The organism is Mesorhizobium sp. WSM4817, from assembly GCF_055811135.1.
Genome location: NZ_JBVVQQ010000006.1, coordinates 109851 through 164774 on the forward strand (window position 1 = coordinate 109851; position 54924 = coordinate 164774).

Below are 54924 nucleotides of genomic sequence, written 5' to 3' on the forward strand. Positions count from 1 at the left end.
GCCGACGACTGCGCCGGCGCAGTCCCAGCCCAGCACATAGGGGAATGTCGACGGCATTCCGAAAGCCCCGTCGTAGCGACCCTCACGCTCGAGCGCGTCCCACGAGGCCACGCCCGCCACTTCGACCCGGATTAGGACATCGCGCGGCCCGACCTCGGGCACTGGCATGGCTCGCACAGCAACCAGCTCGGCTCCACCGAACCGGTCGATGGCGGCGGCCTGCATTGTATCCGGTTTTGCATTCGTCATGCTCTTTCTCCTAGGAATACTGTTGGTCATCAATCCGACATCCCATATTTGATTGGCGCAGCGCTCGGCTCGCTTGTCGTCCGAGGCAGAGCTATGATTTGGGAAGCGCGACATCAATACGTACGCAGGCGTAAGTGGTTACCTGCCGGTAAGGAGGGCAAGGTGAACAAACCCACCGAGAATGGTTTTGCAACCGCGATAAAGATGGTTTCCGGCAAGTGGAAGCTGGACATCATCTGCGAACTCGGCGCGACATCACGCAGGTTCGGCCGGTTGCGGCAGTCGATTCCGGCGATCAGCGAAAAGATGCTGACGCAGCAGCTGCGAGAACTCGAGGCAGACGGGCTTGTGAACCGAAAAGTCCATCCGGGTTCTCCGGCGAAGGTCGTCTATTCGTTGACCGAAACCGGATCGACGCTCTGTGCCGGGGCAGAGGGCTTATGCCGCTGGGGTGAACAGTTCCATTGCTCCGGTCAGCCGGAATGATCTTCCCCTTGACCAGTGACCCGGTGGATCCGATTCTGGCTGTTCAGCCGGGGCGGCGGGGGCAGTTTATCGGGCGCAAGGCGGACGGCTGCGAGCGGTGATCTCAGAAAAGGCGCAACAACAATATACGAGTTCCCAGTTCACCCTGTCCGGCGCACTTCTGTGGGCTGGACTGCAGTGCACGCTCCGCATGCCCAGCCGTTGAGTTCACCTCGACTTGGCTTTGCGTTGCGCTATCTAGCCAAAAATGGAGGCCGCCATGCGTATGAAGTTCCTGCTGGTGACATCAGCGACGATGATGGCGACGGTCGTTGCCCACGCGGACAGTCAGTCCTCGAACACAAGCTCGAACAGCTCGTCGAACAACGGCGTTGTGCGTGAGCGGATTGCCGAGACCTACTGTGAAGACGACTATTGTGAGACCTACGTCAAACGCAGGGTTTACCAGGAGGACCGATCCTCCCGTCTTTACCAGGATTATGATCGTCGCCGCTATCGCGACCGCTACCCGGATGATGACGACGACGACTAGGGAAAAAAGCCGCCCCCGCTGACGCTCGATTTTGGCACCGGATCGGCGGCCCTGCTTCTCGCACCGTTCTGAGATGCTTTTGGCGCACCAAGGGCGACGATGGCAGCATCGGCTTCGCGACCTTGCGGCGACGAGGATTATCGCCGCCAGAAGGGCTTGGCGATCTCTGCTTCGACCTGCCGTCTCGTCAGACCGATGTCGTCGATCAAATGGGGATTGTCCTTCGACATTTGCTCAAGTTCCCAGCGAAAGCGTTTCCGCTCGTCCCAGGCCGCGATAATGCTTCGCAGGGTGGTCGCCAGGCTGTAGTGCCGACGCGACATTTCCGCCGGCTCCACGGGCGTTGCCCCTGCCTGATGCGGGGCCGATGCAAGAGTATCGTTCATAGCAACCTCCATAGGTTTGAAGGTCCGGGGACCCTCGACCTGAAAGAGGCTGAATTCTGCAGGATACGAACAGCGTCGTAATTAAGCTCTGCCAAATAGTTCTCAAAACTTCCAAACGGGCTATAGATACGCCGCATGCAGGGATCGCGCTTTGCCTTTGGTCCGTTCGTGCTTGATTCCGGTGCGGGAACGCTGCTTCGCAACGATGTCCCCGTTGCCGTTGGCTACCGCGGGCTAAAGCTGCTTGCGGCGCTCGTTGGACGAGCCGGCGAAATCCTTGGCAAGGCCGAGTTGATGGATGCGGCGTGGCCGGGCACGGCCGTCGAGGAGGGCAACCTCACCGTGCAGATCGCGCTGCTGCGCAAGCTGCTTGGCCCGGCTGCAGATGGCGGCGAATGGATCGCCACGGTTCCGCGCGTCGGCTACCGCTTCACGGGGGCCGTCGAACAGCTCGGCGCGAAGCGAAAACCTTTACCGCTGCCCGGCAAGCCATCGATAGCGGTGCTGCCCTTCGTCAATGTCAGCAACGATCCCGATCAGGAATCCTTCGCGGATGGCTTGACCGAGGACCTGATTACCGACCTGTCCAGGATCTCCGGCCTGTTCGTCATCGCACGCAACTCGGCCTTCGCCTACAAAGGAAAGGCGATGGACGTGCGCGATATCGCACAGGACCTCGGCGTGCGCTACCTGCTGGAGGGGAGCGCACGACGCGCTGCGGGGCGCGTGCGCATCAACGCCCAGTTGGTCGACGCGGTGAGCTGCGATCATCTATGGGCGGAACGCTTCGACCGCAGCCTGGAAGACATCTTTGCCGTTCAGGACGAGGTCACCGGCGAGATCGTGGAGGCGTTGCTCGGCAGGCTGCGCGCGCCGCCGCCGCGCAACCGGCCCAAAAATCTCGAGGCTTACGATCTATGCGTGCGGGCGCGCAAGCTGATGGACGACACGCCGCAGACGGCGCGCGAAGCGCATCTGATGCTCACCCGCGCGGTTTCGCTCGATCCGGAATATGCCGAGGCCTATCGCTGGCTTGCCATGAACCACTGGATGGGGTGGGTGCATTCCGGCGGACCTACCGAAACGTCCCGTAGCGTTGCGTTGGAGCTGGCGCGCAAAGCCGTGTCGATCGACCCGAACGATGCCGGCTGCCGTTGGGTTTTGGCTTACCTGCTTGCCTATGAGCGCAGCTTCGCCGAGGCGGATGCGGAATTCGCCAGGGCGATCGAGCTCGACCCGAACGAGGCCGATGCCTGGGCGGCATTATCCGACATCGCGGTCCTCGCCGGACGGGTCGAGGAGGGCCTTGAGCACATTCGCAAGGCGTTCCGGCTGAACCCGTTTCCGGCAAGTTGGTACTATCTGACGCTGGGCCAGGCGCAATATGCGGCCGGCGAATACGAAGCCGCTGTCGAGACACTGCGCAGGGACGAGACGTATCGTACAAGCTCACGCCGCTTCCTGGCGGCAAGCCTTGCCCAACTGGGCCGGCTCGACGAGGCGCGCGCAGAGGCCGAACTGTTCCTCGTCGGCAACCCGCATTTCACCACCCGCCACTGGGCCGCGACGGAGCCATTCCGGGATGCCGCGACGCTCGAGCATTTCGTCGACGGCTTCCGCAAGGCCGGCCTCCCGGAGTGAGGTGCCGACCTCCCAAAACGCTTTCGCACCGCTTCTGGCGACTACGCCTCAAAGCGACTCGTGGCGTCACGATCGCGTTCGTACCGTCTCGTGAGCGGAAACGGCGGCAACCAGGACTCGCGACGTATGATCCAGCTTTCGTAGGTTGGCATCAATTGGTCGGGGGCGTCCAGGGATCCCAGGTTCACTTCGATTTCGTCTGCGGTGCGTCCGAAAATTGTCGAGCCGCAGCGGGGACAGAAAAACCGCCCGGCGTAGTCGCGCGTCTCGCCTTCGATCGTCACCGCATCCTGGGGGAACACCGCGGAAGCGTGAAAAAGGGCGCCATGGTGCTTGCGGCAGTCGAGACAATGACAAATGCCAACCCGGTATGGGAGTCCCGACGCCACAATCCGGACGTCGCCACACAGGCAACCGCCAGTGAATCGGTCCATGCTGCGTCTCCTCCAAAAATCAAGCGGTCGCAATGGCTACAACGAACGGCGCCGTCATTGCAATTGCCCCGCTGCGGGCGGTCGCGGGCGGGACGCGCCGTCTTCCGTAGTGGGCGATAGGTCGCTTGCCACAGCCGCATGCCATTTGGAGGTTGGGACGAAGCGACCCTTTCGCTCTTGACAATTGCACTCGTCAACGGCATTGACAGGAAAGATTGTCAATGTGGGGGCTGCATGCTCGATATCGAAGTCATAGATCGGCCGAGCGCGGCCGCCGCCGCGTTGGAGCCCGTTCGGAGTCAACTCCTCTCAGAGCTGCGGGAGCCGGCCTCGGCCGCCACCCTCGCCACACGCCTCGGCCTCAAGCGGCAGAAGATCAATTACCACCTGCATGCTCTGGAGGAGCACGGGCTTGTCCAGGTTGCAGACACGCGCAAGTGGGGTGGCCTGACCGAGCGGCTGATGGTGGCGAGCGCCACAAGCTATGTCGTCTCGACGAGCGCGCTGGGTCCGGTCGGCGCCGATCCGAACCGCACCCCGGACCGCCTGTCGGCAAGCTACCTCATCGCACTCGGCGCTCGGCTGGTGCGGGAGATTGGCGCTCTCCAGCGCGCCGCCACCGATGCCGGCAAGCGCCTGGCGACCTTGGCGATCGACACCGAAATCCGCTTCCGCTCCGCCGCGGACCGCGCCTCGTTCACGCGTGAATTGACTGAGGCCATCACCACGCTGGCGGCACGCTATCACGACGAAACCGCGCCGCAGGGACGGTCGCACCGCCTTGTCGTGACGGCGCACCCCTCACCAGCCAATCCGCAAGCAAAGGAGGGTCAATGCCAATAAGAAGAGATGCTGCCGGCAATCGCTCGGTCGAGGCGCAAGTGGACGTCCCCGGTAGCGGAAACGCAATTGTCAATTTCATCCACGCGGGCGGCGCCGAGAAGCTTTCCGAGCTATGATCGCCCGCTGTGGTGCTTCTGCGCAGTCTGCTCCACTCCTGCAAGCAGATCGAAGAGCCATGCCACGCCCGCATCCATCATCGCGACCTTTGGAGCGACGGCGTTGAGCCGGAAGCCGGGCAGCGGCAACGGGGCATCGAGGCTCAGCACGCCGAAACGCGCCGCATGCATGGCAACGAACCGACGCGGCAGGGCCGAGATGAGGTCGGTCTCGGCGATGACGGCAAGCGCGAACATGAAGTTCGGAACCGTCAACGCGACCCGTCGCGCCCGGCCTTGCTTGGCCAGTTGTTCATCGACGAAGCCGTAAGGATCGCCGCTGTCCGAGACGACCAGATGCTGCATGCTGCAGTATCGCTCCAGGCTCGGATCACGCGCGAACGGATGTCCGAGGCGCATGGCAATTACAAAGTCTTCTTCGTAGATGCAGCGCTTTTCGAAGCGAGGCGGGATGTCATCGGACGGAATGATCGCGATATCGATGGCGTGCGCCTCAAGATCGACAATCGCGCTCCGCCAGACGCGGGCTGGCGAGGGCAAGATCTGACGCACGCCGACGTCGATGCGTGGCGCAATCCGGCTGAGTTCGGCGAGGAGCGGGCGCAGGATCACGGCTGAGACACCGTCCGGTGCGCCGATTGCCAACCGGCGCATGGCCGTGGCGGGATCGAAGGGCGCGGCAGTCGCCATCACGCTGCGCACGCGCGCGAGAACGTCGGCGATCGGCGCGGCCAGTTCCGTTGCACGCGCCGTCGGCACCACGCCCTTGGGCGTTCTCAGGAACAGCGGATCGTTGAGGAGCCGGCGCAGCCGGCCGAGTCCGTGACTGACTGCCGATGGCGTCAGGTTAAGCCGGTCCGCCGCCCGGCCCACGTGGCCCTCTCCGAGCACGGCCTCGAAGAGGACGAGGAGATTGAGATCGGTGCGCGAAAGGTCAATTTCATTCAGCATATTCCTGAAATCATATCATTGGCTTCATCAAGATCAACATGCAATTCTGCCGGCTGAGCTGTACATCGCTCGGACGAACGCGAATGGCGGCTTGCGCATCGGCATGCAGACGCGCTCGTCCGGGGTGTCAGCCTGGAGCAGGGGGCCGCGCTGGCCCGCCGCTGACGCTTGTGCCGGCATTCACGACGAAATTGCCGCGCTCAGAACCTCCCAAGGTTCAGCGCCGCCGCCGTCCTTGCCGGTCGCCAAGATGAAAGACTGGCTGCACGGCAGCGAGGCGATGCGAGAGACGGTCTAGCCAGTTGGCGCATGACCCCGAACATCGGAATCGATTTCGCAAGCGATCATGCGCCAGATCAAAAGCTACAGCGGACCCAAAGAGATGGCACCGCCCATTACAAGGCCTGTTGCGCCGGCGGCTCTTTCGCCACGGCGGCTTCCTCCTCGCTGAGGGCGCCCGGCCGGAGCTTGAACAGGATTAGCAGCGGCCCGGCGACGAAGATGGAGGAATAGGTCCCGGCGAGGATGCCGAAGATCATTGCGACCGTGAAGGACTGGATCACCTCGCCGCCCCAGATCGAAAGCGCCGCCAGCGCAAACAGCGTGGTCACGCCGGTCAGGACCGTTCGCGCCAGCGTCTGGTTCATCGACAGGTCCAGCAGCTCGGCAATCGGCATCCTTTTATAGCGGCGCAGATTCTCGCGGACCCGGTCATAGACGACAACCGTATCGTTGATGGAATAGCCGACAATAGTCAGGATCGCGGCAATCGAGGTCAAATTGAACTCTATGCCGGCGACGACGTAGAAGCCGACCATCAGGATCACGTCGTGGAACGTCGAAATGATGGCGCCGAGCCCGAACTGCCACTCGAACCTGATCCAGATGTAGACGAGCATCGCCAGCAGCGAGGCGAGCACGCCCATTGTGCCGTTGAACGCGAGTTCGGAGGACACTGTCGGACCGACAACCTCGATGCGGCGGAACTCGTAGTCGGTTTCGAGCGCGCTTCTTACCTTCTCGACGGCGGACTGTTCGGCAACGTCGCCGCCCCCCTGGGTGCCGATGCGGATCAGCACATCCCGGGCCGAGCCGAACTCCTGCACCTGCACCTCGCCCAGTTCGAGACCCGTCAGCCGCTCACGGATGTCGCCGATGTCGGCCTGCTGGCCCTTTGCCTGCACCTCGATGCTCGAACCACCGCGGAAGTCGATGCCGTAGTTCATGCCGACAGTGAAGAACAGCACCGCCGAAGCGATCGACAACAGCACGGACAGCGTGAAGGCGTATTTTCTGAATGCCATGAACGGCACGCGCGTGTCGTCGGGCACCAGCCGCATGACACCGGCGGGCATGGTTTTCGGCCGCTGCCGGCGAAGCCAGAACGCGACCAGCCAGCGCGTCAGCGTGAACGCCGTGAACACGGTGGTGACGATACCGATGGCGAGGGTGACGGCAAACCCCTTGATCGGCCCCGAGCCGAGGAAGAACAGGATGACGGCGGCGATCAGCGTCGTCACATTGGCGTCGACGACAGTCGCCAGCGCCTGTTTGAACCCGGAATCCATCGACTGCACGATCGAGCGCCCTTGGCGGTTCTCTTCGCGGACGCGCTCGAAGATGATGACGTTGGAATCGACCGCCATGCCCATCGTCAGCACGATGCCGGCGATGCCAGGCAGCGTCAGCGTCGCCCCGAGCACGGACAGGACGGCGATGATCAGTGCGACGTTGGCCAGCAGCGCGATGTTCGCGATCAGCCCCAGCCGCCCATAGGCGAACAGCATGAAGCCGACGACGAGGACCCCGGCGATCATTGCCGCGAACTGGCCCGCCTCGATCGAATCGCTGCCGAGGCTCGGACCGACGGTGCGCTCCTCGACGATGGTGAGGTCGGCAGGCAGTGCACCGGCGCGCAGCAGGACCGCAAGATCGTTCGCGCTCTCCACCGTGAAACTCCCGGATATCTGCCCGGTGCCGCCCAGGATCGGTTCGCGGATCTGAGGCGCGGAGATCACCTCGTTGTCGAGGATGATCGCGAACAGGCGCCCGACATTGGCCTGGGTAGCCTGACCGAAGCGGGTGGCGCCGCGGCTGTCGAAGCGAAACGAGACCACCGGCTCGTTGGTGCGCTGGTCGAAGGTTGCCTGCGCATCGACAAGGTTTTCGCCGGAAACGATGATCCGGTTCTCGATCAGATGCGGAACCCGCGGCTCTTCCGTCGAATACATAACCGTCGAGCCCGCCGGCGGGCGGCCGGAGATCGCCTCCTCGACCGGGATCGACTGGTCGACCATCTGGAAGGTCAGCTTAGCCGTCTGTCCGAGGATATCCTTCAGCCGCTGCGGATCCTGCAGGCCCGGCACCTGGACCATGATGCGATCCGATCCCTGGCGCTGGATGATCGGCTCGGTCGTGCCGAGTTCGTTGACGCGCCGGCTCACCACCTCGATCGATTGGGTCAGCGCCGCAGCGATCCGGTAGTCGATCCCGGCTTCGGTCAGCGTGAAGCGCAGCAGGCCCGGTTCGGGCTCGGTCATCTCCATCTCGGTCACCGAGCCGCTCATGAACATGCCCGTCGAGATCGGCTGCGCCAATCTTTCGAGCGCGCTCTTCGCCGCTTCGATCTGGCCTTGGTCGCGAATGCGGACCTGGATGGAATTGGCGGTGCCGGCAAGCCCGGTATAGCCGATCTGGGCATCGCGCAGCGATGTGCGGACCTCGTCGCGTACCGATTCGAGACGTTCGTTGGCAAGGTCCTGCCGATCGATCTGAAGCAGGATGTGCGAGCCGCCCTGCAGGTCGAGCCCCAGCGTCAGCTGCTGCTTTGGCAGCCAATTCGGCAGCGATGCCAGAGTGGAGGCGGGAACCAAATTGGGAGCTGCGTAAAGAATACCGGCCAGGACCGTCAGCCAGATGAGAATGGTCTTCCAGCGCGAAAAATGCAGCATGTTCTTGTCCGTTCAGCCCATATCGGGCGCAAACCGCCTCCGACAAGAGCTTTGGCGTTCCGATCGGCGAGCAACTCGACGAACGGAACGCGGTGTGAAAGTTTTGCGGGTCTAGGGCCGCGGTCGCGGCCAGGTTCACGCCGTGAGAAGCGGAGGCGCGCGCGCATCAAAGGCGCGGATCGGCGACAGTTCCGGCCGGCCGTCAGACCATATGCCAAACGGCGCGGCTGACGCGGTTTCGAGCGGCAGCCGCAAATCCGGGATAATGCAAAACGGTTTGCCATCTCTCGCAATGACAGGTGTCTTGACACGGGAAGTCTCAGCACCGACGTGGCGCGCAATGCTGCGGGCAAGGGCAGTCGGGTGTGTGACCGGCTCGGTCGCGCCGATTTGGCCTTTGGCTAGGTCTTGCGCAACCTGGTCGGCTGTTGCCGCAGGAATGGTCCAGATCAGAAAGAGCAACGAAGCCAGCAGCCGCAGACCGGCACCCAGGCTGAGCACGAGGCCGGGCCCGTCCCGTCCTCGGCCGCCTCGTCTCATCCCATCGCTACGGCTTTCATACACTGCGACCAATACGCTTTCGCTTTCGTTGCCTCGGTAAGCGGCGAGCCGCTTTCCTGGTCTAACTACAGCACTTGCGTTGCGAATTGAAGCGCAGCTTTCACGGGACTGGAAGGTGGCTGCAGAAGCTGTTCTCAGGTAGCCGAACCGGATACTGGTATACTCGTATACCAGTATCCGCGAGTTTGCCTCCCACAGGAGCCTCATCTGCATAGCTTTGGCCACCTTCGTCCGGGACGTTTGCGCTGCGGGGCAACGCTACACAATCACGAAATATCAGACAAATCGGACTATTTACGAGCAGCCAATGAGTCTCTAGAGTTCAGATCGTGGCTGGGATGGCGCCGTTCTTTCGCTGCCAGCACCCTTGAGGAGGAGGGCGTCCAAGCCGCATTCGACAAAGTTCAGATCAGCGAAAATGACTGGATCAAATGGGAGGTTGAACATGAAATCTGCGATACGAAATGCGTCCGTCGCCGCAGCGGCCCTGGCTCTCGGTCTGTCCTTCACGGCGATCGCCGGTGCCCAGGACAAACCGACGCTGGCCTTCGTCGTCAACGGCGCTTCCGATTTCTGGAAGGCGGCCGAAGCCGGCGTCAAGAAGGCCCAGGCCGAATTGCCCAACTACAATCTCGAGCTCAAATATCCGGAACAGTCGTCGGTCGCCATCCAGCAGCGGCTGATGGATGATCTGGTGACGGCCGGCGTCAAGGCGATCATGGTTTCGGCCGTCGATCCCAAGACCTCGACCGACGGGCTCAACAAGATCGCCTCGGAGACGGCGCTGTTCACCACCGACAGCGACGCGCCGCAGACCAAGCGTATCGCCTATATCGGCTCGTCCAACATCGATGCCGGCAAGCAGGCGGCCGAGATCGCCAAGAAGGCGATGCCCGACGGCGGCAAATGCCTCGGCTTCGTCGGCCTGCTCGGCGCCGACAATGCCAAGGAGCGCATCGAAGGCATGAAGGAAGGGCTCGCCGGCACCAAGATCGAGCTGATCGACGTGCGTGGCGACGACATCGACCAGGCCCGCGCCAAGAAGAACGTCGAGGACGCGCTGGTCGCCAGCCCAGACGTCACCTGCATGGTCGGCTTCTATTCCTACAACACCCCGCGCATCTATGAAGCGCTGCGCGACGCCGGCAAGCTCGGCCAGATCACGGTCGTCGGCTTCGACGACGATCCGATCACGCTCGGCGGCGTCAAGGAAGGCACCGTTGCCGCCACCGTCGTGCAGCAGCCGTTCGAGTGGGCCTACCAGGGCATGAAGCTGATGGCTGCCTATCTCGAGGGCGACAAGTCGGGTATTCCAGAGAACGGCCTGATCATCATCCCGACCAAGATCATCGGCAAGGACGACGTCGACGCCTATGCCGCCAATCTGAAAGCGATGTCCGGAAACTGAGCGTCGTCGGCGCTGGCCCCTCATCCCCTCATCCCCTTCTTCCCGTGCAGAACGGGAGAAGGGCAGTGGTTGCAACGCTGGCGAATCCTCCGTTTTTTACGGGGAGAGGGTTAGGGGTGAGGGGCAGCGCGACGCTGGCGTGACTGGCTCCGCTTGTTATTGACGGGCCTGATCAGGCTCGTCAATCTGCGGGGAGGCTGGCCCGCCAACTGCTGTCAGGCATGATGAACTATTCCGACGCATCCATCGGCGCATCCACGATTGCCCCGTTCCTCAGTCTCGAGGCCGTGCGCAAGACCTATCCCGGCGTGGTCGCGCTGGACGGGTTTTCGCTGGAGGTCAGGCCTGGCGAGGTTATCGGCCTCGTCGGCGAAAACGGTGCCGGCAAGTCGACGCTGATGAAGATCCTCGGCGGCGTGACCACACCCGACACCGGCACGATCACCGTCGACGGCGTCGCCCATGACGGGCTGACGGTCGAGGCCAGCATCGGTTCCGGCATCGCCTTCGTCCACCAGGAACTCAACCTGTTCGAAAACCTCGACGTTGCCGCCAACATCTTTTTCGGCCGCGAGCCGTTGCGCGCCGGTCCGCTCAGGCTTGTCGACCGCACCAGGCTGCGCATGCTGGCGGCGCCGCTGCTCAAACGTGTGGGCGCCAATTTCTCGGCCGACACCCCGGTATCGGCGCTGTCGCTTGCCCAGCAGCAGATGGTCGAAATCGCCAAGGCGCTGTCGATCGAGGCGCGGCTGGTCATCCTCGACGAGCCGACGTCGAGCCTGCCCCTTGCCGAAACCGACAAGCTGCTCGATGTCATCAAGGCGTTGAAGGCCGACGGCATCAGCGTCATCTTCATCTCGCATCGCCTTCACGAGGTCGAGCGGGTCGCCGATCGCGTCGTCGTGCTGAGGGACGGCATGCTTGCCGGCACGCTGCCGAAGAACGCCATCAACCACGATCAGATGGTCAAGCTGATGATCGGCCGCATGCTGAAGGAGCGGGAGAAGGCCGCAGAATCGGCGCGCCCGCCCGGCGCCGTCGCGCTGTCGGCCAAGGCCGTTCGCACCAGCGCCTATCCAGACCGACCGGTCGATCTCGGCGTCAGGCGCGGCGAAATCCTTGGCCTGGCGGGTCTTGTCGGCTCCGGCCGCACGGAACTGGCGCGCGTGCTTTTCGGCATCGAGAAGAGCCTTGGCGGCGCGCTCCAGCTTGATGGAAAAGATTTGGCTCTTGGTTCGGCGGCCGACGCTGTGGCCAACGGGATCTTCCTCGTCCCCGAGGATCGCAAGCTGACCGGCATCCTGCTCGACCTGTCGATTGCCCAGAATATTTCGCTTCCCAATCTGCCGGCTCATGCCCGGCGATTCCTGGTTTCTGCCCGCGCCGAAGCCGTCACCGCCGAGAAGCAGAAACGCAATCTCGGCATCAAGGCGCCCTCGGTGGCGACTCGCACCGGCACGCTGTCGGGCGGCAACCAGCAAAAGGTGGTGCTGGCCAAGTGGCTGGCCATGAGCCCCAAGGTGATGATCCTCGACGAGCCGACCCGCGGCATCGACATCGGCGCCAAGGCGGAGATCTACGGGCTGATGCGGGCGCTGGCCGATGCCGGCGTCGCCGTGCTGATGATATCGAGCGACATGGAGGAGGTGATCGGCGTCTCCGACCGCATCGCCGTCATGCATGAGGGCCAGATCTCAGGCATTCTCGACAAGGAACAGTTCAGCCAGGAAAACGTGCTGCTGCTGGCCGTCGGCAAGCAGCCGAAATAGCTTTTGTTTGGCGCAGGTTCCGGTCGCAAAACCGCGCAACACTTTTGCGGAACCTGCTTAGGCAGGCATTGGGGAGAAGACGATGAGCAAGAAAGATCTCGGCCTGCTGATCCTGATCCTTGTGGTCGGAGCGGTGGTGGCGATCATCAACCCGCGTTTCCTGCTGCCGATCAACCTCGCCAACACATCGAACCTGATCGGGCTGTTCGGCATCCTGGCGATCGGCCAGGCCTTCGTCATCATCACCGGCGGCATCGAATTATCGGTCGGCTCGGTGGTTGCGCTGCTCGGCGTCCTGTTCGTCGATTTCATCGCCACGCGCGGCATGGCATGGCCGGTGGCACTGCCGCTGATCCTGGTGCTTGGCGGCATCATCGGGCTGGCACATGGCTGGCTGATCACGCGGCTCAAATTGCAGCCTTTCGTGGTGACGCTGTGCGGCCTGTTGATCTATCGCGGCGTGGCGCGGTTCTACACAGCCGACGGCACGGCGGGCTTTGCCTTCGGACAGAATTTTCCGGAGCTCGAATTCCTGACCGCCGGGCGATCCTATGGCGTGCCGAACAGCTTTATCGCGCTGATCGTCATCGCCATCGTGATGTGGGTGGTGCTGCACCGTTCGGTGTTCGGTCGCTACCTCTACGCCATCGGCAAGAACGAGGAGGCGGCGAAATATTCGGGCATCCGCACCGGCCGCGTCGTCATGGCGGCCTATGTCATCTGCGGTGTGCTGACGGCGCTGTCGGCGATCTATTTCGCCATGTACACGCGCTCGATCTCGCCGGCCAGCCACGGCCAGTTCTACGAACTCTACGCCATTGCCGCAGCCGTGCTCGGCGGCTTCTCGCTGCGCGGCGGCGAAGGCTCGCTGCTCGGCGTGATCCTAGGCACGGTTCTGCTGCAGGAACTGCAAAACCTCGTCAACCTGCTCGGCATCCCGTCCTCGCTCAATTTCGCGGTGATGGGCGGCGTGATTTTGATCGGCGTGCTGGTCGACCAGCAATGGGGCGTGTACCGGGAGCGGCGGCTGATGCTGGAGGCAACCCGCAAGGGCGCGGCCGGCGCGGCAGCGGAGTAGCGGCTCCGCCTCTCCCTTCTCCCACAGAGGGAGAAGGTAAGAGGCGGCTTAAATCGTGCCCGACCGGTCGGAGAAGGCCATTGCCTTGCGCAGCACTTCGACAAAACGCTCGCCGGCCGCCTCGCGCTGGCCGCTATTGTCGATCGGGGTGACGCCTGACCCGGACAACGCCACATTGGCGCTGCGCGCCAGCCGCGCCAGCACTTCGCCGCGCGACTCGCGGCCGCGCATCGCCAGTCGCTCAGCCAGGATCTGCGGCGATGCGGTGATCTCGACGACAGCCAGATTGGCATAGCGATCACGCAGCGCCGGGATGATGGCGCGGGAGACATTGGCGATGGCGACGCGGCCATTGGCCACCGACCGGTCGACTTCAGCCGGGATGCCGTAGCGCAAGCCATGCGCCTCCCAGGAGATGGCGAAGGCGCCGTCCGCCTCAGCCTCGACGAAGGCCGCATCGGCCAGCGTGTCGTGATCCTCGCTTGCCGTGTCGCTCGGCCGGGTGATGACCCGGCGCACGAACTCCAACCGGGTCTCGTCGGCAAACAGTGACCGGGCATAGCCGATCACCGTGTCCTTGCCGGCGCCGCTCGGCCCGACGACAGCGACGAACACCCCGTCGCGGATCGGAAACGCCGCGGCGGACAATTCACGCTCGATCGACGCCGACACCATCACGCGACCCGACGTCCCTGCCGCCAGACCGTGCGGACAACCGGGACATGATCGTCAAGACGGACGCGAACCAGATCGGCGCGCCGGCCCTGCTCGATGACACCACGGTCGGCGAGGCCGACTGCCTCGGCCGGGTTCTTCGAAACCATCGCCACCGCCTGCGGCAGGGAGATGCCGTCGACAACGTCGCCGAGGAAAAACGCCGACTGGATCAGGCTGAAGGGGATGTAGTCGGACGACAATATGTCGAGCAAGCCTTCGCCGGCGAGTGTCCGGGCTGAAACATTGCCCGAATGCGAGGCGCCGCGCATGACGTTCGGGGCGCCCATCAGCACCCCGAGCCCTGCCGCCTTCGAAGCTTTTGCGGCCTCTTTGGTGGTCGGGAATTCGGCGACGCGGACGCCTTGTTCGATCGCCTCGTCGACATGGCCGGTCGTGGCGTCGTCATGGCTGGCCAGCACGATGCCGCGCTGATGGCAGGCAGCAGCGATGAAGGCGCGGTTCGCCCCAGAATTCGTCGCCGACTCCGCCATCCGCTTCTCACAAAATTGCTGGAATTCGCGATCCGTCAGCTTCAGCTTGCGCTGGTAGTAGTAGGCATAGGTTTCCAAATCGACGAACTGACGCTGTCCCGGTGCATGGTCCATCAGCGACGCCAGCTTGATCCTATCATCGCCGTCAAAATGCGCGAAGGCTGCGAGGCAATCCGGCGCCGAAACCTCGCAGCGCAGATGGATGAAATGGTCGGCCCGCAGCCGGTCCTGCTGGACGCTGTCCTCGATCGCATCGGCCAGCTTGCGCATGTCGGCCGAATTCATGTCGGCGTCGTCGTCCATGCCGACGCGCAAGGCATCGAGCACGGTGGTGATGCCGGCGGTCGCCACCTGCGCGTCGTGGGCGAGAACGGCGGCGATCGGGTTCCAGCGCACCTTCGGCCGCGGCGCGTAGTGACCCTCCAGGTGGTCGGTATGAAGCTCGACCAGCCCGGGAATGATGAAATCGCCGGCCATGTCCTCGCCGTTCCGGCCGGCGCCGGCATCGATCCCGGCGATCAAGCCGTCGCGCAGCAGGATCGAGCCTTCGACGATCTCGTCGGCAAGCACGATGCGGGCATTGTTGAGAACGGTCTCGACGGTCATTTCAGGCAGTCCTTGGAGCATTTGCGGCCAATTGAATCACCGATTGGGAATGAGTTGGCGTCGTACAAAAGCGGTTAAAACAAGTAGTTTTCAGGCAGTTTTTCTCACCGGGCGCCGCCCGAGCGCATGATGGGAAAGCACCATGAACGGGGCGCCAGGTTCGGTTTCGACAAACAGGGTCAGCGCGTCCACCGGCACCGGCCGTTGCAGGACTCCCGCAAACAGGCTGTCGATTGCTGCGCGAAGACGAGGGCTTTCCTGTGACGAGGCGCGGCCGGACAGCGTCATATGAAAGCGGAAGGTCTCGAAGACATAGGGGTAACCCCACTGGCAGAGATTGCGGAATTCAGCCGGCTTCAGCGAGTCAGGGCTGCGCCGTTCGATCTCAGCCTCGCTCAGCGGCGCGCGAAAACGGTCGAAGTCGCGCACGACGTCGTCGGCGAAGCGGTTGAGCGCCGGCAGTGGTCCTTCCGGCACCAGCGCGAAGAAGCCGTCGATCTGGCTGACGACCAGCCGTGGGATCGTCACCACCGGCGTCGTTTCGGCGAAATCGTCCAGTGCCGCGCGAAGCGCGGCTTCCGTTTCGTTCGAAGCCAGCCGGAAGGGCGCCTTCAGCGTCGCATGAAAGCCGTAGCGGCGCGCCGAAGCGGTATGGAAGGCGACTTCCGCCGGCGACAACTCGCCCACGGCCTCGACCGGCCTCGTGGCGGCGCCGAACGGGTCGCGGCCGAGCCAATTGGCGGCGATCCGCGCCAGCGGTTCGTCCTGCCGGGGGGTGAAATAGATAGCGTAGCGCATCGAAAGTCCTCGTCAACTCCCGCTGCCATAGGCGATTTGCATGACGAAATGACGAAGCTGATGATCGCTCCTGATAACAAACTTGTTCAGGCGGGTCATTAGCCGACGATTTTTTCGCCTTGGGCCAGTTGCCGACCCGGACGGGCAGCGCCTCAGGCCTTCATCAGCCATTCGTGCTCGGGCGCGTTGTGGAATTTCCACGTCCGCTTCGGCCCGGCCATGACGTTGAGGTAGTAGAGGTCGTAGCCATGGCAGGCGGCGCAAGGGTGATAACCCTTGGGCACCAGCACGACGTCGCCGTCCTCGATCGCCATCGCCTCGTCGAGCGAACGAGCCCCGTTCCGGTCGGCATCGGTGTAGACGCGCTGGAAGGCAAAGCCCTGCGGCGGATTGAGGCGGTGGTAATAGGTCTCCTCGAGATAGGACTCGGCCGGCAGATTGTCCTGATCATGCTTGTGCGGTGGGTAGCTCGACGTGTGGCCGCCAGGCGTGATGACCTCGACCACCAGCAATGAATCGGCCGGCTTGCCTTCCGGCAGGATGTTGGTGACATAGCGCGTGTTGGTGCCCTTGCCGCGAACCTCCTGGCCGAGATCTTTTGGCGCAATGACGCGGACCGGCAGGCCGCCGCCGAGCCCCGGCGCCGAGCAGACCGCGAGTTCGAGACGGGTGTCGGCGGTCACCGACCAGTCAGAGCCCTGCGGCACATAGATCGACCACGGCTTGCCTTCGAAGGGCGACATGCGTTCGCCGAGCAGGCCGAGATCGTTGCCGCCAGCCTTGGCCTTGCCCTTGCCGGTGACGAACACCAGACAGACTTCACGGCTCGCGGTTTGTCCGGAGACGGTCTCGCCGGGCCGCAATCGATGCAGATCGAAACCGACATAGGTCCAGCCGGCGTTTTGCGGCGTCACATGGGCGACGCGGCCATGGCCCTTATCGGCTTTGACGAGCAGTTTCGACATCTTGGCTCATTCCTTTGGTTCGGTGTCGGCCGAACCCTTGCCGCCGTCGGCCGGCTTGTAGAGATAGAAGAACTGCCAGACGGCATAGCCGGCGAAGCCGAGCGCGATCGTGCCCCAGAACGGCGCGCCGGTGGCAAACTCGACCACGGCCCAGACCAGGCAGACGGCGACGATGGCAACGCGCCGCCACAGCGGCCGGAAGAACGGATGCTCGGAGTCCTTCATCGGATCAGCCCCCGCATCGGATCGCCCCGTCGCCGGGAATAGACTCGCTCAAGCATTGGGGAAGCCCTGTGTTTCCACCGTATAGCCGGCGGCCGTCATCACCCGCATCAACTCCTTATAGCCGACTTGCGCCATCTTGAGCGGCGGATTCTTCTTCGGGTCCTGCTCAGCCTCGACCACGAACCAGCCTTCATAGCCGTAGTTCGCCAGCCTTTCCACAATGGCACCAAAATCCAGCGACCCGTCGCCCGGCACCGTGAAGGCGCCGAGCGCTACGGCATCGAGGAAGGATTGCTTCTGGCGATCGAGTTTTTCGATGACGTCCATGCGCACGTCCTTGACATGGACATGGTTGATGCGCCGGTGATGATTGTCGATGGCGCGCAGCACGTCACCGCCGGCAAAAGCCAGATGGCCGGCATCGAGCAGCAGTGGAATGCCTTCTCCCGAATGACGCATGAAGGCGTCGAGCTCCGGCTCGGTCTCGACGACCGCCGCCATATGATGGTGATAGGAGAGCGGCATGCCTTGCTCGGCGCACCATTCGCCGAATTGGGTGAGGCGCCTCGCATAGGCCTTCATCTCGTCGTCCGAAAGCCTCGGCTTGGTGGCGAGCGGCTTTGAGCGGTCACCCTGGATGGAGCGGCCGACCTCGCCATAGACGATGCAGGGCGCGTCCACCGCCTTGAACAGATCAATCATCGGCTGGATGCGATCCTTATTCCTGGCCATGTCTTCGTCGACCAGAGTACCGGAGAACCAGCCGCCGCAGAGCGTCACGTCGGCCTTCTTCAGGATCGGCAGCATGATTTTCGGATCACTGGGAAAACGGCGGCCCATTTCCATGCCGGTGAAGCCCGCCGAGCGCGACTGCGCCAAGCATTCCTCCAGCGACACGTCATCGCTGAGTTCCGCAAGATCGTCGTTCCACCATGCAATGGGGGACATGCCCAGTTTGGCTTTCAAGTCGTCACTCCAATGTCAGTTCGTTCAATTTTCATTCGCCGACATCAATCACCAACACTCTGCATCCGCCGCTTTTCTTCATAGGCTTTGCGTGCGGCATTGACCTGCGGCCGCGAAGAAACTTCCGGCACGGCGACATCCCACCAATGGCCGCCGACATCGGTCGACACCAGTGGGTCGGTGTCGATGACCAGTACCGTCGTCTTGCTATTGTCTTTCGCTTTTGCCAGCGCCGTTTCCAACCCGGCGATCGACGAAACTTTCTCGGCGATGGCGCCGAGGCTTGCCGCATGCGCGGCGAAGTCGATGTCGGGCATAATCTCGTGGCGGGCGTCCTTCAGCAGATTGTTGAAATTGGCGCCGCCGGTTGCCATCTGCAGCCGGTTGATGCAGCCATAGCCCCTGTTGTCGAGCAGCACGATGGTCAGCTTGAGGCCGAGCATGACCGAGGTTGCGATCTCGGAATTGAGCATCAGATAGGAGCCGTCGCCGATCATGACGACGACCTCTTCGTCGGGCTTCGCCATCTTGACGCCGAGCCCGCCAGCGATCTCGTAGCCCATGGTCGAGAAGCCGTATTCGGCGTGGTAGGAGCCGGGCGCGCCCGCCTGCCAGAGCTTGTGCAATTCGCCGGGCAGGCCGCCGGCGGCATGAAGCAATATCACGTCGGAGCCCATGGCGCGCTGCACGGCGCCGATCACCTGCGCGTCCGACGGGTAGGCGGCATTGGTCGAGGCCGTCACCTTGCCGGCTTCGGCCTGCCATTCTTTCTTCCCGCTGGCCGCATTATCGGTCCAGGCAGCCGGCGCCTGCCAGCCATTCAGCGCCGCGCCGAGTTCGGCCAGCCCTTCCGCCGCATCGGCGACCAGCGGCAACGCCTGGTGCTTGCCCGCGTCGAAAGGCTGGACGTTCAGCCCGATGATGGTCTTGCCGGAATTCTTGAACAGCGCCCACGAGCCGGTGGTGAAATCCTGCAGCCTGGTGCCGACGGCAAGCACGACATCGGCTTCTTCAGCCAGCCGGTTGGCCGCCGAAGTGCCGGTGACGCCGACCGCCGCCATGTTGAGCGGATGATCGTCCGGCAGCGAGGATTTGCCGCCCTGCGTCTCGCAGACCGGGATGCCGGCGCCTTGCGCCAGCTTCGCCAGTTCGCCGGAAGCCTGCGAATAAAGCACGCCGCCGCCGGCAATCACCAAGGGCTTTGTTGCGGCCTTCAGCGCCGCCACCGCGGCCGCCAATTCCCCACGGTCCGGACGCGGCCGGCGCTGATGCCAGACCCGTTCGGCAAAGAAGCTCTCGGGGTAATCAAAGGCCTCAGCCTGCACGTCCTGGCAGAGCGCCAAGGTCACCGGTCCGCATTCGGCCGGATCGGTCAGCACCTGCATGGCACGGTTGAGCGCCGGGATGATCTGCTCGGGCCGGGTGATGCGGTCGAAATAGCGCGACACCGGGCGGAAGCAGTCGTTGACCGTCGCCGTTCCGTCGGAAAAATCCTCTGCCTGTTGCAGCACGGGATCGGGGATACGATTGGCGAAGACGTCGCCGGGGAGAAACAGGACGGGCAACCTGTTTACATGCGCAAGTGCCGCCGCCGTCACCATGTTGAGCGCGCCGGGGCCGATCGAACTGGTTGCCGCCATGAACCGGCGACGGAAATTGGCCTTGGCATAGGCGATCGCCGCATGCGCCATGGCCTGTTCGTTGTGGGCGCGAAACGTCGGCAATTCGTCGCGCACCTGATAAAGCGCCTCGCCGATGCCGGCGACATTGCCGTGGCCGAAGATCGCCCAGACGCCGCCGAAGATCGGCATTTTCCTGCCGTCGATCTCGGTCATCTGGCAGCCGAGAAAGCGGGTCAGCGCCTGCGCCATCGTCAGGCGGATTGTCTTGGTCATGTTGTTTTCCTCCGCAGTCCTTATGCCGCGCCTTCTTATGCTGCTTTGCGGCCGCGCGCGGCAAGCCATGCCTCGGTCAGCCTCTCGAAGCGCGACGCCATGTCGGCCACCGCCTCCTCGTCCGACATCTTGCCGGCAAGCCATTGTTCGGCCGCGTTGATGAAGATGGTGCGACCGACGGCGAAGCCCTTGACGATGGGCGCCTTGGCGGTGGCGGCAAAGGCCGCTTCCAGTTCGTCCGGCGGCGCTTCGAGGCCGAGCAGCACAACCCCGCGGCACCACGGATCGTTCTTCAGGATCACCGCTTCGATCTTCGCCCAGGCCCCGGCTGAGGCCTGCGGTTCAAGCTTCCACCAGTCGGGCTTGATATCAAGCGCATAGAGTTCCTGCAGCGCCCGCGGGATCGTCGTGTCGTCGAGCTCGCCGTGCTTGCCGGCGATGATCTCGATGAGAAGTTCTCTGCCTACTTTCCGCGCGGCCCCGAACAGGCTTTTGAGCTTCTGCTGCTGCTCGGTCTTCAGCGCCTCCGGGTCGTCGGGGTGGTAGAAGCACAGGCACTTGATGCAATGGTCGACCGGCCACTCGATCAGTTGCGAGCCGATATCCTGAGAGAATTCGAAACGAAGCGGCCGCGATCCGGGCAATTCGACTGGCCGGCCAAGCCAGGCGAAAGGATGGCGGGCGAATTCGAACATCGCCTCGCGGCCGTATTTTTCGTCGAGCAGCATGCCGTAGCCGGCGCGGCCGGCGGCAATCTTTGCCGCCGCCTTGACCGTCAGCACCTTGAAATCATGGATGCGCGACGGGTCGGCGCCTGTCTTCGCGGCAACATCGTCAAGCTGGATACGGTGATCGCAGGCCAGCGCCATCAGCGATGGAATGTCGCGCCGGCGCGTCGTCGCCCAATGGATATGGTTGATCGCCTCGTCCTTGCGCAGCGCCAGATGCCTGCTGCCGTTCTTCAGGAAGAACTGCAATTCCTCGAAGGTCGGGTATTCCGGCGCACAGAGCAGCCGCGACACGGCGAAGGCGCCGCAGGCGTTGGCCCAGGTCGCTGCCGTCTCCAGGCTCTCCTCGCCGAGCCAGCCGCGCAAAAAACCCGACATGAAGGCATCGCCGGCGCCGAGCACGTTGTAGACCTCGATCGGAAAACCCTTGCCAACGATGCCGTCCTCGAGGTCGTCGCTGATCGGCCCGTCATAGACGATGCAGCCCATGGCGCCGCGCTTCAAGACGATCGTGGCCTTGGACAGCGAGCGGATCGTCTTCAACGCATTCAGGCAATCATCGGCACCGGAGGCGATCATGATCTCTTCTTCGGTGCCGACGATCAGGTCGCAGTCGGGCAGCACTGTCTTCAGCTGGGCGGAGACCCGGTCGGATTTCACATAGCGCTCGAAGCCTTCGGCATGGCCGGCAAGGCCCCACAGATTAGGGCGGTAGTCGATGTCGAACACCACCTTGCCGCCCGTGGCCTTGATGGCACGGATCGCCTTGCGCTGCGCGGCGTCGCTGCTGGGCCGCGAAAAATGCGTGCCGGTGACGACGATGGCGCGTGCCGAGGTGATGAACGCCTCGTCGATGTCGTCTTCCGAAAGCGCCATGTCGGCGCAGTCGGTGCGATAGAAGATCATCGGCGACACGCCCTCGTCCTCGACCGACAGCAGCACCAGCGCGGTCAGCCGGTCCGGATCGGTCCTGAGGCCGTCAACCGAAACCCCTTCGCGCGTCAACTGCTCGCGGATGAAGCGGCCCATCTGCTCGTCGCCGACGCGGGTGAGCAGCGCCGAGCGCAGGCCGAGCCTCGCCGTGCCGACCGAAATGTTGGCCGGACAGCCGCCGACCGACTTGGCAAAGGAGGTGATGTCCTCCAGGCGCGAGCCGATCTGCTGGCCGTAGAGGTCGACGGAGGCGCGGCCAATGGTGATAACGTCGAGCGGCGCATGTTTCGCGTCCACGGCTTCGCCCATTCGAACCTCCCATCAGCCTTGTTGTCTTGGTAACACATTGTTTGGGTAACACGCGCGAGTGGCAGCGTGGCGCCGGAAATATGAAATAATAATTCCAATCCATAGTCAAGATGGAACGAGCGTTCCTTTGCTGAAAAGTGGTCCCTAGGTCTTGCGTTTGCGGCCTGCATCGCGGCGCTTCTCGCCAACCGCGACGGTCAGCGCCATGGCCAGCGCCATCGTTGCCGACAGCGAGCGGAAGCCGGCGAAATCGGCCTCGGCGACCTCGAACCAGACTCTGGCGAACTGGGCGAGCGGGGAAAAGGAACTGTCGGTGATCGCTACGATCGGAACGCCTTGCTCCGAGATGACGCGCGCCTCCTCAATGGTCGCCGGGGCATAAGGCGAGAAACTGATGGCGATGACGGCATCCCTGGGCGAGGCAAAGCTGATCATCTCGGCGTTGAGGCCGGCGGCTGATTCGATCAGCTGGTTGCGGATCTTGAGCTTGCCCAGCGCATAGGCGATGTAGGAGGCGACCGGATAGGAGCGGCGCTTGGCCAGCACATAAATCGTCTCCGCCTTCGCCAGCAAGGCGATGGCAGCTTCGAAATGGTCTTCGTTCAACCTGTCTGAAATATCGTTGAGCGAGGTGCTCGCCGCGGCGACGAAGCCGTCGAAAATCGCCCGGTGACCGGCGCCTTCCTCGGCCTTGGCGCGCAATGCCGCCAGCCTTTCATCATAAGACGAATTGCGCTCGCGCAGGCGCTCACGAAACACCAGTTGCAGGCTGGTGAAGCCGTCGAAGCCGAGCTGCTGGGCGAAGCGGATCAAGGTCGAAGGCTGGACGCCGGCGGAGGCGGCGATGCTGGCGGCGGTGCCGAAGGCAATATCGTCGGGATTGTCGAGCGCATAGGCGGCGATCTGCGCGATGCGCTTGGGCAGGCTCTGGCGCCGTTCCAGGATCGTCGTACGCAGCGTCTCGAAATCGCGGGGCACCCGTTCGTCCATAGTCGCTCCGCCCAGGTCCATCAGTCGATGCCGTGTGATGCCCCATCATAGCGAGCCTGTGCAAGAAGGCCATAAAAAATGAGCCATGCGTTCCATTTCTGGAAAAAATGGACTAATTCATCCACACAACCTTTCTGGCAGCGGAGACAAGGAAATGGTCGGAGTCGGTCTTATCGGCACGGGGTTCATGGGCAAGTGCCATTCCATTGCCTGGAACGCGGTCGGCACCGTCTTTCCCGACGTGGCCAAGCCAAGGCTGGTCCATCTCGGCGAGGTCGATGACGACCTTGCCAAGCGCCGGGCGGCCGAGTTCGGCTTCGCCAAGGGCTCCGGCGACTGGCGCGCCGTCGTCGATGACCCGGACGTCGATATCGTCTCGCTGACCACGCCGAACCAGTTCCACCCGGAGATGGCCATCGCCATCCTCGAAGCCGGCAAGCATCTGTGGTGCGAAAAACCGATGGCGCCGAGTTTTTCCGAGGCGCAAGCCATGGCGGCCGCGGCCAAAAAGTCCGGCAAGGTGGCCGCGCTCGGCTACAACTACATCCAGAATCCGGTCATCCGCCATATCGGTGCGCTGCTCGACGAAAAGATCATCGGTGAAATCAATCATCTGCGCATCGAGATGGACGAGGATTTCATGGCCGACCCGGAGGCGCTGTTCTTCTGGAAGCACGAGGCGGCGTCCGGTTACGGCGCCCTCGACGATTTCGCCGTGCATCCGCTGTCGCTGGTCTCGGTGCTGTTCGGCCGCGTCGCCCGCGTCATGTGCGACATGGCGAAACCCTATGCCGATCGCCGCGTCGCATCAGGCGGGCGCCGCGCGGTCGAGACCTACGACATCGCCAGCGTGCTGATGCATCTCGAAAACGGCATTGCCGGCACGCTGCTGGTCAACCGTTCGGCCTGGGGCCGCAAGGGCCGGATCGCCATCCAGATCTTCGGCTCGAAGGGCTCGATCCTGTACGACCAGGAGCGGATGAACGAGTTCCAGCTTTACCTGACAGCCGACCGCCCGACCGAGCAAGGCTATCGCACCATCCTGGTGGCGCCGCACCACAAGCCCTACGACGCCTTCCTGCCGGCGCCCGGCCACGGTCTCGGTTTCAACGACCTCAAGATCATCGAATGCCGCGAGCTGCTGACCAGGCTGGCCGGCAAGCCGGCGCGCATCATCGATTTCGACGAAGGCCTTGAGATCGAGCGCACGGTGCACGCAATGGCGCGCTCGTTCGAGGAGCAGCGCTGGGTGGCGGTGCGGTAGAGGCTGCTTCCAGCCGGCCGCCGGCCGCGCTTTCGCGGCCAACGGCGTCAGCTGTCTCAAGCGGCGCCTGGACGGCTGGCGACCAGGGCGCGTCGCGCCGATCGGCGCTGCTCGACGGCGTCGGCAAGGCCGTACAGCACCGTCTCGGTGGTCGCCCAGTCGATGCAGCTATCGGTGATGCTCTTGCCATAGATGAGCGGCTTGCCGGGCGTGACTTCCTGCCGGCCGGCGACGAGATTGCTCTCGATCATGACGCCGATGATGCGCTCGTCGCCTGCCGCGACCTGGCCCGCCACGTCGGCGGCGACCTTCGGCTGGTTCTCGGGCTTCTTGTTGCTGTTGGCGTGGCTGACATCGATCATCAACCGTGGCGCGACACCGATCCGGGCGAGTTCCGCACTGGCGGCGGCGACGCTTGCCGCGTCATAATTGGGCTGAATGCCGCCGCGAAGGATGACGTGGCAGTCCTCATTGCCGGTGGTCGTCGCGATGGCGCTGCGCCCGCCCTTCGTCACCGCCATGAAATGATGCGGCTGGGCGGCGGACTTCACCGCCTCGGCGGCGATCCGCAAATTGCCGTCGGTGCCGTTCTTGAAGCCGACCGGGCAGGACAGGCCGGATGCGAGTTCGCGATGGATCTGGCTCTCCGTCGTGCGCGCGCCGATCGCGCCCCAGGCGACGAGGTCGGCAATGTATTGCGGGGTGGCCATGTCGAGGAATTCGGTCGCCGCCGGAAGGCCAAGATTGTTGACCGCGGAGAGCACGTTGCGGGCCATCCGCAGGCCTTTGTCGATGTTGAAGCTGCCGTCGAGGTCGGGATCGTTGATCAGGCCCTTCCAGCCGACGGTCGTGCGCGGTTTCTCGAAATACACGCGCATCACGATCTCCAGCCGGTCCGACAGGCTCTCGCGCAGCGCCACCAGCCGGCTGGCATAGTCGACGGCAGCGATCGGGTCGTGGATCGAACAGGGGCCGACGACGACGACCAGCCGATCGTCGGCGCCGGTCAGCACGGCATGGATAGCGTTGCGTGACGCAGCAACGGTGCGCGTCGCCGTCAGCGTGCGCGGTATCTCCCGCATCACGTCGTCCGGCGTACTCAGCTCTCGGATTTCCTTGACCCGAAGATCATCTGTGGTGGTCAACACGGCTTTCTGCTCCTGGTTGGGAGACCTGCCGGCTGAAACAAAAAAGCCGCCAGGTCTGGCGGCTGTTCGGATGTTGTTGCTGCAATCTTCAGATCGAGCGCAATCCTCCCGCCGCCAGCGAGCTGCCGTAGCTAAAGTACCAGAACGAGGCGGTCAGGTGGATCATGCCAGCCCTATAGCCGAAGCCAGGGTGCTTGTCACGTTCAGATGACGCTACTCAGATGACGCTATTCCGGCGAAGACCCTGCAATGGTTTGGTCGTAGTCGACCAGCGAGCCGGTCATGACGCCGGACTGCGAGCTGATCATATAGCTGATCAGCCGGGCAAGCTGCGCCGGCTTCACCAACTGGCCCATCGGCTGCGCTGCCGCGGCCTTTTCCAGCCAGTCGTCCGGCGCGTCGTGCCATTTCTTCTGCACGATCGCCTCGCCCTCGGTATCCATCCAGCCGGGCAGCACGGCGTTGCAGCGGATGCGATTGCTGCGATAGGCATTGGCGACATTCTTGGTCAGCGTCGCCAGTGCGCCCTTGCTCGACGAGTAGGGCGCCAGGAACGACTGGCCGCAATGCGCCGACATCGAAAGCACGTTGACGATCGAGCCAAGCGCCTTGCGGTCGAGCAGATGCGCCACCACACCCTGCATCAGGAAGAAGGGGCCGCGCACATTGGTCTGGAAGATCTGGTCAAAAAGATCCTCGGAGGTCTCAACCAGTGAGCCGCGGGCCGAGGTGGCGGCGGCGTTGACCAGCGCATTGACGGTGCCGAAATGAGCGATCGCGGTTTCGACGACCCGCTTGCAATCGGCCACCACCGAGACGTCGGCGCTGATGAAAATGGCCTCGACGCCGTCTTTCGCAAGTGCGGCGACCGCCTTGTCGCCCTTCTCCCTGGAACGGCCGACCAGCGCCAGGGCGCGGCAGCCCTCGTCGGCCAGCGCCTCGGCGACGGCGAAGCCGATGCCTTGCGCGCCGCCGGTGACGATGGCGCGTGTTTGTGAATTTCGACCGGCGGAACCGTTCATCGCCTTGCTCCTGTGCTTGATGGTCAGACTGTCTTGTCGAGGCGGACGGCCTTGCCTTCCGTCGCCGATTTCAGCGCCGCGTCCGCCAGCCGCAGCGCGACGAGCCCGTCCCCACCGCTCGGCGCCGCCTTGTTGCCCGACGTCGCCGCCGCGATGAAGGCGGCGATCTCGTTGGCATAGGCGTCGAGGTAGCGGGTCATGAAGAAGTCGTGCAGCGGCGGGCGCGTATAGCCCTTTTCATTGGCCAGCTCGATCGACACCGGCCGCTGGTTCTCGGCCGCAACCATGCCTTTCGAGCCATGCACCTCGATGCGCTGGTCGTAGCCATAGGTGGCGCGTCGCGAATTGGAGATGATGCACTGCTTGCCGGAGGCGGTTTCGAGGATGACGCTGACGCTGTCGAAGTCGCCGGCCTCGCCGATCTTTTTGTCGACCAGCACCGAGGCGTGGGCGCTGACCGCCACCGGCTCCTCGCCGAGCAGGAAGCGCGCCATGTCGAAATCATGGATGGTCATGTCGCGGAAGATGCCGCCCGAGCGGCCGATGTAGTCGAGCGGCGGCGGGCCGGGATCGCGCGAGGTGATGGTCACCATCTCGACCGTGCCGATGGCGCCGTCGTCGATCGCCTTGCGCACGGCGGCGAAATGCGGATCGAAGCGGCGGTTGAAGCCGACCATCAAAGTGGCGCCGGCCTTGTCGACCACGGCCAGGCATTCTTCCACTCGGCCGGCGTCGAGGTCGATCGGCTTCTCACAGAAGATCGCCTTGCCGGCCTTGGCGAACCGCTCGATCAGATCGGCATGGGTGTCGGTCGGCGTGCAGATAATGACCGCATCGATATCCCCGGCTTTTTCGATGGCGTCGATGCTGCGCACTTCCGCGCCATAGGCCGACGCCAGATCGGTCGCCGCCTTCTCGAAGGCATCGGCAACTGCGACCAGCCTGGCCTGCGGATTGGAACCGACGGCGCGGGCGTGGACCTTGCCGATGCGGCCGGCACCGAGAAGAGCGAAGCGGAGAGACATGGAAATTTCCTTTGGGATGGTTCGAAATGGAAGTGCGTCTTTACTGAACCGTTCAGGGCAAGGCGCAGTAGATTTTCTTACTGCAGCTGATCGGCGACGGGCCGATGACCCGCCGCGCATCCGCCCTAAGCCGCAAGTTCCGCCTCCCCGGTTTTGGCGCCGGTGATGTATGAGACGATGTCGTTGCCGTCGGTGTCATGCTTGCGCAGGTTGGCGACGATGCGGCCGCGCCGGAACACGACGATGCGGTCGACCAGGTCGAACACCTGGCGCATGTTGTGGCTGATCAGGATCAGCGGCTCGCCATTGGCTTTCAGCGTGCGGATGATGTTTTCTACCTGCGTCGTCTCCTGCACACCAAGTGCAGCCGTCGGCTCATCCATGATGATGAGCTTGGATGCGAAAGTCGCGGTTCTGGCGATTGCCACGCACTGGCGCTGGCCGCCCGACATGTGGCGGATGGTGTTGGAAAGATTGGGAATCTTCACCGCCGTGCGGATCAGCGCTGCCTCGGTCGCCTTGCGCATGAACTTGCGATCGAGGATCGAGAAAGGCCCGAGATTGAACAGCACCTTTTCGCGGCCGAGAAACAGGTTCGACGGCACGTCGAGATCGTCGGCAAGCGCCAGGTTCTGGAACACGGTCTCGATGCCCGCCTCGCGCGCCGCGATCGGTCCGGCGAAGTTGACTTCCTTGCCGTCGAACCAGATCTTGCCGCTGGTGCGCTGCTCGACGGCGGTGATCTGGCGCACGAAGGTCGATTTTCCGGCGCCATTGTCACCCATGATGGCGACATGCTCGCCCTTGCGCAGTTCGAAATTCGCGCTTTCGAGCGCATGCACGCCGCCATAGTATTTGGTCAGGTTTTCGGTCTTCAGGACGATGTCTGACATGGTCAAGCCCTCATTGCCCGCAGGCGCTGGCGCCACTGGTCGAGAACGACTGCGCCGATGATGATCACGCCCTTGACCATCTCCTGGTAGTAGGCGTCGAGGCGCAGGAAGGTGAAGCCGGAGATGATGACGCCGAAGATCAGCGCACCGATCACCGTGCCGATGATCGAACCGCGGCCGCCCGACAGCGAGACGCCGCCGATGACCGCCATGGCGATCGCGTCCAGTTCGTACATCACGCCCATGCCGGCCTGAGCAGTGAGGTTCTTGGAGCTCAGCACCACGGCGGCTAGCGCGGCGAGGATACCGGCAATGACGAAGACGAGGATCTTGTGGTTCTTGACATTTATGCCGGACATGCGCGCGGCGTCCTCGTTGGAGCCGATGGCATAACAGTGCTTGCCGTATCTGGTGTATGACAGGATCAGCTGGAACAAAATCGCCAGCGATATGAAGATGATGACCGGCATCAGCCCCTTGCCGATGGCGGCGAAACTCTCGGTGGGAAACGAGATCGGCTGCCCCTTGGACCACCATTTGGCGACACCGCGCGCGGTGACCATCATGCCGAGCGTGGCGATGAACGGCGGAATGCGGGTATAGGCGACCAGCGTGCCGTTGATCAGGCCAGCCAGCAGGCCGCAGCCGATCGCGACAAGCACCGGCACGATCACCGGCAGGTCGGTCCAGCCCTGCTCGATGAACATCGCCTTGGGGTTCGGGTTGCCGTTGACCGTCGCCACCTGGGCGAAGCTCATGGCGATCATCGCCGTGGCGCCGACGATCGAACCAGAGGAGAGGTCGATGCCGCCGGAAATGATCACCTGCGTCACGCCGATGGCGATGATGCCGACGATCGACACCTGCAGGATGATGATCTGCAGGCGCGCCTCGTTGAAGATCGTATCGACGTTGGCGCGGGTGTTGAACAGGAAGCTGTCGCCAAGAAAGACGCGGCCTATCAGCTCGAAGGCGCCGACCAGGATGATGAGCGCCAGGAAAACGTTGAATTCGGCAGGCCATGTCCGCTTTTTCGCATCATAGCTCAGTCCACCGACGCCATGGGTTGTCTGTGTCAACTTTTGCTTCCTCCATCAGCTGCAGTCGCCCTCCCGCCGCTTGTTTCGGCGATGAGGGAAAAGAGGGAGCGGCGCTGCTTTTTGTTCTTAAAGCGTCGGATTTCCAAAAACCGGTCCGATCCTCTGCCGCGCCGCTCCTATCGAGAACGCTCCTCTGCTCAATTCTTCTGCAGGAACTTGTCGATGTTTGCCGGCGTGACCAGCTGGAAGGGGATGTAGACCTTCTGCTCAACCGCCTCGCCCTTGGAAAGCTTGAGCGCCGCGTCCAGCGCCCCGGCGCCTTGGCCGGCCGCGTCCTGGAACACGGTGACGTCGAGATCGCCCGCCTGCATCGCGGCAAGCGCGTCCTGGGTGGCGTCCACACCGCCGACGACAACCGACTTCATGTCGATGTTGGCAGCTTTCATGGCCTGGATGGCGCCGATGGCGCTCTCGTCATTGTTGGCGATCACGCCATCGAACGGCGCGCCGGTCGACAGCCAGTTGGTCATCAGGTTCTGTGCTTCCTCGCGTTTCCAGTTCGACGTCTGCTTGTCGATGATCTTGATGAAGCTGCATTCGGGAGTGGCGATCACATCGTCAATGTCCTTGGTGCGCTGCACCGCGGCCTGGTTCGACAGTTCGCCCATGATCACATAGACATTGGCCTCGGTCTTGCCGGCTTCCTTGAACAGCCGGCAGACTTCCTGGGTCTCGAGAGTGCCTGACTCAACCTCGTTCGAGGCAACGAAAGCCTGGTTGTCCGGCAGCGTGTCGACATTGACCGGCTCGCGGTTGACATAGACCAGCGGAACGTTGGCCGCAGCGGCGGCATCCGACATTGCCTGGGTGGCCGAGGTGTCGACTGGATTGACGACAATCGCGTCGACGCCCGAGGCGACGAAGTTCTTGATCTGGTCGAGTTGCTTGGCGACGTCGTTCTGCGCGTCCTCGACCTGCAGTTCGACGGCTTCCATGCCTTTGGCCTGCTCAATCATGCCGTTGCGCAGCACGGTGAGAAAATTGTCGTCGAACAGCGCCATCGACACGCCGATTTTGGCAGCGAGGGCGGACGAGCTCATCAGCGCCAGGAATGCGGCGCCCAACAGCAGCTTTTTCATTCTATTTCTCCTCCACAGAATTGGTGTCCGGCTGCACCGATCTACCCGGAATCCCCGATCTCCCAGGGAATCTCTCCCGATTGCTTCTCCGTTTTCCGATGGCGATTTCCGCGTTGGCTGGAACGCCAAGCCCTCCGTTGAAACAGATGTTCCGGAACGAAAGAACCAAAATACCTAGTTGGTGAAATATTTATTCCATTCTACTGGCGGGCGTCAAGGAGATTCCGAAAGCGGCTGCCGGTTTTTTCGGACAACGCGGCTGAGGGTCGGCAAACCTTCTGCAAGAATCCATCAGGCTGATGGTTCACATCACTGCCGACGTCCCGATCTAAACAGGATGTCTTGGCTGAGCCCAGATCTTCTGCCCGAGCCTAGATGTTTTCCGGCAGATAGATGTCGAAGGGCAGGAAGGTCTGGCCCGGCGCATTGGCGGCGCCTGCCTCGATGGCATGCACCATCAGCCCGACAAGTTCGCGGCATAGTGCTGCCAGCGGCGTCGAAATCACCATGGTCAGGATGTTGTCGGCGAGCGCCGCGCGCGATTCGGCGTTGATCTCGTTGCAGACGACCACTGGCATGTTTGCCGGCCTGGCCGCCCTTAGCGCGGAAACCGCGCCTTCCATGCCGCCGCCAGCGACATAGCAGCCGGCCAGATCCGGGTACCGCGCCAGAAGATCGATCATTGCATCATGGGTCACCTGGTTGGCTTCCAGGTTGACCAGCGTCTCCATCACCGTGAATTCCGGCGCATGCTCGCGGAAAAACGATCTGAAGCCGATCTCGCGCAGCTCATGGCCATGGAAGCGATGGCTGCCGACGAAAAGGGCGACCTTGCCGGGCTTTCTCGCCGCTCTGGCGATCATCCAGGCCGCGGTACGACCGACTTTGCGGTTGTCGAGGCCGACATAGCCCTCGCGGATGCCGGCTGCAAAGTCGGATAGCAGGGAGAAGACGGGTTGCCCCCTCGCCTTCAGGGTCTCGACGGCTGCCGTCAGCGTCGGATGGTCCGGACCGACAAGGGCGACTGCCCTGGATTTCGCCGCCAGCTTGCGCATCTGCGCGGCGATCTCGTCGGGGGCCAGCGAACTGGCGAAATCGATGGTTGCGACGCCGCGGAAGCGCTGCGATTGCGAAACAGCCAGTTCGATCTCGCGGGCGAAATCGCTGTAGAAAACATCATTGCCCCTCAGCAGCAGAAAGCCGAGCCGGTATTCCGGCAGTTCCTGGCGCATCCGCTGCTTGATCAGCCCGGCGGCGTGGTAGCCGATGCTGGTGGCGGCCTCATAGACGCGGCGCGCGGTTTCCTCGCGCACCGGCAGGCGATTGTTCAGCACCCGATCGACGGTGGCGACGCTGACCCCCGAAATACGCGCCAGATCGGTGATGGTCGGCCGTTTTGCCATACGCTTCCTGCCTGATTGCCTGGCATAGGCTATACATCATTCTGATGGGAAATGATAGAAACTATCTTCATGATGTTGAGCCTATCACGGCTTGGCGTTATTTTAGGGCATAAGCACCTGTGGCAGAGGCACCCGTTCCGACGGATGCCGACGGAGGCAGCCTCAATGGAAGCGACACTATCCGCAATGCCGTCCCGGCGAGACTACAGCCTGCTCGGCCGCGACGCGAAACGCGCCGTCGAGACCGGCCTGGCGGCGGCCGAATGGTATCATACCGACGTGCCCCGCAAGCAGATGAAGGAGCTGATGCAGCGCTCCGATGGGCCGGCGATCCGCGACACCATCATCTGGCTCTCCGCCCTGGTCGTGAGCGGCGCCGGCGGCGCCTGGTTCTGGGGCACATTGTGGTGCGTGCCGTTCTTCTTCGTCTATGGCGTGCTCTACGGCTCTTCCACTGATTCACGCTGGCACGAATGCGGCCACGGCACCGCCTTCAGGACGCAGTGGATGAATGATGCGGTCTATCAGATCGCCTGCTTCATGATCATGCGCAACCCGGTGACCTGGCGCTGGAGCCATACACGGCATCACACTGACACGGTCATCGTTGGCCGCGATCCGGAGATCGCGGTGATGCGCCCGCCGGACCTGTTGCGCGTCGTGCTCAATTTCTTCGGCATTGTCGATGCCTGGCATGCCATGGCCGACATGGTGCGCAACGCGGCCGGTATCATCAGCCCGGCGGAAAAGACCTTCATTCCCGAGCAGGAGCAGCCAAAGGCGATCCGCATTGCCCGCATCTGGACCGCGATCTATGCCGCGACAATCGCGCTGGCGCTTTATGGCGGCTCGTTCCTGCCCTTGATGCTGGTCGGTCTGCCCAGGCTTTACGGCGCCTGGCATCATGTCATGACCGGCCTGCTGCAGCACGGCGGCCTCGCCGAAAATGTCATCGACCATCGCCTCAACAGCCGCACGGTCCACATGAACCCGATCAGCCGCTTCATCTACTGGAACATGAACTACCACGTCGAGCACCACATGTTCCCGATGGTGCCCTACCACGCGCTGCCGAGGCTGCATGAGCTGATCAAGCACGACCTGCCGGCGCCGACGCCATCGATCCTGGCCGGCTATCGCGAGATGGTGCCTGCCTTCCTGCGCCAGCTGCGCAATGAAGACTATTTCCTCAAGCGCGAACTGCCGCCGACCGCCAAGCCTTATCGCGAGGAATTCCACAACGATAACGACGCCGTCGCGGCAGCAGCCGAATGATTTGCGCGCCTGTGCCGGGGCATGTTGACCAAGAAAAATTCTGCCCGGGAGGACCAATGAGCGACTGGGTCGAGGCCTGTGGTGCCGATGACATCGACGAAGAGGACGTGATGCGGTTCGACCATGACGGCCGCACCTTCGCCATCTATCGCAGTCCCGACGACGAATATTTCGCGACGGACGGCCTTTGCACGCATGAGAAGGTGCATCTGGCCGACGGGTTGGTGATGGACGACATCATCGAATGCCCGAAGCACAATGGCCGCTTCAATTACAAGACCGGTGCAGCCAGGGGCGCGCCGGTCTGCGTCAATCTCAGGACCTATCCGGTCAAGCTCGACGCCGGCAAAATCCTCATTCAGATAGGGTGACGGTGATGGCGAAAGGAATGCTCATCATCGGCGCCGGCGAATGCGGCGGGCGGGCTGCCCTGGCGCTGCGCGATCTCGGCTATGATGGCCCGGTGACGCTGGTAGGCGACGAGCCGCATCTGCCCTATGAGCGGCCGCCGCTGTCGAAGGACGCGATGGCCGGCGATGCGCCGGTGATCAAGGCGATCGCCAGCGATGAGATCCTGGCCGAGAGATCGATAAGGCATATCCATTCGGTTCAGGCGGTGGCGATCGACCGCGCTGCTCATGTCGTGCGCCTGTCGGACGGCTCGGCGCTGCCATACGACAAATTGCTGCTGGCGACCGGTTCCCTGCCGCGCAGACTGCCAATGCCGGGCCTCGGGCCGCGTTGTGCCTATCTCCGGACCTTCAACGACGCGCTGGCAATTCGAGCCCATCTCCGCGCCGGAAACCGCATCGCCATCATTGGCGGCGGCTTCATCGGTCTTGAGCTCGCCGCCGCAGCACGCAGACTGGGCGCAGTTGTCACCGTCATCGAGGCGCAGCCGCGCATCCTGATGCGCGGCGTGCCGGCCGAGATCGCCAAGATCGTCCACGAGGCGCATGAAGCCGAAGGCGTCAAAATCCTGTGCGGCGACGCAATCGCCGCGATTGCCGATGACGGCGCCGAGGTGAGCATCGCGCTTGCCGGCGGGCAGGACATCGTCGCCGACCTGGCGGTGATCGGCATCGGCGCTGTGCCGGTGACCGGACTTGCCGCAGAAGCGGGCCTGACGATCGACAACGGCATAGCCGTCGATGCCGAGCTTCGCACCAGCGATCCGGATATCTTTGCCGCCGGCGATTGCTGCTCGTTTCCGCTTGCCGTCTATGGCGGCCGGCGCGTGCGGCTGGAGGCCTGGCGCAACGCGCAGGAGCAGGGCGCGATTGCGGCCAGCAACATGCTTGGCGCCGGTGAGGCCCACTCGGCTGTGCCATGGTTCTGGTCGGATCAGTACGGCCTGACCTTGCAGATATCTGGGCTGTCGGACGAGGGCAGCAAGGTCGTGCGCCGCGACCTCGACGACGGCGCCTTCATCCTGTTTCACCTGGCGCAAGACGGCAGGCTGGTCGCGGCGAGCGGAATCGGTCCGGGCAATTCTGTCGCCCGCGACATCAGGCTGGCCGAGATGCTGATCGCAAAAAGGGCAAAGCCGGCGCCTGAGGCGCTCGGTTCGCAAACGATCAAGCTGAAGTCGCTGCTGGCGGCGTGAGCCCGGTCCGTGCCGATTGTCGAAAGCAGGCGCCGCCCCTCATTGCCCTGCCGGGCATTTCTCCCCGTAAACGGGGAGAAAGAAGCTGGCCGCGAACCTGGCGTTCTTTCTGCAACCCTGGGCGATTGGCGAAATCCTTTGCGAAGGCGTCCTTCTCCCCGTCGCTATACGGGGAGACGTGCCCGGCAGGGCGATGAGGGGCAGCGCAAACGCCGAAGAGGCGACTTCGATTTCAGCTCGAAGGCCAGATCTCAACACCCACTAAAACAGCGCGTTGAGCTCCGGCAGTTTGTCGTTGACCAGCCAGCCATAGTAATTTTCCTCAGGCAGCTTCTCCGGTTCGCCCGCGGCGCGGCGCCTGTCGTTTTCGGCCTTCAGCGCATGGGCGCGCTGCTCAGGATTGCCGACATTGTAGAGCGTCGATGTGATGCCGGGATTGCCCGATATGTCGAAGCCGGCAATGCTCTGATAGGCATCGATCGATTTCCGGATCGTCGCCGCGACATAGTCCAAGGTCAGGTCCGGATCCATGATGGTCTTGTAGACCGCGTTCGGATCGCCGACGTCGAGCTTCGGCAGGCCGGACACCTGGTGCACGAGATCGCTCATCTGCAAGGCGGTCAGCGGATTGAGCTGGCCCAGGCCAAAAGTCTGGCCGGCATAATAGGGCTGGAAGAAAGTCGCGCCGAAGCGGTCGTCGGGGAAGCTCTCACCGCCGACAGTTTTGCCGCGAAAGGAAAGGTTCCACACCTGCTCGCGGCATTCCCAGAGCTCGTAACTATCCGATTTGCCGACGCATTCCTGGAATTGCGGCCGTTGCACGAAATCGGTGATGTCCTCGCCTTCGTAGGCGAAGGACAGCTTGCTCGACAGATAGGAGATCGCCTTGACGTAGTAGGTCTGCAGCCGGTCGTAGGCGTCGACATTGTAGGTGTGCTCGCCGACGATGGCGCCGACGATATGCATAGGATCGATGCCATAGGTCGCTGCTGCCTGCTCGATCTTGCCGCGAAGACCGGCGTCGTGCTGCAGCAGCGCATAGACCTTGCGGTATTTCGACTGGAAGGTGGTGTTGGTGGCCTGGGTGCGCCGGCTTGAGGCGCCCGGTATGTTGGGCTGCTCGACATGACTGTTGCCCGGCGGCACCATGGTCGCCGCTTCGGCGGCGAACATGGCTGTCGCCAGCGTCAGCCCGAGAGTGACGAGGATCGTTTTTTTCATGCGCCGCCGCCTGCAACAACGCATGACCCTCGGAACCGATTTTCGGGGGTCATGCGCAGAACCAACTGTACAGCGTCCTTTGCGCATCCAAAAAGCTGCGCGGCGCTGGTGTTGCCGGCAAACTAGGTAAAGCTGCAACGGGAGTCGAGAGCCCCGTCGCCCGGCAAGACAAAAGCTGGCCAGATGCTTCCATTTGGCCACACGTGCCGGCTCCGCCGGTCCGACTCTTGCGGATGGATCGCCTGCTACAGGATGAATCGCGACAGATCCGTGTTTCTCGACAGATCGCCGACATGCTTCTCCACATAGGCGGCGTCGACTGTCACCGACGTGCCGTGGCGGTCCGGCGCGTCATAGGAGATCTCGTCCAGCACCCGCTCCATCACCGTCTGCAGCCGCCTGGCGCCGATGTTCTCGACGCTGGCGTTGAGATCGACGGCGATGCCGGCCAGTGAATCGATGGCGTCGTCGGTGAAGACGAGATCGACGCCCTCGGTCTTCATCAGCGCGATGTACTGCTTGATCAGGCTGGCCTCGGTCTCGGTCAGGATGCGCACGAAATCGTCCTTCTCCAGCGCACGCAGCTCGACGCGGATCGGCAGACGGCCCTGCAGTTCGGGCAGCAGGTCGGATGGCTTGGCAACGTGGAACGCGCCCGATGCGATGAACAGGATGTGATCCGTCTTCACCGGTCCGTATTTGGTCGCGACCGTGGTGCCTTCGACAAGCGGCAGCAGGTCGCGCTGCACGCCTTCGCGGGAAACACCGGCGCCCATGCCGCCTTCGCGCGAGGCGATCTTGTCGATCTCGTCGAGGAAGACGATGCCGTCGTTTTCGGTCGATTCGAGCGCCCTGCGCACCACCTCGTCCTGGTCGAGCAGCTTGTCGGACTCGTCGCCGACCAGCACCGCGTAGGATTCCTTCACTGTCGTCTTGCGGGTCTTGGTCTTCTGGCCGCCCATCGCTTTCGACAGCATGTCGTTGATGTTCAACACGCCGATATTGGCGCCCGGCATGCCGGGTATCTCGAAGCCGGGCATGCCGCCAGTGCCGGTATCGCTCACTTCGATCTCGATCTCCTTGTCGTCGAGCTCGCCGTCGCGCAGCTTTTTGCGGAAACTGTCGCGCGTCGCCGGGCTCGCCGTCTTGCCGACGAGCGCTTCGAGCACGCGTTCCTCGGCATTGATATGGGCACGCGCCTTGACGTCCTCGCGCATCTTCTCGCGCACCAGGCCGATGGCGATCTCGACCAGGTCGCGGATGATCTGCTCGACGTCGCGGCCGACATAGCCGACCTCGGTGAACTTGGTCGCCTCGACCTTGACGAACGGCGCACCGGCAAGGCGCGCCAGGCGGCGCGATATCTCGGTCTTGCCGACGCCGGTTGGGCCAATCATCAGGATGTTCTTCGGCATCACCTCTTCACGCATCTGGCCTTCGAGCTGCTGGCGGCGCCAGCGGTTGCGCAAGGCGATGGCCACGGCGCGCTTGGCGTCCTTCTGGCCGATGATGAAGCGATCGAGTTCCGAAACGATTTCGCGGGGCGAGAATGTGGTCATATCGCTAAATTCCACTTTGCCACTGCCGGATGGACTCGAACGGATGCAGCAGCATGATCACGTTGAGTGTCAGATTGTCCCTGATGATGTAGCCGACACCGAATTCGAAGATGAGAGCGAGGGTCACGATCACCCATATAGGAAGCCTGCGCGCCATCACAAATCCCAGCACCATCGCCAGCGTGTCCGCCACCGAATTGATGATGCTGTCGCCGTAATAGTCGAGCGAGATCGTGCCGGCGCGGTAGCGCTCGATGATCAACGGGCTGTTCTCGAGAAGCTCCCAGCCGCCCTCGATGACGACCGCAAATGCCAGCCTGAGCCCGATCGGCGAGCGCGGGAACAGAGCCCACGCCAGCGCGTAGAACAGGAAGCCGTGGATGAGGTGCGAGAATGTGTACCAGTCGGAAATATGCTGGGAATTCTCCGAACTCTGCACGATGCCGTGCCACAGCTTGACATAGCCGCATTCGCAGATCGGCGTTCGGCCCATGCCGTAAAGGGCTCCAGCCTGGAATATAATCAGGCCGAGGACGAGCAGAAGTCCCATCCGCCAGCTGTCTTCATAGGCCGAGACGGTCTTGTCGGCGCCGCTTGTACTCATGCTGTTACTGCCCCTCTTCGGCGCCTTATTCGGCGTCCCCCTATTCGATATTGCCCTCTTGGGCGCCGCCCTCTTCCGCGTCGCCCGCTTCGGCGTCAATTGCCATCAGCACGGCGTCGCCATATTCCGATTGCCTGCGATCGATAGCTCTGAACCCGGCCTTTTGATAGGCACGGATCGCTCGTCCGTTGGATGGATCCGGGTCGATGATGACACGCGGTGCCCCTTCCTCGAACAGCTGTTCCACGAACTGCCGGACAATTGCCGAGCCGTGGCCGCGTCCGACAAGCTCGGGCCTGCCGATCGACAGATCGATGCCGAGCGTGCCGAAAGGCTGGTCGCTGTAGGGGTGGCCGTCCTCCAGATGCGGATCGTAGCTCTGCATGTAGCCGATCGGCTCGCCGTCGAGCTCGATGATCAGCGGCTCGACGGAAATGCTGTCGATGTGCTCACGGATCTGGGCGATCTCCGTCTCGGGATCGTCCCACCACTCGGCGACATGCGGCTCGGCCAGCCATGCCGCGATCATCGGCAGGTCCGCCTCGGTCACCGGTCGAAAATCATATCTATTTTCTCGTTTGGCCATGATCTCCTGCGAACCGAAGGTCAGCGAAGCAAAAACCGGTTTCCACTTTTCGGGATCATGGCCAGCGGCCGGCTCAGCCGGCATCGAGGATTTCGATGACAAAATTGTTGTTGGTGTAGACGCAAATGTCGGATGCGATCTGCATCGCCTTGCGGGCGATTTCTTCGGCATCCTTGTCGGTGTCCATCAGCGCGCGCGCCGCGGCCAGCGCATAATTGCCGCCCGAGCCGATCGCCATGACGCCATGTTCGGGTTCGAGCACGTCGCCGGTGCCGGTCAGCGCCAGCGAGACCGACTTGTCGGCAACCAGCATCATCGCTTCCAGCCGGCGCAGATAGCGGTCGGTGCGCCAGTCCTTGGCGAGTTCGACGCAGGCCCGCGTCAATTGCTCAGGATATTGTTCGAGCTTGGCCTCCAGCCGCTCCAGAAGCGTGAAGGCGTCAGCGGTGGCGCCGGCGAAACCGGCAATGACATTGCCGCTTTTGCCGATTCGGCGCACCTTCTTGGCGTTGCCTTTCATGATCGTCTGGCCAAGGCTGACCTGGCCATCACCGGCGATCACCACCTTGCCGCCCCTGCGCACGGTCAGGATCGTCGTGGCGTGCATGGTCAGTTCGTTCGACATCTCTGCTCCGATCAGCACCGGTCCCGACAAGGCGATTGGCGCATTACGAGTGACTTGATCGACCCTATGTATGCATAGGTCCGACGATTGCCAACCGGTCATCGGCCTGGCTCGATACTGCTTGGCACGGCAACTGGCAATCACCGGATCATGCTGCTAGAAGGCTCTCGTTTTCAAGCATGTGGACGCTTTCAAGCATGTGGACGCTTGGAACGCCTGAACTCTGGACAAGGATGAACATGCCGCCCCGTTCCGCCAACGCAAGCCGCAAGACCAGGGAAACCGACATCTCCGTATCGGTCCAGGTCGACGGCTCGGGAAAATCCGATATTTCGACGGGCGTCGGCTTCTTCGATCACATGCTGGACCAGCTGTCGCGCCATTCGCTGATCGACATGACGGTCAAGGCCAAGGGCGACCTCCACATAGACGATCACCACACGGTCGAGGACACCGGCATCGCGCTCGGTCAGGCGCTGGCCAAGGCACTAGGCGAGCGGCGCGGCATCATGCGCTATGCCTCGATCGATCTCGCCATGGACGAGACGCTGACGCGCGCGGCGATCGACGTTTCCGGCCGTCCTTTCCTTGTCTGGAACGTTGTGTTCTCGTCGCCGAAGATCGGCGCGTTCGACACCGAACTGGTGCGCGAATTCTTCCAGGCCCTGGCGCAAAATGCCGGCATCACGCTGCATGTCACCAACCACTACGGCGCCAACAATCACCACATCGCCGAGACCTGCTTCAAGGCGGTGGCGCGTGCGCTGCGTTTCGCGCTTGAAAGCGACCCGCGCCAGCCTGACGCGGTTCCTTCCACCAAGGGATCTCTGAAGGGATAGGCCATGGCCGTCTATGTCGTGATGGAACCGCCGGGCCGCGGCGAAAAGCCTGACACAACGGCCTTTGTCCGTGATGGGTTTTCCTGGCTTGGCTTCCTCGTGCCGCCGCTATGGCTGCTCTGGCACCGGTTGTGGATCGAGGCAGCACTGGCGTTTGTCGCCATGGCTCTGCTTTCGATGCTTGCCGAAGGGCTGAGCCTTGGGCTGGCCGACCCGCTGCTGTCGCTGCTGGTATCGCTCTATGTCGGGCTGGAAGGGCAGGCCTTGCGGATCGCCGCACTGCGCCGTCGTGGCTGGCACGAATGGGGCGTCGTCGAGGCCGACAGGCTCGACGATGCCGATACGCGCTATGTGCTGGAAGCCGAAGCGCATGCGGATGAGCCAGCGCCAGTGCCGCGCATCGTTCCGGACGCCGCCCATGCCCGGCCGGCACAGACGGGAATGGTGCTCGGACTGACGCACACGCCGGGAAAACCCTGACATGCGGGTCGCGATCATCGATTACGGCTCGGGCAACCTGCGCTCGGCCACCAAGGCCTTCGAGCGCGCCGCGCACGAGGCCGGCATCGCCGCCGCCATCGACCTGACCGCCGATGCCGAGCGTGTCAGAACCGCCGACCGCATCGTCCTGCCCGGCGTCGGCGCCTATGCCGATTGCGCGGCCGGGCTGCGCGCCGTGGCCGGCATGTGGGAGGCGGTCGAGGAGGTCGCGATTGTCAAGCGGCGGCCGTTCCTCGGCATCTGCGTCGGCATGCAGCTGATGTCGGAGCGGGGCCTGGAAAAGACTGTCACCAAAGGCTTTGGCTGGATCGCCGGCGACGTCAAGGAGATCACCCCGGCCGATCCTGCGCTAAAAATCCCGCAGATCGGCTGGAACACGATCGAGCTCACGCGCAAGCACCCGCTGTTTTCCGGCATTCCGACCGGCAGCAAGGGGCTGCACGCCTATTTCGTTCATTCCTACCATCTCGACGCGCAGAAGCCGGACGAGGTGCTGGCGATTGCCGACTATGGTGGTCCGGTTACAGCTGCTGTTATCAGCGACAATCTCGCCGGCACGCAGTTTCATCCCGAAAAGAGCCAGGCGCTTGGCCTGGCGCTGATCACCAATTTCCTGCGCTGGAGGCCCTAGAAAATGAGCAAGAAAGGCTACTGGATGGCGATGGTCGATGTCCGCGATCCCGAGGGCTACAAGCAGTATATCGAGGCGAACGCGGCGGCTTTTGCGAAATATGGCGCGAAGTTTCCCGTGCGGGCGGGGCGTTATGCGAACCCGGAAGGGCCGACAGGCAACCGCCACGTCCTGGTCGAGTTCGAATCCTACGACAAGGCGATAGAATGCTACGAATCGCCTGAATACCGGGAGGCATTGAAGTACAGGCTTGCCGCCTCGACCGGTCACTTCGTCATTGTTGAAGGCGCCTGAACGGTGATCCTGTTCCCGGCCATCGACCTCAAGGACGGCAAGTGCGTGCGCCTGAAGCACGGCGATATGGCGACCGCGACGATTTACAATGACGACCCGGCCGCGCAGGCCAGGGCTTTCGAGCAACAGGGCTTTGAATGGCTGCATGTCGTCGACCTCAACGGCGCCTTCAAAGGCCAGAGCGTCAACGGCGCGGCGGTCGGCGCCATTCTCAAGGCATCGAAAAACCCGGTGCAGCTCGGCGGCGGCATCCGCACCCTGGCGCAGGTCGAGGACTGGCTCGATCGCGGGCTGGCCCGCATCATTCTCGGCACGGTGGCGGTGCGCGATCCGGACCTGGTCAGGCAGGCCTGCAAGGCATTCCCGGGCAAGATCGCCGTCGGCATCGACGCCAAGGGCGGCAAGGTGGCGGTCGAGGGCTGGGCCGAGGCCTCTAGTCTCGGCGTCATCGAACTGGCGAAGAAGTTCGAGGGCGCCGGCGTTGCCGCCATCATCTACACCGACATCGACCGCGACGGTGTGCTGACCGGCATCAACTGGGACGCCACCATCGATCTTGCCGACGCCGTGTCCATCCCGGTCATCGCCTCCGGCGGGCTGGCCTCGATCGCCGACATCGTGCGCATGACGATGCCCGATGCGCAAAAGCTCGAAGGCGCCATCTCAGGGCGTGCACTTTATGACGGACGTATCGATCCGGCCGAGGCATTGGCGATCCTGGCGGCCGGACCGGAGAAGGCGAGGGCGCGATGAAACTCTCGATCATCCTCGCACCCTATGACAGCGGCCTTTACCATGCCGGCTTTGGCCAGGGCCCCGACGCCATCATTGCCGGCGGCCTTGTCGATGAACTAGCCTTGCGCGGCCATGACGTCATCGTCGAGGACATCGGCGAGGTCGGCGATGCCCAGAGACGCGAAATCGCGACAGGTTTCGCGGTTTGTCGGGCAGTCGCCACCAAGGTCGACATGGCGCGCGACGATGAGCGTTTTCCCATCGTGCTCGCCGGAAATTGCCTGACCGCCGCCGGTGCGGTGGCTGGCGACGCCGCGGATTCGATCATCTGGATCGATCAGCATGGCGATCTCAACACGCCCGAGACGTCGGCCTACGGCTTTCTCGACGGCATGGCGCTGGCGACGACGCTGGGGCTCTGTTGGCGGCCGATGACGTCAGCCATTCCCGGCTTCCAGGCGATCGACCCGTCGCGCTGCATGCTGGTCGACGCGCGCGACCTCGATCCAGACGAAAAGCGGCTTCTCGAGACGTTGCCGATCATTCGCGCCCAATGGACCGATGCACTCGACAACGTCGGAAAGCTCAAGGCGGCCGGCGCGGCCCAAGCGCATTTGCATCTTGATCTGGATGTTCACGATCCGGATGTGCTGCAAGTGAACCGCTATGCGCTGCCGGGAGGTCCAAACCCGGAACAGCTGCGGCAACTGGTTTGCGGGCTGGCCAAGTCGATCCCGATCGTCGGCATCACCCTATCCGCCTACGATCCTGCCTTTGACGCCAAAGGCGAGGTTCCGCCTGTCGTTGGGCAATTGCTTGGCGATTTTCTTGCCGCGCATGCGAGGATCTGATGCTGAAAGCCCGCGTCATCCCCTGTCTCGACGTCAAGAACGGCCGCGTCGTCAAAGGCGTCAATTTCGTCGACCTGATCGATGCCGGCGATCCGGTCGAAGCGGCCAAGGCCTATGATGCCGCCGGCGCCGACGAGCTCTGCTTCCTCGACATCACCGCCTCGTCCGAAAATCGCGAGACCATCTTCGACATCGTCGCCCGCACCGCCGAGCAATGCTTCATGCCGCTGACCGTCGGCGGCGGCGTGCGCCAGGTCGCCGACATAAGAAAGCTGCTTTTGGCCGGCGCCGACAAAGTGTCGATCAACACGGCGGCGGTGAGGAATCCCGATTTCATCGCAGAGGCGGCCGACAAGTTCGGCAACCAGTGCATCGTCGTCGCCATCGATGCCAAGATAGTGTCAGGCGAAGGCGAGGCCGACCGCTGGGAGATTTTCACGCATGGCGGCCGCGAGAAGACCGGCATCGACGCGGTCGAATTCGCTCAGCAGATGGTCGATCGCGGTGCCGGCGAGATCCTGCTGACGTCGATGGACCGCGACGGCACCAAGGCCGGCTACGACATCGCGCTCACCCGCGCGGTCGCCGACGCGGTGCGTGCGCCGGTCATCGCCTCCGGCGGCGTCGGCACGCTCGATCATCTGGTCGAGGGCATTCGCGACGGCCATGCCGGCGCGGTGCTGGCAGCATCGATTTTCCATTTCGGCACGTACAGCATTGCCGAAGCCAAGTCGCACATGGCACGAGCCGGCCTGCCGATGCGACTGGACTCGTCAGGGGATCGGCTCTAAAGCATGATCCCGAACCGAAGGTCCGTGCGCCAGCCAAAAGGGGGAACCGGTTTCGGAAAAGATCATGCTTAAACAAGCAGATAGATGGCGCCATGGCTGAGTTTTCGCTCTCCGATCTGGAGACAATCATCAGGGAACGCGCGCATTCCGGCGATCCGGATTCGTGGACGGCAAAGCTGTTCGCGCGCGGCATCGACAAGGCGGCGCAGAAGCTCGGCGAAGAGGCGGTCGAAACGGTGATCGCGGCCGTTGGCGGTGACAGACAAGCCCTCGTTTCGGAAAGCGCCGATCTCATCTATCATTGGCTCGTCGTTCTGGGTGTCGCCGGCGTTCCGCTTGCCGATGTCCTGACCGAACTCGAGCGCCGCACCGGTCGGTCGGGCATCGCCGAAAAGGCGTCTCGGCAGGACCGGGGCTGATCGCTGCGGAGGGCAGGAAACTCGATGGACCAGCTCGCCCCCACCGAGAAATATTCGCCCTTCCGTTTTTTCTCGGCGGAAGAATGGTCGCAGTTCCGCGCCGACACGCCAATGACGCTCGGCGAGGACGAGATTCGTCGCCTGCGTTCGCTCAACGATCCGGTCGACCTCGAAGAGGTCAAGCGCATCTATCTTTCGCTATCTCGGCTGTTGTCGGCCCATGTCGAGGCCAGTCAACTGCTGTTCAGGCAGCGCCAGGCCTTCTTCAACGCGGCGGATGTCGTCAAGACGCCCTTCATCATCGGCATTGCCGGCTCCGTCGCGGTCGGAAAATCGACCACGGCGCGCGTCCTCAAGGAATTGCTGGCGCGCTGGCCGTCGAGCCCCAAGGTCGATCTGATCACCACCGACGGCTTCCTGCTTCCCAACGAAATCCTGCGCCGCAACAATTTGATGGAGCGCAAGGGCTTTCCCGACAGCTACGATGTCGGCGCCCTGCTGCGTTTCCTGTCGGGCATCAAATCGGGGCAGCGCAATGTCCGCGCGCCAGTCTATTCGCACCTGACCTACGACGTCGTTCCCGGCGCGTTCCAGACCATCGACCGGCCGGACATATTGATCTTCGAAGGCATCAACGTCCTGCAGCCGGGCAAGCTGCCAAAGGACGGCAAGATCGTGCCTTTCCTGTCGGATTTCTTCGACTTCGCCATCTATATCGATGCCGAAGAGGAGCTGATCCATCAATGGTACATCGCCCGCTTCATGCGGCTGCGCGAGACCGCCTTCCGCGATCCGGACTCCTTCTTCCACCGCTATTCGCACCTTTCGCACGCAGCGGCCCGCGCCATCGCGGAAGGCCTGTGGGCCAACATCAACCTGAAGAATCTGCGTGAGAACATCCTGCCGACGCGAGCCCGCGCCGATCTCATCCTGCGCAAGGGCGCCAATCATCTGGTCGAGGAAGTGGCGCTCAGGAAGCTGTAACGAAGCGGTTAACGGCGCTTTAATGCATGTCGCGCAAAAGTGTGCAGCGGTTTTGCGATAACGACATGCATAAAACAATAACCTGAAGCGCGTCGCATGAGGCCGGTCACTGCATAGCGCCGGCCTGACATTTCCACCTGGCGCGGAACGCTCGCTCCGCGCCGGCTTCTCAAATTCGCCTCGGTCGGACTTGCGGCCACAGTGCTCTATGCGCTTTGTGCCTGCCCCTTCACCAGTGCCGGGTCAACATACCTGTCACCGGCCACAGCCTCGTCGCCGCCTATGCGGTCGCGGCAATCTTTTCCGGTCGCTCAGTCGCGGGCCTCGGCCGTGACACGAAGCGGGTGCCGGTTTTGGGAAAATCCGATGCCTGAAAAAAGTGATGAACGGCGATACGGCTCGACTTGAAAGTCCGCGCTTTTGCGCGACAGCATTAGCCAGGATAGGTCACCCGCCGCAGCGTCAGATTGATCCGCCCGCCGTTCCTGAGCAGTGCCGAGGTCGATGGATAGATACGGTCGACGCCGTGGAAACACAGGCGGCCTTCGCCGCCAAGCACGACGACGTCGCCGCTTTTCAGCCTGAACGATTTGGTGCCGCGTTCGCGCGTGCTCTGGCTGACCCTGAACAGGCAATCGTCGCCCAGTGAAACGGAGACGACCGGCGCGGAGAAATCGATCTCGTCGCGGTCCTGATGAAGGCCCATCTTCGCGTCGGGCGAATAGAAATTGACCAGGCAGGCCTCCGGCGGATGGGGATAGGCAGACACCTCGCGCCACAGCTCCAGCAGCACGTCCGGGATCGGCGGCCAGGGCGTCCCGGTCACCGGGTGCGTCGGCTGGTAGCGATAGCCGTGCTGCTTGTCGGTGACCCAGCCAAGCGAACCGCAATTGGTCATGCGCACGCTCATCTCCTTGCCGGTGCGCGGCATCGCCGGCACGAACAGCGGCGCTTCCTGCACGACCTGCCTCACATCCTCGACCAGCGCTTCCTGCACCGCGCGGGATAGGTAGCCGGACATGTGGCGGACGCCTCTGGGCAGAACGAGCATCAGCTTGGTCGCTTCATCGGGTTCATCTGGCGGACAATGCCACCAACAAACAAGAACGGCGACCCGAAAGCCGCCGTTCTTGTCCTTGGATGGCAATCGCCAGCTTAAGGTGTGGTGAGATTCAGGTCAGGCCGAGCCGAAAATGGTGGTTTCAGAGAACCGGAGCGGAGCGTACTTCAGTACGTGAGCACCGGAAGCGCAGGAAACCGCCGTTTGCAGGCCGGCATCACCTGAATATCAACATACCTTAGTCGAGATCCGGGATGCGCAGAACCTGCCCCGGATAGATCCTGTCCGGGTCGGTCAGCATCGGCTTGTTGGCCTCGAAAATGATCGTGTTCTTCGCACCCTTGCCCTTGCCATAGCTCTTTTCCGCGATCTTCCAGAGATTGTCGCCTTTCTTGACCGTGTAGAAGGTCGGTTGCTTGGCCGGGGCTGCGGGCGTGCCGGCCTCGGGTGCGGCGACCTGCAATTCATCCGCCTGCACCTTGGACACGCCGAGCGTGTTGCCGACGGCGATGATGGCTTTTTCGAAGATCGACTGATCCTTGACCACGCCTTTCAGCACAGCCGTATCGCCCTTGACGTCGACTTCCACATTGTCGGTGCCGAGCGCGTGCGAATCGAGTTCCTTCTTCAGCGTATCGGCGGTCGGCTCCGGCTCATCGTCGCCGAAGCCGAGCTTCTTGCCGACGTCCTTGACGAAATCAAACATGCCCATCTGGGGTCTCCTTGCTGTGACGAATACCGAACTTGCCACCTGCAACCTCGAATTGGAAGCGGTCTCGACCGCGATCGATGTCGCGCCCGCCGCATCGGCCCAAAACTCGGAATCGATTTTTGGAAAAGCACCATGCGTGGCTGCCAGAGCGCGCACCCTTTGCGTCCGGGTGGACGCGTGTCAATCGTCGTCCACGCGACCGCGCAGCTTCTTGATCGTGCCGCGCCCAGCCTTGGTCTTCAGCCGCCTTTCGACCGCGCCTTTCGAAGGCCTCGTCTTCTTGCGCGGCGGCGGCGGCGGTTCGGCGGCCTTGGCGACCAGTTCCGCAAGCCGCGCCCGGGCGTCCGCCCGGTTCTGCTCTTGCGTGCGGAAGCGACCGGCCTCGATGACGATGACGCCGTCCTTGGTGGCGCGCTGGCCGGCCAGCCTTATGGTTCGCTCGCGGACGCGCTCCGACAGGCCCGGCGCATTCGCTGCATCGAAGCGCAATTGCACCGCCGTCGCCACCTTGTTGACGTTCTGGCCGCCGGGGCCGGACGAGCGGATGAAGTCCTCGTGCAGGTCATCCGGATGGATCACCGCATCGTCGGCAATGATGATCTTGTCGTCGGCGTTCATGCCGCAGTCATGGCGCGGCGAACGAAAAAAGAAAAGGCCCGATCCCCGGATCGGACCTTCCCCCGGGTCGGGCCTTCCCGATCCCGGTCCCGGGTCGGGCGTTCCCGACCCCGGTCCGGCGCCTCGAGATGCAGCGGCGACTATTCCGCGGCTTCGCGCATGCGCGGCGCGGCGCCGAGCACGATGGCGTCGACATGCGGTTCGAATTTTTCGAAATTGACGGCGAACATGCCGACCAGCCTCGCCGCCTGCAGGTCATAGGCTGAGGTATCGGCCCATGTCGATCTTGGATCGAGAATGGCACGGTCGACGCCCGCGACCGCCACCGGCACCTCGAAACCAAAATTGGCGTCGGTCCGGTAATCGGCCCCTTTCAGCGAGCCGTCGAGCGCCGCGGCGAGCAGCGCCCGCGTTGCCTTGATCGGCATCCGCTTGCCGGTGCCGTAGGCACCGCCGGTCCAGCCGGTGTTGACCAGCCAGCAATCGACACTGTGATGGGCGATCAGCTCGCGCAGCAGATTGCCGTATTCCGACGGATGGCGCGGCATGAACGGTGCGCCGAAACAGGTCGAAAACGTCGCTTCGGGTTCGGTGACGCCCTTTTCGGTCCCTGCCACCTTGGCGGTGTAGCCGGAGAGGAAATGATACATCGCCTGCGCCGGGGTCAGCCGGGCGATCGGCGGCATCACGCCGAATGCGTCGGCGGTCAGCATGATGATGTTTTTCGGGTGACCGGCGCGGCCCGTCTTGCTGGCGTTGGGGATGAAGTGGAGCGGATAGGCGCAGCGCGTGTTTTCAGTGAGATTGCCGTCGTTGAAATCCGGCACGCGGCCGGCGTCGAGCACCACATTCTCCAGCACCGTGCCGAAGCGTTGGGTGGTGGCGAAGATCTCCGGCTCGGCTGCGGCCGAGAGCTTTATCGTCTTGGCATAGCAGCCGCCTTCGAAGTTGAAGATACCATGCGGACCCCAGCCGTGCTCGTCGTCGCCGACCAGCGTGCGCGACGGATCGGCCGACAGCGTCGTCTTGCCGGTTCCCGAGAGGCCGAAGAAGATCGCCGCGTCTCCGCCGGCGCCTTCATTGGCCGAGCAGTGCATCGGCATCACGCCCTTCGCCGGCAACAGATAGTTGAGCACGGTGAACACCGATTTTTTCATTTCGCCGGCATAGGAGGTGCCGCCGATCAGCACGATCATGCGCGTCAGATCGACGGCGATCACCGTTCCGGTTCGGGTGCCGTGGCGGACGGGATCGGCACGGAACGACGGCAGGTCGATGATCGTCAACTCGGGCACGAAATTCTCGAGCTCGGCGGCTTCCGGGCGAATGAGCAGATTGCGGATGAACAAGGAGTGCCAGGCAAGCTCCGTGACGACCCGGGTCGTCAGCTTCAAGTCCTCATCGGCGCCGCCGACCAGGTCCTGCACATAAAGATCCTTGTCCGCCGCGTGGGCGCGAAAATCGGCGAGCAGCGTGTCGAACTGGACCGGCGAAATCGACTTGTTGTTGTCCCACCAGACATGCGGCCCGGTGGTCTCGTCGCGGACGACGAATTTGTCCTTGGGCGAGCGGCCGGTGTGCTGCCCGGTCTCGGCGACCAGTGCGCCATGCGCGGTAAGCCGGGCCTCGCCGCGGCGGATCGCCTCCTCGTAAAGGACCGCCTCGCCGAAATTATAGCGCACCGCGCCGGTGGTTTTCAGGCCGATCCGGTCGATCGCCCATGCGGGATTGCGTTTGCCGGCTTCCGACATGAGGGGTTCCTTCTTCGATTGCAGCATCCTGGCCGGCGAACTTCCGGAGCCCCCAACGATGGAGACTGTAACGGTCAGAACCAGAAAAGCCAAATGATATCAAATATTTAATCGATTTAAATATTTTGAAAGTTGTTTAAATCGTTTATATGTGCGAAAAATCAGGCGGGTGCCCAAGGATTGGCGGTCTGTATCGGTCCAATCCATGTTGAGGTGAGATTGTGGCCGCCGGCATGCCGCTCGTGACAGCGGACGAAGCCTGTGCCACATTTTGTACCTAATTTGTCCTGCAAAAGCCCCTTCTCGACCAAAGAAGGGACAGATCATGAGGGAGCCACTTGAAATGGCAACAATCGCGCTTGTCGACGACGACCGCAACATTCTGACGTCGGTGTCGATCGCCCTCGAATCGGAGGGGTATCGCGTCGAAACCTATACGGATGGGGCGTCGGCGCTGGAAGGTCTGGCGGCGCGCCCGCCGAATCTCGCCATCCTCGACATCAAGATGCCGCGCATGGACGGCATGGAGCTTCTGCGCCGGATGCGCCAGAAATCCGACCTGCCGGTGATCTTCCTGACCTCCAAGGACGACGAGATCGATGAGCTTTTCGGCCTCAAGATGGGCGCCGACGACTTTATCCGCAAACCCTTCTCGCAGCGTCTTCTGGTCGAGCGGGTTCGCGCCGTGCTGCGCCGTGCCAGCGCCCGCGAGGCGTCGGCCAAGACGCCCAACCAGCAGGCCCGTTCGCTTGAGCGCGGCCAGCTTGTCATGGACCAGGAGCGCCACACCTGCACCTGGAAAGGCGAGCCGGTGACGCTTACCGTCACCGAATTCCTGATCCTGCATTCACTGGCCCAACGCCCCGGTGTGGTAAAAAGCCGTGATGCGCTGATGGATTCGGCCTATGATGAGCAGGTCTATGTCGATGACCGCACCATCGACAGTCACATCAAGCGGCTTCGCAAGAAGTTCAAGGCCGTCGATGATGACTTCGAGATGATCGAAACGCTTTACGGAGTCGGATATCGGTTTCGCGAAGCGTAAATAGGCAATAGGCAGTAGGGAATAGTCGGTAGTCAGTTTTGAATGGTGCGAACGGCCACTCAGCATCGCCGCGACCTCAGCCAACCATTTCTCTATTCCCTACTGCCTACTCACTAATTACTAAGCGGGGGCTGCTATTCGATGGCAGTGGACGTAGAGCGAGTGAGACGGACGGGCGCCCGGCGCCCGTCGCGGATTCTGCCCGCATTCCTGTCGAGGATCACGGTGCCGATGCGCCGCTTCCTCGGCCACCATATCTTTTCCAGCCTGACGCGCCGCATTCTCTTCCTCAACCTCGCCGGCCTGGCCGTCCTGGTCACCGGCATTCTCTACCTCAACACGTTTCGCGACGGGCTGATCGATGCCCGCGTCGAGAGCCTGATGACCCAGGGCGAGATCATCGCCGGCGCGATCGCCGCATCGGCGACGGTCGAGACCGATTCGATCAGCATCGATCCGGAAAAGCTGCTTGAACTGCAGGCCGGCGAAAGCCTGGGCCCCGGCTCCGATCAACTCGACAATCTGGACTTTCCGATCAATCCGGAACGCGTCGCGCCGGTGCTCAGGCGCTTGATTTCGCCGACGCGGACGCGCGCCCGGATCTATGACCGCGACGCCAATCTGCTGCTCGATTCGCGCCACCTCTATTCGCGCGGCCAGATCCTTCGCTACGATCTGCCGCCGACCGACAAGGAAGAGCCCGATCTTCTCGAGCGAATCCAGAAATTCGTCTTCGACTTCTTCCGCAACACCGCGCTGCCGGTCTACCATGAGCAGCCGGGTGGCAACGGCGCTGCATTTCCGGAGGTGGTCAAGGCGCTTACCGGCAGCCCGTCGACCATCGTCCGGATCTCCGAACAGGGCGAGCAGATTGTTTCGGTCGCCGTGCCGATCCAGCGCTTCCGCGCCGTCCTCGGCGTGCTGATGCTGTCGACGGAAGGCGGCGACATCGACAAGATCGTCGCGGCTGAGCGCAAGGCGATCCTGCGCGTCTTCGGCATCGCCGCCCTTGTCACCGCCATCCTGTCGATGCTGCTTGCCTCGACCATCGCCAACCCGCTGCGCCGGCTGTCGGCGGCGGCGGTCAGGGTGCGGCGCGGTGTCAAGAATCGCGAGGAAATCCCGGACTTCTCCGATCGGCAGGACGAGATCGGCAATCTGTCGATCGCCGTGCGCGACATGACCAATGCGCTCTACGCCCGCATCGAGGCGATCGAAAGTTTCGCGGCCGACGTATCGCACGAGTTGAAGAACCCGCTGACCTCGCTGCGCAGCGCGGTAGAGACCCTGCCTCTGGCCAAGAACGAGGCGTCGCGCGCCCGGCTGATGGAGATCATCCAGCACGACGTCAGGCGGCTGGACCGTCTCATCACCGACATTTCCGATGCCTCCCGCCTTGACGCCGAGCTCGCGCGCGAAGACGCAGGAACCGTGGATCTCAAGAAATTCATCACGGATCTGGTCGACGTTTCGCGCACGGCCACGCGCAACAAGAAGACGGTCGACATCGAGTTCAAGGTCGCCAAACTGCCGCAGGGCGTCAAAGGCTATTTTGTCGCCGGCCATGACCTGAGGATCGGCCAGGTCATCACCAACCTGATCGAGAATGCCCGCTCCTTCGTTCCTGAGGAGCGCGGCCACATCGCCATATCGCTGGCGCGCGCCGGCAAGGTCAACATCATCACCGTCGACGACAATGGTCCCGGTATAAGGGCCGACAACATCGACCGCATCTTCGAGCGCTTCTACACCGACCGGCCGGCCGGCGAGGCGTTCGGCCAGAACTCGGGTCTTGGCCTGTCGATCAGCAGGCAGATCGTCGAAGCCCATGGCGGCACGCTGACCGCCGAGAACATCCCGGGCACCAAACCCGGCGAGATCAAGGGCGCGCGTTTCGTCGTGACACTGCCGGCGGAAGGCTGATCTGTGCGTGCTGAAAACATTCATGGAACGGCGCTGCTGATCGGCGAGCGCGGCGTCCTCATCACCGGACCGTCCGGCGCCGGCAAGACGACGCTGGCGCTGACACTCCTGGATCATTGCCGCGCGCGCGGGCTGTTTTCGCGGCTTATCGGCGACGACAGGCTGCTCGCCACGGCCCACGCCGGGCGGCTGGTCTGTCGCGTGCCGGCGACCATCGCCGGTCTCGCCGAAGTGCCTGGCTTCATGCCGCGCCCGCTGCCGTTCGAGCCGGGTGGAGTGATCGACCTGCATGTCCGGCTGGTGCCGAAGGCAGAAATGGCCCGTTTCCAGGAGGAAATCAGCGAGCCGGTGGCAGGCTGTCCGGTGTGGCGTATCGACCTTGCCGAGCGCAACGCCGCCACGGCCTTGCCGGCGGTGATGGCGCGGCTGTCGATCGCGCCCTTTTTATGATCCGGTTCCGGTTTTTTGCTGCAATGCGTCAAAATGGCCTGGGCCTGTGCAATTTTGGGCTTGTCAACGCGTCTCGCGTCGACAAGATAGCGCTCCCGCCGCCTGGAATGGCCGGCGAGCATAAAATGCGGCTGTGAAGCGGCGATGACGGGAGCCACCAAAGAATGATCGGACTCGTGCTTGTAACGCACGGTCAACTGGCCGCCGAGTTCCGCCATGCCGTGGAACATGTCGTCGGGCCACAAGACAATTTCGAGACCGTGGCGATCGGCGCCGACGACGATATGGAGCAGCGCCGCAGCGACATCGTCGACGCCGTTGCCCGTGTCGACACGGGGGCGGGCGTCATCGTCTTGACCGACATGTTCGGCGGCACGCCCTCCAATCTCGCCATTTCGGTGATGGAATCCGGTCGTACCGAGGTCATTGCCGGCATGAACCTGCCGATGCTGATCAAGCTGTCCAGCATTCGCAAGGGCGACAATATGAGCGCAGCGCTGGACGAGGCGCAGGCGGCCGGCCGCAAATACATCAATGTCGCTAGCCAGCTTCTGAGCAGCAAATGAGCGCGCTGTCGGCCAACAAGGGTGACATCGTCCGGGAATTTCCAATCGTCAACCAGCGTGGCCTGCATGCCCGCGCCTCGGCAAAGTTCGTTCAGGTCGCCAGCGGTTTCGACGCCTCCGTCCAGGTCGAGAAGGACGGCGTCACGGTTGGTGGCACCTCGATCATGGGCCTCATGATGCTGGCGGCAAGCCCCGGCTATTCGATCCGCGTCACCGCCAGCGGCCCGGAGGCCGAGCAGGTGATCGACGCGCTGGAGCAGCTGGTCGCCTCCCGCTTCGGCGAAGAGTCCTGACGCCTGGAGCGCGTCGCGGCTGAACCCGATCTCGCGCCGGTGCGCCTGCGAAGACATGCACGGATAAAGATTTCTTTATATCCCATTGTCGTCCGACCGACGATCTGCTAGTCAGGCCGGCAACTCGCGCCCTTCGACACGCCTTCCGGCGCGGGCGCATCCCGAAGACAATTCTTGATCGGAGCACTGCCATGACGGGTAGCAATGACTATGTGGTCGCCGACATCTCGCTTGCCGGCTGGGGCCGCAAGGAGATCGAGATCGCCGAAACCGAAATGCCGGGCCTGATGGCCTGCCGCGAAGAATTCGGCAAGGCGCAGCCGCTCAAGGGCGCGCGCATCACCGGCTCGCTGCACATGACCATCCAGACGGCGGTGCTGATCGAAACGCTGAAGGCGCTCGGCGCCGAGATCCGCTGGGCCTCCTGCAACATCTTCTCGACCCAGGACCATGCGGCCGCGGCCATCGCCGAGGCCGGCATTCCGGTCTTCGCCGTCAAGGGCGAGTCGCTCGAGGACTACTGGGTCTACACCGACAAGATATTCCAGTGGGCCGATGGCGGCACCTCCAATATGATCCTCGACGATGGCGGCGACGCCACCATGTACATCCTGATCGGCGCGCGCGCCGAAGCCGGCGAGGATGTGCTCTCCAATCCGGGCAGCGAGGAGGAAGAAATCCTGTTTGCCCAGATCAAGAAGCGTATGGCGGCATCGCCCGGCTTCTTCGCCAAGCAGAAGGAGGCGATCCGCGGCGTCACCGAAGAGACGACGACCGGCGTCAACCGGCTCTATCAGTTGCAGAAGAAGGGCCTGCTGCCGTTCCCGGCGATCAACGTCAACGACAGCGTGACCAAGTCGAAATTCGACAATAAATATGGCTGCAAGGAATCGCTGGTCGACGGCATTCGCCGCGGCACCGACACGATGATGGCCGGCAAGGTTGCGGTCGTCTGCGGCTATGGCGACGTCGGCAAGGGCTCTTCGGCGTCGCTCAAGGGCGCCGGCGCCCGCGTCAAGGTCA

59 protein-coding genes (2 of these 59 running past the window's edge) are annotated in these 54924 nt (G+C 63.0%); 28 read left to right on the forward strand and 31 right to left on the reverse strand.

All coding sequences use genetic code 11. The annotated features are described in order from the left end of the window. A protein-coding gene (locus AC0L2K_RS10985; RefSeq protein WP_473531352.1) for a quinone oxidoreductase family protein crosses the window boundary here: on the reverse strand, positions 1-249 show its 5' portion. The gene continues 723 nt to the left of window position 1, outside the view; the window shows 249 of its 972 coding nt (coding positions 1-249); it begins with the start codon at positions 247-249; its stop codon lies off the left edge, out of view. A gap of 93 nt (positions 250-342) precedes the next feature. Here AC0L2K_RS10985 and AC0L2K_RS10990 point away from each other — a divergent pair, with 93 nt between their 5' ends. Beyond that, on the forward strand, positions 343-735 hold the full coding sequence (locus AC0L2K_RS10990; RefSeq protein ID WP_473531353.1) for a winged helix-turn-helix transcriptional regulator: 393 nt from the start codon (positions 343-345) through the stop codon (positions 733-735). 259 nt (positions 736-994) lie between these two features. Then, positions 995-1267 carry a hypothetical protein gene (locus AC0L2K_RS10995; RefSeq protein WP_473531354.1) on the forward strand — a complete coding sequence of 91 codons (273 nt, stop codon included), beginning with the start codon at positions 995-997 and terminating at the stop codon, positions 1265-1267. A 137-nt stretch (positions 1268-1404) separates the two neighbouring features. On the opposite strand, the gene AC0L2K_RS11000 is transcribed toward AC0L2K_RS10995, so the two are convergent. Continuing rightward, positions 1405-1653, reverse strand: a complete 249-nt coding sequence (locus AC0L2K_RS11000) for a DUF1127 domain-containing protein (RefSeq protein WP_473531355.1) — start codon at positions 1651-1653, stop codon at positions 1405-1407. A gap of 135 nt (positions 1654-1788) precedes the next feature. On the opposite strand from AC0L2K_RS11000, the gene AC0L2K_RS11005 reads away from it, so the two are divergent. Beyond that, the gene (locus AC0L2K_RS11005; protein ID WP_473531356.1) at positions 1789-3294 is read left to right on the forward strand and encodes a winged helix-turn-helix domain-containing tetratricopeptide repeat protein; all 1506 of its coding nucleotides are present in this window, start codon (positions 1789-1791) and stop codon (positions 3292-3294) included. Between the two features lie 41 nt (positions 3295-3335). On the opposite strand, the gene AC0L2K_RS11010 is transcribed toward AC0L2K_RS11005, so the two are convergent. Then, complete coding sequence (locus tag AC0L2K_RS11010) at positions 3336-3728, reverse strand: GFA family protein (RefSeq protein ID WP_292549716.1); 393 nt, start codon at positions 3726-3728, stop codon at positions 3336-3338. A gap of 234 nt (positions 3729-3962) precedes the next feature. Between AC0L2K_RS11010 and AC0L2K_RS11015 the strand changes: the two genes are divergently transcribed. Both AC0L2K_RS11015 and AC0L2K_RS11020 read left to right on the forward strand, forming a co-directional pair. Continuing rightward, complete coding sequence (locus AC0L2K_RS11015) at positions 3963-4571, forward strand: ArsR/SmtB family transcription factor (RefSeq protein ID WP_473531357.1); 609 nt, start codon at positions 3963-3965, stop codon at positions 4569-4571. Next, entirely contained in the window at positions 4562-4687 is a 126-nt protein-coding gene (locus AC0L2K_RS11020) for a hypothetical protein (RefSeq protein ID WP_473531358.1), read from the forward strand. The genes AC0L2K_RS11015 and AC0L2K_RS11020 overlap by 10 nt, the downstream gene beginning before the upstream one ends. On the opposite strand, the gene AC0L2K_RS11025 is transcribed toward AC0L2K_RS11020, so the two are convergent. Next, positions 4682-5638 carry a LysR family transcriptional regulator gene (locus tag AC0L2K_RS11025; RefSeq protein WP_473531359.1) on the reverse strand — a complete coding sequence of 319 codons (957 nt, stop codon included), beginning with the start codon at positions 5636-5638 and terminating at the stop codon, positions 4682-4684. The genes AC0L2K_RS11020 and AC0L2K_RS11025 overlap by 6 nt on opposite strands. On the opposite strand from AC0L2K_RS11025, the gene AC0L2K_RS11030 reads away from it, so the two are divergent. After that, a complete protein-coding gene (locus AC0L2K_RS11030) occupies positions 5601-5936 on the forward strand; it encodes a hypothetical protein (protein WP_473531433.1) in 336 nt (111 codons plus the stop codon). The genes AC0L2K_RS11025 and AC0L2K_RS11030 overlap by 38 nt on opposite strands. 97 nt (positions 5937-6033) lie before the next feature. Here the strand turns inward: AC0L2K_RS11030 and secDF are convergent, their stop codons facing one another. Together secDF and AC0L2K_RS11040 are read right to left on the reverse strand one after the other, a co-directional pair. Beyond that, positions 6034-8589 (reverse strand): protein translocase subunit SecDF, encoded by a 2556-nt coding sequence (secDF, locus tag AC0L2K_RS11035; RefSeq protein ID WP_473531360.1) that lies wholly within the window; start codon positions 8587-8589, stop codon positions 6034-6036. Between the two features lie 135 nt (positions 8590-8724). Beyond that, positions 8725-9363, reverse strand: coding sequence for a hypothetical protein (locus AC0L2K_RS11040; RefSeq protein WP_473531361.1), 639 nt, complete (start codon positions 9361-9363; stop codon positions 8725-8727). A 232-nt stretch (positions 9364-9595) separates the two neighbouring features. On the opposite strand from AC0L2K_RS11040, the gene AC0L2K_RS11045 reads away from it, so the two are divergent. The 3 genes from AC0L2K_RS11045 to AC0L2K_RS11055 all read left to right on the forward strand — a co-directional run bounded on the left by AC0L2K_RS11045 (position 9596) and on the right by AC0L2K_RS11055 (position 13405). Further along, entirely contained in the window at positions 9596-10558 is a 963-nt protein-coding gene (locus AC0L2K_RS11045; RefSeq protein WP_236377999.1) for a sugar-binding protein, read from the forward strand. A 224-nt stretch (positions 10559-10782) separates the two neighbouring features. Then, positions 10783-12327 carry a sugar ABC transporter ATP-binding protein gene (locus tag AC0L2K_RS11050; RefSeq protein ID WP_287226911.1) on the forward strand — a complete coding sequence of 515 codons (1545 nt, stop codon included), beginning with the start codon at positions 10783-10785 and terminating at the stop codon, positions 12325-12327. Positions 12328-12409: 82 nt separating this feature from the next. Next, positions 12410-13405 carry an ABC transporter permease gene (locus AC0L2K_RS11055; RefSeq protein ID WP_023796946.1) on the forward strand — a complete coding sequence of 332 codons (996 nt, stop codon included), beginning with the start codon at positions 12410-12412 and terminating at the stop codon, positions 13403-13405. A gap of 48 nt (positions 13406-13453) precedes the next feature. Here the strand turns inward: AC0L2K_RS11055 and phnN are convergent, their stop codons facing one another. The 9 genes from phnN to AC0L2K_RS11100 all read right to left on the reverse strand — a co-directional run bounded on the left by phnN (position 13454) and on the right by AC0L2K_RS11100 (position 23028). After that, the gene (gene phnN, locus AC0L2K_RS11060; RefSeq protein ID WP_473531362.1) at positions 13454-14083 is read right to left on the reverse strand and encodes a phosphonate metabolism protein/1,5-bisphosphokinase (PRPP-forming) PhnN; all 630 of its coding nucleotides are present in this window, start codon (positions 14081-14083) and stop codon (positions 13454-13456) included. Beyond that, complete coding sequence (locus AC0L2K_RS11065; protein ID WP_473531363.1) at positions 14080-15219, reverse strand: alpha-D-ribose 1-methylphosphonate 5-triphosphate diphosphatase; 1140 nt, start codon at positions 15217-15219, stop codon at positions 14080-14082. The genes phnN and AC0L2K_RS11065 overlap by 4 nt, the downstream gene beginning before the upstream one ends. Positions 15220-15309: 90 nt before the next feature. Further along, positions 15310-16017, reverse strand: a complete 708-nt coding sequence (locus AC0L2K_RS11070) for a DUF1045 domain-containing protein (RefSeq protein WP_128244611.1) — start codon at positions 16015-16017, stop codon at positions 15310-15312. A gap of 152 nt (positions 16018-16169) precedes the next feature. Then, positions 16170-16982, reverse strand: a complete 813-nt coding sequence (iolB, locus tag AC0L2K_RS11075) for a 5-deoxy-glucuronate isomerase (protein WP_473531364.1) — start codon at positions 16980-16982, stop codon at positions 16170-16172. Positions 16983-16988: 6 nt separating this feature from the next. Further along, on the reverse strand, positions 16989-17207 hold the full coding sequence (locus tag AC0L2K_RS11080) for a DUF3329 domain-containing protein (RefSeq protein ID WP_287051263.1): 219 nt from the start codon (positions 17205-17207) through the stop codon (positions 16989-16991). 48 nt (positions 17208-17255) lie between these two features. Then, the gene (gene iolE / locus AC0L2K_RS11085; RefSeq protein WP_473531365.1) at positions 17256-18173 is read right to left on the reverse strand and encodes a myo-inosose-2 dehydratase; all 918 of its coding nucleotides are present in this window, start codon (positions 18171-18173) and stop codon (positions 17256-17258) included. Positions 18174-18217: 44 nt separating this feature from the next. Then, on the reverse strand, positions 18218-20068 hold the full coding sequence (gene iolD / locus AC0L2K_RS11090; protein ID WP_473531366.1) for a 3D-(3,5/4)-trihydroxycyclohexane-1,2-dione acylhydrolase (decyclizing): 1851 nt from the start codon (positions 20066-20068) through the stop codon (positions 18218-18220). Positions 20069-20103: 35 nt separating this feature from the next. Continuing rightward, on the reverse strand, positions 20104-22038 hold the full coding sequence (locus AC0L2K_RS11095) for a bifunctional 5-dehydro-2-deoxygluconokinase/5-dehydro-2-deoxyphosphogluconate aldolase (RefSeq protein ID WP_473531367.1): 1935 nt from the start codon (positions 22036-22038) through the stop codon (positions 20104-20106). 144 nt (positions 22039-22182) lie between these two features. After that, a complete protein-coding gene (locus AC0L2K_RS11100; protein WP_473531368.1) occupies positions 22183-23028 on the reverse strand; it encodes a MurR/RpiR family transcriptional regulator in 846 nt (281 codons plus the stop codon). A gap of 154 nt (positions 23029-23182) precedes the next feature. Here AC0L2K_RS11100 and AC0L2K_RS11105 point away from each other — a divergent pair, with 154 nt between their 5' ends. Next, on the forward strand, positions 23183-24292 hold the full coding sequence (locus tag AC0L2K_RS11105) for a Gfo/Idh/MocA family protein (RefSeq protein ID WP_473531369.1): 1110 nt from the start codon (positions 23183-23185) through the stop codon (positions 24290-24292). 56 nt (positions 24293-24348) lie between these two features. Here AC0L2K_RS11105 and AC0L2K_RS11110 read toward each other — a convergent pair whose 3' ends face one another. The 7 genes from AC0L2K_RS11110 to AC0L2K_RS11140 form a co-directional block, all read right to left on the reverse strand. Beyond that, entirely contained in the window at positions 24349-25440 is a 1092-nt protein-coding gene (locus tag AC0L2K_RS11110) for a 3-deoxy-7-phosphoheptulonate synthase (protein WP_473531370.1), read from the reverse strand. A gap of 227 nt (positions 25441-25667) precedes the next feature. Beyond that, entirely contained in the window at positions 25668-26462 is a 795-nt protein-coding gene (locus tag AC0L2K_RS11115; RefSeq protein ID WP_473531371.1) for an SDR family oxidoreductase, read from the reverse strand. Positions 26463-26485: 23 nt separating this feature from the next. Further along, positions 26486-27487: an inositol 2-dehydrogenase gene (iolG, locus tag AC0L2K_RS11120; protein WP_473531372.1), complete on the reverse strand. Its 1002-nt coding sequence runs from the start codon at positions 27485-27487 to the stop codon at positions 26486-26488. Between the two features lie 125 nt (positions 27488-27612). Further along, positions 27613-28380 carry an ATP-binding cassette domain-containing protein gene (locus AC0L2K_RS11125; protein WP_128172835.1) on the reverse strand — a complete coding sequence of 256 codons (768 nt, stop codon included), beginning with the start codon at positions 28378-28380 and terminating at the stop codon, positions 27613-27615. A 2-nt stretch (positions 28381-28382) separates the two neighbouring features. Then, positions 28383-29459, reverse strand: coding sequence for an ABC transporter permease (locus AC0L2K_RS11130; RefSeq protein WP_128168852.1), 1077 nt, complete (start codon positions 29457-29459; stop codon positions 28383-28385). A gap of 158 nt (positions 29460-29617) precedes the next feature. Beyond that, a complete protein-coding gene (locus tag AC0L2K_RS11135) occupies positions 29618-30559 on the reverse strand; it encodes a sugar ABC transporter substrate-binding protein (protein ID WP_473531373.1) in 942 nt (313 codons plus the stop codon). 371 nt (positions 30560-30930) lie between these two features. After that, the gene (locus AC0L2K_RS11140; RefSeq protein ID WP_023796930.1) at positions 30931-31962 is read right to left on the reverse strand and encodes a LacI family DNA-binding transcriptional regulator; all 1032 of its coding nucleotides are present in this window, start codon (positions 31960-31962) and stop codon (positions 30931-30933) included. Positions 31963-32127: 165 nt separating this feature from the next. Here AC0L2K_RS11140 and AC0L2K_RS11145 point away from each other — a divergent pair, with 165 nt between their 5' ends. Genes AC0L2K_RS11145 through AC0L2K_RS11155 form a run of 3 tightly spaced genes read left to right on the forward strand, consistent with a single transcriptional unit; the run spans position 32128 to position 34843 of the window. Then, positions 32128-33237, forward strand: a complete 1110-nt coding sequence (locus AC0L2K_RS11145; protein ID WP_128172837.1) for a fatty acid desaturase family protein — start codon at positions 32128-32130, stop codon at positions 33235-33237. A gap of 56 nt (positions 33238-33293) precedes the next feature. Further along, positions 33294-33608 (forward strand): MocE family 2Fe-2S type ferredoxin, encoded by a 315-nt coding sequence (locus AC0L2K_RS11150; protein ID WP_023796929.1) that lies wholly within the window; start codon positions 33294-33296, stop codon positions 33606-33608. A 5-nt stretch (positions 33609-33613) separates the two neighbouring features. Next, positions 33614-34843, forward strand: coding sequence for an NAD(P)/FAD-dependent oxidoreductase (locus tag AC0L2K_RS11155; protein ID WP_473531374.1), 1230 nt, complete (start codon positions 33614-33616; stop codon positions 34841-34843). Between the two features lie 261 nt (positions 34844-35104). On the opposite strand, the gene AC0L2K_RS11160 is transcribed toward AC0L2K_RS11155, so the two are convergent. The 5 genes from AC0L2K_RS11160 to hslV all read right to left on the reverse strand — a co-directional run bounded on the left by AC0L2K_RS11160 (position 35105) and on the right by hslV (position 39438). Further along, a complete protein-coding gene (locus AC0L2K_RS11160) occupies positions 35105-36064 on the reverse strand; it encodes a DUF1402 family protein (RefSeq protein WP_023796927.1) in 960 nt (319 codons plus the stop codon). 245 nt (positions 36065-36309) lie between these two features. Further along, positions 36310-37623, reverse strand: coding sequence for an ATP-dependent protease ATPase subunit HslU (gene hslU, locus AC0L2K_RS11165; RefSeq protein WP_023796926.1), 1314 nt, complete (start codon positions 37621-37623; stop codon positions 36310-36312). Between the two features lie 4 nt (positions 37624-37627). Continuing rightward, on the reverse strand, positions 37628-38227 hold the full coding sequence (locus tag AC0L2K_RS11170) for a DUF2585 domain-containing protein (RefSeq protein WP_023796925.1): 600 nt from the start codon (positions 38225-38227) through the stop codon (positions 37628-37630). A gap of 40 nt (positions 38228-38267) precedes the next feature. Then, positions 38268-38813 (reverse strand): GNAT family N-acetyltransferase, encoded by a 546-nt coding sequence (locus tag AC0L2K_RS11175; protein ID WP_287238514.1) that lies wholly within the window; start codon positions 38811-38813, stop codon positions 38268-38270. Between the two features lie 73 nt (positions 38814-38886). Beyond that, positions 38887-39438: an ATP-dependent protease subunit HslV gene (gene hslV, locus AC0L2K_RS11180; RefSeq protein WP_023796923.1), complete on the reverse strand. Its 552-nt coding sequence runs from the start codon at positions 39436-39438 to the stop codon at positions 38887-38889. Positions 39439-39677: 239 nt separating this feature from the next. On the opposite strand from hslV, the gene hisB reads away from it, so the two are divergent. The 9 genes from hisB to coaA all read left to right on the forward strand — a co-directional run bounded on the left by hisB (position 39678) and on the right by coaA (position 45483). Continuing rightward, positions 39678-40277, forward strand: coding sequence for an imidazoleglycerol-phosphate dehydratase HisB (gene hisB / locus AC0L2K_RS11185; RefSeq protein WP_473531375.1), 600 nt, complete (start codon positions 39678-39680; stop codon positions 40275-40277). 3 nt (positions 40278-40280) lie between these two features. Next, on the forward strand, positions 40281-40757 hold the full coding sequence (locus tag AC0L2K_RS11190) for a DUF2628 domain-containing protein (RefSeq protein WP_473531376.1): 477 nt from the start codon (positions 40281-40283) through the stop codon (positions 40755-40757). A 1-nt stretch (position 40758) separates the two neighbouring features. Continuing rightward, the gene (gene hisH / locus AC0L2K_RS11195; protein ID WP_128168855.1) at positions 40759-41409 is read left to right on the forward strand and encodes an imidazole glycerol phosphate synthase subunit HisH; all 651 of its coding nucleotides are present in this window, start codon (positions 40759-40761) and stop codon (positions 41407-41409) included. Between the two features lie 3 nt (positions 41410-41412). Further along, positions 41413-41703, forward strand: coding sequence for a DUF1330 domain-containing protein (locus AC0L2K_RS11200; RefSeq protein ID WP_023796919.1), 291 nt, complete (start codon positions 41413-41415; stop codon positions 41701-41703). A gap of 3 nt (positions 41704-41706) precedes the next feature. Continuing rightward, positions 41707-42456 carry a 1-(5-phosphoribosyl)-5-[(5-phosphoribosylamino)methylideneamino]imidazole-4-carboxamide isomerase gene (gene hisA, locus AC0L2K_RS11205; protein ID WP_128168856.1) on the forward strand — a complete coding sequence of 250 codons (750 nt, stop codon included), beginning with the start codon at positions 41707-41709 and terminating at the stop codon, positions 42454-42456. Continuing rightward, positions 42453-43289 (forward strand): arginase family protein, encoded by an 837-nt coding sequence (locus tag AC0L2K_RS11210; RefSeq protein ID WP_287192205.1) that lies wholly within the window; start codon positions 42453-42455, stop codon positions 43287-43289. The genes hisA and AC0L2K_RS11210 overlap by 4 nt, the downstream gene beginning before the upstream one ends. After that, positions 43286-44080, forward strand: a complete 795-nt coding sequence (gene hisF, locus AC0L2K_RS11215) for an imidazole glycerol phosphate synthase subunit HisF (RefSeq protein ID WP_167366398.1) — start codon at positions 43286-43288, stop codon at positions 44078-44080. Before AC0L2K_RS11210 ends, hisF begins: the two co-directional genes overlap by 4 nt. Before the next feature lie 92 nt (positions 44081-44172). Beyond that, positions 44173-44499 (forward strand): phosphoribosyl-ATP diphosphatase, encoded by a 327-nt coding sequence (locus AC0L2K_RS11220; RefSeq protein ID WP_023796915.1) that lies wholly within the window; start codon positions 44173-44175, stop codon positions 44497-44499. A gap of 24 nt (positions 44500-44523) precedes the next feature. Further along, a complete protein-coding gene (gene coaA / locus AC0L2K_RS11225; protein ID WP_023796914.1) occupies positions 44524-45483 on the forward strand; it encodes a type I pantothenate kinase in 960 nt (319 codons plus the stop codon). Between the two features lie 433 nt (positions 45484-45916). Here coaA and AC0L2K_RS11230 read toward each other — a convergent pair whose 3' ends face one another. The 4 genes from AC0L2K_RS11230 to AC0L2K_RS11245 all read right to left on the reverse strand — a co-directional run bounded on the left by AC0L2K_RS11230 (position 45917) and on the right by AC0L2K_RS11245 (position 49624). Next, on the reverse strand, positions 45917-46534 hold the full coding sequence (locus AC0L2K_RS11230; RefSeq protein ID WP_023796913.1) for an alpha-ketoglutarate-dependent dioxygenase AlkB: 618 nt from the start codon (positions 46532-46534) through the stop codon (positions 45917-45919). 247 nt (positions 46535-46781) lie between these two features. Beyond that, positions 46782-47255 (reverse strand): peptidoglycan-binding protein LysM, encoded by a 474-nt coding sequence (gene lysM, locus AC0L2K_RS11235; RefSeq protein ID WP_023796912.1) that lies wholly within the window; start codon positions 47253-47255, stop codon positions 46782-46784. 180 nt (positions 47256-47435) lie between these two features. Beyond that, entirely contained in the window at positions 47436-47873 is a 438-nt protein-coding gene (gene arfB / locus AC0L2K_RS11240) for an alternative ribosome rescue aminoacyl-tRNA hydrolase ArfB (protein ID WP_023796911.1), read from the reverse strand. A gap of 140 nt (positions 47874-48013) precedes the next feature. After that, entirely contained in the window at positions 48014-49624 is a 1611-nt protein-coding gene (locus tag AC0L2K_RS11245) for a phosphoenolpyruvate carboxykinase (protein ID WP_023796910.1), read from the reverse strand. A 343-nt stretch (positions 49625-49967) separates the two neighbouring features. Between AC0L2K_RS11245 and AC0L2K_RS11250 the strand changes: the two genes are divergently transcribed. From AC0L2K_RS11250 to ahcY, 6 genes are all read left to right on the forward strand, one after another. Continuing rightward, positions 49968-50669, forward strand: a complete 702-nt coding sequence (locus AC0L2K_RS11250; RefSeq protein WP_023796909.1) for a response regulator transcription factor — start codon at positions 49968-49970, stop codon at positions 50667-50669. 141 nt (positions 50670-50810) lie between these two features. Continuing rightward, on the forward strand, positions 50811-52592 hold the full coding sequence (locus tag AC0L2K_RS11255) for a sensor histidine kinase (RefSeq protein WP_023796908.1): 1782 nt from the start codon (positions 50811-50813) through the stop codon (positions 52590-52592). Between the two features lie 3 nt (positions 52593-52595). Beyond that, positions 52596-53042 (forward strand): HPr kinase/phosphorylase, encoded by a 447-nt coding sequence (locus tag AC0L2K_RS11260; RefSeq protein ID WP_023796907.1) that lies wholly within the window; start codon positions 52596-52598, stop codon positions 53040-53042. 164 nt (positions 53043-53206) lie between these two features. Further along, positions 53207-53608, forward strand: coding sequence for a PTS sugar transporter subunit IIA (locus AC0L2K_RS11265; RefSeq protein ID WP_023796905.1), 402 nt, complete (start codon positions 53207-53209; stop codon positions 53606-53608). After that, complete coding sequence (locus AC0L2K_RS11270; RefSeq protein ID WP_023796904.1) at positions 53605-53901, forward strand: HPr family phosphocarrier protein; 297 nt, start codon at positions 53605-53607, stop codon at positions 53899-53901. The genes AC0L2K_RS11265 and AC0L2K_RS11270 overlap by 4 nt, the downstream gene beginning before the upstream one ends. A 191-nt stretch (positions 53902-54092) precedes the next feature. Beyond that, positions 54093-54924 carry the 5' portion of an adenosylhomocysteinase gene (gene ahcY / locus AC0L2K_RS11275; RefSeq protein ID WP_128168861.1) on the forward strand. Its footprint extends 569 nt past the window's final position, so 832 of the gene's 1401 nt are visible here — the first part of the coding sequence; the start codon lies at positions 54093-54095; its stop codon lies off the right edge, out of view.

Excerpts from the sequence above, each read along its gene's own strand:
- AC0L2K_RS10990 (WP_473531353.1), top strand. The coding sequence starts at position 343 with ATGATTTGGGAAGCGCGACATCAATACGTACGCAGGCGTAAGTGGTTA.
- AC0L2K_RS10995 (WP_473531354.1), top strand. The coding sequence starts at position 995 with ATGCGTATGAAGTTCCTGCTGGTGACATCAGCGACGATGATGGCGACG.
- AC0L2K_RS11000 (WP_473531355.1), bottom strand. The coding sequence starts at position 1,653 with ATGAACGATACTCTTGCATCGGCCCCGCATCAGGCAGGGGCAACGCCC.
- AC0L2K_RS11005 (WP_473531356.1), top strand. The coding sequence starts at position 1,789 with ATGCAGGGATCGCGCTTTGCCTTTGGTCCGTTCGTGCTTGATTCCGGT.
- AC0L2K_RS11010 (WP_292549716.1), bottom strand. The coding sequence starts at position 3,728 with ATGGACCGATTCACTGGCGGTTGCCTGTGTGGCGACGTCCGGATTGTG.
- AC0L2K_RS11015 (WP_473531357.1), top strand. The coding sequence starts at position 3,963 with ATGCTCGATATCGAAGTCATAGATCGGCCGAGCGCGGCCGCCGCCGCG.
- AC0L2K_RS11020 (WP_473531358.1), top strand. The coding sequence starts at position 4,562 with ATGCCAATAAGAAGAGATGCTGCCGGCAATCGCTCGGTCGAGGCGCAA.
- AC0L2K_RS11025 (WP_473531359.1), bottom strand. The coding sequence starts at position 5,638 with ATGCTGAATGAAATTGACCTTTCGCGCACCGATCTCAATCTCCTCGTC.
- secDF (WP_473531360.1), bottom strand. The coding sequence starts at position 8,589 with ATGCTGCATTTTTCGCGCTGGAAGACCATTCTCATCTGGCTGACGGTC.
- AC0L2K_RS11040 (WP_473531361.1), bottom strand. The coding sequence starts at position 9,363 with ATGCAGATGAGGCTCCTGTGGGAGGCAAACTCGCGGATACTGGTATAC.
- AC0L2K_RS11045 (WP_236377999.1), top strand. The coding sequence starts at position 9,596 with ATGAAATCTGCGATACGAAATGCGTCCGTCGCCGCAGCGGCCCTGGCT.
- AC0L2K_RS11050 (WP_287226911.1), top strand. The coding sequence starts at position 10,783 with ATGAACTATTCCGACGCATCCATCGGCGCATCCACGATTGCCCCGTTC.
- AC0L2K_RS11055 (WP_023796946.1), top strand. The coding sequence starts at position 12,410 with ATGAGCAAGAAAGATCTCGGCCTGCTGATCCTGATCCTTGTGGTCGGA.
- AC0L2K_RS11065 (WP_473531363.1), bottom strand. The coding sequence starts at position 15,219 with ATGACCGTCGAGACCGTTCTCAACAATGCCCGCATCGTGCTTGCCGAC.
- AC0L2K_RS11070 (WP_128244611.1), bottom strand. The coding sequence starts at position 16,017 with ATGCGCTACGCTATCTATTTCACCCCCCGGCAGGACGAACCGCTGGCG.
- iolB (WP_473531364.1), bottom strand. The coding sequence starts at position 16,982 with ATGTCGAAACTGCTCGTCAAAGCCGATAAGGGCCATGGCCGCGTCGCC.
- AC0L2K_RS11080 (WP_287051263.1), bottom strand. The coding sequence starts at position 17,207 with ATGAAGGACTCCGAGCATCCGTTCTTCCGGCCGCTGTGGCGGCGCGTT.
- iolD (WP_473531366.1), bottom strand. The coding sequence starts at position 20,068 with ATGACCAAGACAATCCGCCTGACGATGGCGCAGGCGCTGACCCGCTTT.
- AC0L2K_RS11095 (WP_473531367.1), bottom strand. The coding sequence starts at position 22,038 with ATGGGCGAAGCCGTGGACGCGAAACATGCGCCGCTCGACGTTATCACC.
- AC0L2K_RS11100 (WP_473531368.1), bottom strand. The coding sequence starts at position 23,028 with ATGGACGAACGGGTGCCCCGCGATTTCGAGACGCTGCGTACGACGATC.
- AC0L2K_RS11105 (WP_473531369.1), top strand. The coding sequence starts at position 23,183 with ATGGTCGGAGTCGGTCTTATCGGCACGGGGTTCATGGGCAAGTGCCAT.
- AC0L2K_RS11115 (WP_473531371.1), bottom strand. The coding sequence starts at position 26,462 with ATGAACGGTTCCGCCGGTCGAAATTCACAAACACGCGCCATCGTCACC.
- iolG (WP_473531372.1), bottom strand. The coding sequence starts at position 27,487 with ATGTCTCTCCGCTTCGCTCTTCTCGGTGCCGGCCGCATCGGCAAGGTC.
- AC0L2K_RS11125 (WP_128172835.1), bottom strand. The coding sequence starts at position 28,380 with ATGTCAGACATCGTCCTGAAGACCGAAAACCTGACCAAATACTATGGC.
- AC0L2K_RS11135 (WP_473531373.1), bottom strand. The coding sequence starts at position 30,559 with ATGAAAAAGCTGCTGTTGGGCGCCGCATTCCTGGCGCTGATGAGCTCG.
- AC0L2K_RS11140 (WP_023796930.1), bottom strand. The coding sequence starts at position 31,962 with ATGGCAAAACGGCCGACCATCACCGATCTGGCGCGTATTTCGGGGGTC.
- AC0L2K_RS11145 (WP_128172837.1), top strand. The coding sequence starts at position 32,128 with ATGGAAGCGACACTATCCGCAATGCCGTCCCGGCGAGACTACAGCCTG.
- AC0L2K_RS11150 (WP_023796929.1), top strand. The coding sequence starts at position 33,294 with ATGAGCGACTGGGTCGAGGCCTGTGGTGCCGATGACATCGACGAAGAG.
- AC0L2K_RS11155 (WP_473531374.1), top strand. The coding sequence starts at position 33,614 with ATGGCGAAAGGAATGCTCATCATCGGCGCCGGCGAATGCGGCGGGCGG.
- AC0L2K_RS11160 (WP_023796927.1), bottom strand. The coding sequence starts at position 36,064 with ATGAAAAAAACGATCCTCGTCACTCTCGGGCTGACGCTGGCGACAGCC.
- hslU (WP_023796926.1), bottom strand. The coding sequence starts at position 37,623 with ATGACCACATTCTCGCCCCGCGAAATCGTTTCGGAACTCGATCGCTTC.
- AC0L2K_RS11170 (WP_023796925.1), bottom strand. The coding sequence starts at position 38,227 with ATGAGTACAAGCGGCGCCGACAAGACCGTCTCGGCCTATGAAGACAGC.
- AC0L2K_RS11175 (WP_287238514.1), bottom strand. The coding sequence starts at position 38,813 with ATGGCCAAACGAGAAAATAGATATGATTTTCGACCGGTGACCGAGGCG.
- hslV (WP_023796923.1), bottom strand. The coding sequence starts at position 39,438 with ATGTCGAACGAACTGACCATGCACGCCACGACGATCCTGACCGTGCGC.
- hisB (WP_473531375.1), top strand. The coding sequence starts at position 39,678 with ATGCCGCCCCGTTCCGCCAACGCAAGCCGCAAGACCAGGGAAACCGAC.
- AC0L2K_RS11190 (WP_473531376.1), top strand. The coding sequence starts at position 40,281 with ATGGCCGTCTATGTCGTGATGGAACCGCCGGGCCGCGGCGAAAAGCCT.
- hisH (WP_128168855.1), top strand. The coding sequence starts at position 40,759 with ATGCGGGTCGCGATCATCGATTACGGCTCGGGCAACCTGCGCTCGGCC.
- AC0L2K_RS11200 (WP_023796919.1), top strand. The coding sequence starts at position 41,413 with ATGAGCAAGAAAGGCTACTGGATGGCGATGGTCGATGTCCGCGATCCC.
- AC0L2K_RS11210 (WP_287192205.1), top strand. The coding sequence starts at position 42,453 with ATGAAACTCTCGATCATCCTCGCACCCTATGACAGCGGCCTTTACCAT.
- AC0L2K_RS11220 (WP_023796915.1), top strand. The coding sequence starts at position 44,173 with ATGGCTGAGTTTTCGCTCTCCGATCTGGAGACAATCATCAGGGAACGC.
- coaA (WP_023796914.1), top strand. The coding sequence starts at position 44,524 with ATGGACCAGCTCGCCCCCACCGAGAAATATTCGCCCTTCCGTTTTTTC.
- AC0L2K_RS11230 (WP_023796913.1), bottom strand. The coding sequence starts at position 46,534 with ATGCTCGTTCTGCCCAGAGGCGTCCGCCACATGTCCGGCTACCTATCC.
- lysM (WP_023796912.1), bottom strand. The coding sequence starts at position 47,255 with ATGGGCATGTTTGATTTCGTCAAGGACGTCGGCAAGAAGCTCGGCTTC.
- arfB (WP_023796911.1), bottom strand. The coding sequence starts at position 47,873 with ATGAACGCCGACGACAAGATCATCATTGCCGACGATGCGGTGATCCAT.
- AC0L2K_RS11245 (WP_023796910.1), bottom strand. The coding sequence starts at position 49,624 with ATGTCGGAAGCCGGCAAACGCAATCCCGCATGGGCGATCGACCGGATC.
- AC0L2K_RS11250 (WP_023796909.1), top strand. The coding sequence starts at position 49,968 with ATGGCAACAATCGCGCTTGTCGACGACGACCGCAACATTCTGACGTCG.
- AC0L2K_RS11255 (WP_023796908.1), top strand. The coding sequence starts at position 50,811 with ATGGCAGTGGACGTAGAGCGAGTGAGACGGACGGGCGCCCGGCGCCCG.
- AC0L2K_RS11265 (WP_023796905.1), top strand. The coding sequence starts at position 53,207 with ATGATCGGACTCGTGCTTGTAACGCACGGTCAACTGGCCGCCGAGTTC.
- AC0L2K_RS11270 (WP_023796904.1), top strand. The coding sequence starts at position 53,605 with ATGAGCGCGCTGTCGGCCAACAAGGGTGACATCGTCCGGGAATTTCCA.